Origin of the sequence: Allorhizocola rhizosphaerae, from assembly GCF_003426775.1 — a bacterium.
GTDB classification, from domain to species: Bacteria; Actinomycetota; Actinomycetes; order Mycobacteriales; family Micromonosporaceae; genus Allorhizocola; species Allorhizocola rhizosphaerae.
Genome location: NZ_QJUG01000046.1, coordinates 1 through 45848 on the forward strand (window position 1 = coordinate 1; position 45848 = coordinate 45848).

40 protein-coding genes are annotated in these 45848 nt (G+C 67.7%); 26 read left to right on the plus strand and 14 right to left on the minus strand.

Annotated elements, in window-relative coordinates:
• On the plus strand, window positions 1-694 hold a 694-nt coding region (locus tag DM816_RS44380; RefSeq protein WP_246001908.1), incomplete at its 5' end, for a CBM35 domain-containing protein.
• Between the two features lie 3 nt (window positions 695-697).
• Here the strand turns inward: DM816_RS44380 and DM816_RS12265 are convergent.
• Window positions 698-1789: a discoidin domain-containing protein gene (locus DM816_RS12265; RefSeq protein WP_162907371.1), complete on the minus strand. Its 1092-nt coding sequence runs from the start codon at window positions 1787-1789 to the stop codon at window positions 698-700.
• Between the two features lie 130 nt (window positions 1790-1919).
• Here DM816_RS12265 and DM816_RS12270 point away from each other — a divergent pair, with 130 nt between their 5' ends.
• From DM816_RS12270 to DM816_RS12280, 3 genes are read left to right on the plus strand one after another with little or no spacing between them, the layout of a single operon-like run.
• Window positions 1920-3695 (plus strand): 3-hydroxyacyl-CoA dehydrogenase family protein, encoded by a 1776-nt coding sequence (locus DM816_RS12270; protein ID WP_117210328.1) that lies wholly within the window; start codon window positions 1920-1922, stop codon window positions 3693-3695.
• Window positions 3696-3704: 9 nt separating this feature from the next.
• On the plus strand, window positions 3705-3932 hold the full coding sequence (locus tag DM816_RS43715; protein WP_211588657.1) for a hypothetical protein: 228 nt from the start codon (window positions 3705-3707) through the stop codon (window positions 3930-3932).
• Entirely contained in the window at window positions 3929-4204 is a 276-nt protein-coding gene (locus DM816_RS12280; protein ID WP_117210330.1) for a hypothetical protein, read from the plus strand. Before DM816_RS43715 ends, DM816_RS12280 begins: the two co-directional genes overlap by 4 nt.
• A 13-nt stretch (window positions 4205-4217) precedes the next feature.
• Here DM816_RS12280 and DM816_RS12285 read toward each other — a convergent pair whose 3' ends face one another.
• Window positions 4218-4424 (minus strand): hypothetical protein, encoded by a 207-nt coding sequence (locus tag DM816_RS12285; RefSeq protein ID WP_117210331.1) that lies wholly within the window; start codon window positions 4422-4424, stop codon window positions 4218-4220.
• A gap of 88 nt (window positions 4425-4512) precedes the next feature.
• Between DM816_RS12285 and DM816_RS12290 the strand changes: the two genes are divergently transcribed.
• The 3 genes from DM816_RS12290 (at window position 4513) to DM816_RS12300 (ending at window position 7817) form a co-directional block, all read left to right on the plus strand.
• Complete coding sequence (locus tag DM816_RS12290) at window positions 4513-5304, plus strand: alpha/beta hydrolase (protein ID WP_117210367.1); 792 nt, start codon at window positions 4513-4515, stop codon at window positions 5302-5304.
• A gap of 69 nt (window positions 5305-5373) precedes the next feature.
• Entirely contained in the window at window positions 5374-5580 is a 207-nt protein-coding gene (locus DM816_RS12295) for a hypothetical protein (protein ID WP_117210333.1), read from the plus strand.
• A gap of 278 nt (window positions 5581-5858) precedes the next feature.
• Window positions 5859-7817 (plus strand): PLL family lectin, encoded by a 1959-nt coding sequence (locus tag DM816_RS12300; RefSeq protein ID WP_162907372.1) that lies wholly within the window; start codon window positions 5859-5861, stop codon window positions 7815-7817.
• A 188-nt stretch (window positions 7818-8005) separates the two neighbouring features.
• On the opposite strand, the gene DM816_RS12305 is transcribed toward DM816_RS12300, so the two are convergent.
• Genes DM816_RS12305 through DM816_RS12315 form a run of 3 tightly spaced genes read right to left on the minus strand, consistent with a single transcriptional unit; the run spans window position 8006 to window position 10734 of the window.
• Window positions 8006-8983 (minus strand): class I SAM-dependent methyltransferase, encoded by a 978-nt coding sequence (locus DM816_RS12305; protein ID WP_117210336.1) that lies wholly within the window; start codon window positions 8981-8983, stop codon window positions 8006-8008.
• Between the two features lie 15 nt (window positions 8984-8998).
• Complete coding sequence (locus tag DM816_RS12310; RefSeq protein ID WP_117210338.1) at window positions 8999-9913, minus strand: glycosyltransferase; 915 nt, start codon at window positions 9911-9913, stop codon at window positions 8999-9001.
• Window positions 9910-10734, minus strand: coding sequence for a glycosyltransferase family 2 protein (locus DM816_RS12315; RefSeq protein WP_117210339.1), 825 nt, complete (start codon window positions 10732-10734; stop codon window positions 9910-9912). The genes DM816_RS12310 and DM816_RS12315 overlap by 4 nt, the downstream gene beginning before the upstream one ends.
• Window positions 10735-10923: 189 nt before the next feature.
• On the opposite strand from DM816_RS12315, the gene DM816_RS12320 reads away from it, so the two are divergent.
• The 10 genes from DM816_RS12320 (at window position 10924) to DM816_RS12365 (ending at window position 23554) form a co-directional block, all read left to right on the plus strand.
• Window positions 10924-11988 carry a hypothetical protein gene (locus DM816_RS12320; RefSeq protein ID WP_211588658.1) on the plus strand — a complete coding sequence of 355 codons (1065 nt, stop codon included), beginning with the start codon at window positions 10924-10926 and terminating at the stop codon, window positions 11986-11988.
• Window positions 11989-12198: 210 nt separating this feature from the next.
• Complete coding sequence (locus DM816_RS12325; protein WP_211588659.1) at window positions 12199-15369, plus strand: DUF4082 domain-containing protein; 3171 nt, start codon at window positions 12199-12201, stop codon at window positions 15367-15369.
• Window positions 15356-16411: a glycosyltransferase family 2 protein gene (locus DM816_RS12330; RefSeq protein ID WP_246001909.1), complete on the plus strand. Its 1056-nt coding sequence runs from the start codon at window positions 15356-15358 to the stop codon at window positions 16409-16411. Before DM816_RS12325 ends, DM816_RS12330 begins: the two co-directional genes overlap by 14 nt.
• A gap of 22 nt (window positions 16412-16433) precedes the next feature.
• The gene (locus tag DM816_RS12335) at window positions 16434-17474 is read left to right on the plus strand and encodes a Gfo/Idh/MocA family protein (protein ID WP_117210345.1); all 1041 of its coding nucleotides are present in this window, start codon (window positions 16434-16436) and stop codon (window positions 17472-17474) included.
• The gene (locus tag DM816_RS12340; RefSeq protein ID WP_211588660.1) at window positions 17471-18451 is read left to right on the plus strand and encodes an NAD-dependent epimerase/dehydratase family protein; all 981 of its coding nucleotides are present in this window, start codon (window positions 17471-17473) and stop codon (window positions 18449-18451) included. Before DM816_RS12335 ends, DM816_RS12340 begins: the two co-directional genes overlap by 4 nt.
• A gap of 77 nt (window positions 18452-18528) precedes the next feature.
• Window positions 18529-19623: a DegT/DnrJ/EryC1/StrS family aminotransferase gene (locus tag DM816_RS12345; protein ID WP_117210370.1), complete on the plus strand. Its 1095-nt coding sequence runs from the start codon at window positions 18529-18531 to the stop codon at window positions 19621-19623.
• Window positions 19620-20234, plus strand: coding sequence for an acetyltransferase (locus DM816_RS12350; RefSeq protein ID WP_117210346.1), 615 nt, complete (start codon window positions 19620-19622; stop codon window positions 20232-20234). Before DM816_RS12345 ends, DM816_RS12350 begins: the two co-directional genes overlap by 4 nt.
• On the plus strand, window positions 20231-21319 hold the full coding sequence (locus DM816_RS12355; RefSeq protein ID WP_117210347.1) for a DegT/DnrJ/EryC1/StrS family aminotransferase: 1089 nt from the start codon (window positions 20231-20233) through the stop codon (window positions 21317-21319). The genes DM816_RS12350 and DM816_RS12355 overlap by 4 nt, the downstream gene beginning before the upstream one ends.
• 4 nt (window positions 21320-21323) lie before the next feature.
• Complete coding sequence (locus tag DM816_RS12360) at window positions 21324-22538, plus strand: MFS transporter (protein WP_117210348.1); 1215 nt, start codon at window positions 21324-21326, stop codon at window positions 22536-22538.
• Window positions 22535-23554, plus strand: a complete 1020-nt coding sequence (locus DM816_RS12365) for a TolB-like translocation protein (RefSeq protein WP_117210349.1) — start codon at window positions 22535-22537, stop codon at window positions 23552-23554. The genes DM816_RS12360 and DM816_RS12365 overlap by 4 nt, the downstream gene beginning before the upstream one ends.
• A gap of 388 nt (window positions 23555-23942) precedes the next feature.
• Here DM816_RS12365 and DM816_RS12370 read toward each other — a convergent pair whose 3' ends face one another.
• From DM816_RS12370 to DM816_RS12385, 4 genes are all read right to left on the minus strand, one after another.
• Window positions 23943-24713: a glycosyltransferase family 2 protein gene (locus tag DM816_RS12370; protein WP_117210350.1), complete on the minus strand. Its 771-nt coding sequence runs from the start codon at window positions 24711-24713 to the stop codon at window positions 23943-23945.
• Window positions 24682-26145 (minus strand): oligosaccharide flippase family protein, encoded by a 1464-nt coding sequence (locus tag DM816_RS12375; protein ID WP_117210351.1) that lies wholly within the window; start codon window positions 26143-26145, stop codon window positions 24682-24684. Before DM816_RS12375 ends, DM816_RS12370 begins: the two co-directional genes overlap by 32 nt.
• Window positions 26146-26221: 76 nt before the next feature.
• Window positions 26222-27682, minus strand: a complete 1461-nt coding sequence (locus tag DM816_RS12380; RefSeq protein WP_162907373.1) for an O-antigen ligase family protein — start codon at window positions 27680-27682, stop codon at window positions 26222-26224.
• Complete coding sequence (locus DM816_RS12385; protein WP_117210353.1) at window positions 27636-28616, minus strand: YveK family protein; 981 nt, start codon at window positions 28614-28616, stop codon at window positions 27636-27638. Before DM816_RS12385 ends, DM816_RS12380 begins: the two co-directional genes overlap by 47 nt.
• A gap of 247 nt (window positions 28617-28863) precedes the next feature.
• On the opposite strand from DM816_RS12385, the gene DM816_RS12390 reads away from it, so the two are divergent.
• Complete coding sequence (locus tag DM816_RS12390; protein WP_117210354.1) at window positions 28864-29544, plus strand: hypothetical protein; 681 nt, start codon at window positions 28864-28866, stop codon at window positions 29542-29544.
• Window positions 29545-29628: 84 nt separating this feature from the next.
• On the opposite strand, the gene DM816_RS12395 is transcribed toward DM816_RS12390, so the two are convergent.
• Entirely contained in the window at window positions 29629-30216 is a 588-nt protein-coding gene (locus DM816_RS12395; RefSeq protein ID WP_117210355.1) for an acyltransferase, read from the minus strand.
• A gap of 172 nt (window positions 30217-30388) precedes the next feature.
• Between DM816_RS12395 and DM816_RS12400 the strand changes: the two genes are divergently transcribed.
• From DM816_RS12400 to wecB, 4 genes are read left to right on the plus strand one after another with little or no spacing between them, the layout of a single operon-like run.
• A complete protein-coding gene (locus DM816_RS12400; RefSeq protein WP_117210356.1) occupies window positions 30389-31543 on the plus strand; it encodes a hypothetical protein in 1155 nt (384 codons plus the stop codon).
• Window positions 31540-32307, plus strand: a complete 768-nt coding sequence (locus tag DM816_RS12405) for a WecB/TagA/CpsF family glycosyltransferase (protein ID WP_117210357.1) — start codon at window positions 31540-31542, stop codon at window positions 32305-32307. The genes DM816_RS12400 and DM816_RS12405 overlap by 4 nt, the downstream gene beginning before the upstream one ends.
• A 5-nt stretch (window positions 32308-32312) precedes the next feature.
• Window positions 32313-33575 (plus strand): nucleotide sugar dehydrogenase, encoded by a 1263-nt coding sequence (locus tag DM816_RS12410; protein WP_246001911.1) that lies wholly within the window; start codon window positions 32313-32315, stop codon window positions 33573-33575.
• A 1-nt stretch (window position 33576) separates the two neighbouring features.
• Window positions 33577-34695 carry a non-hydrolyzing UDP-N-acetylglucosamine 2-epimerase gene (wecB, locus tag DM816_RS12415; protein WP_211588661.1) on the plus strand — a complete coding sequence of 373 codons (1119 nt, stop codon included), beginning with the start codon at window positions 33577-33579 and terminating at the stop codon, window positions 34693-34695.
• A 247-nt stretch (window positions 34696-34942) separates the two neighbouring features.
• Here wecB and DM816_RS12420 read toward each other — a convergent pair whose 3' ends face one another.
• The 3 genes from DM816_RS12420 to ccrA all read right to left on the minus strand — a co-directional run bounded on the left by DM816_RS12420 (window position 34943) and on the right by ccrA (window position 39686).
• Window positions 34943-36934, minus strand: a complete 1992-nt coding sequence (locus tag DM816_RS12420) for a coiled-coil domain-containing protein (protein ID WP_162907374.1) — start codon at window positions 36932-36934, stop codon at window positions 34943-34945.
• 124 nt (window positions 36935-37058) lie between these two features.
• Window positions 37059-38276, minus strand: coding sequence for a coiled-coil domain-containing protein (locus tag DM816_RS12425; RefSeq protein WP_117210360.1), 1218 nt, complete (start codon window positions 38274-38276; stop codon window positions 37059-37061).
• A 78-nt stretch (window positions 38277-38354) separates the two neighbouring features.
• Window positions 38355-39686, minus strand: coding sequence for a crotonyl-CoA carboxylase/reductase (gene ccrA / locus DM816_RS12430; RefSeq protein ID WP_117210361.1), 1332 nt, complete (start codon window positions 39684-39686; stop codon window positions 38355-38357).
• 300 nt (window positions 39687-39986) lie between these two features.
• Here ccrA and DM816_RS12435 point away from each other — a divergent pair, with 300 nt between their 5' ends.
• The gene (locus DM816_RS12435; protein ID WP_117210362.1) at window positions 39987-40943 is read left to right on the plus strand and encodes a helix-turn-helix domain-containing protein; all 957 of its coding nucleotides are present in this window, start codon (window positions 39987-39989) and stop codon (window positions 40941-40943) included.
• A gap of 364 nt (window positions 40944-41307) precedes the next feature.
• Here DM816_RS12435 and mce read toward each other — a convergent pair whose 3' ends face one another.
• On the minus strand, window positions 41308-41781 hold the full coding sequence (gene mce / locus DM816_RS12440; RefSeq protein ID WP_117210363.1) for a methylmalonyl-CoA epimerase: 474 nt from the start codon (window positions 41779-41781) through the stop codon (window positions 41308-41310).
• Between the two features lie 48 nt (window positions 41782-41829).
• On the opposite strand from mce, the gene DM816_RS12445 reads away from it, so the two are divergent.
• The 3 genes from DM816_RS12445 to DM816_RS12455 all read left to right on the plus strand — a co-directional run.
• Window positions 41830-43008, plus strand: a complete 1179-nt coding sequence (locus DM816_RS12445; RefSeq protein WP_117210364.1) for an acetyl-CoA C-acetyltransferase — start codon at window positions 41830-41832, stop codon at window positions 43006-43008.
• Window positions 43005-43952, plus strand: a complete 948-nt coding sequence (gene meaB, locus DM816_RS12450) for a methylmalonyl Co-A mutase-associated GTPase MeaB (RefSeq protein ID WP_117210365.1) — start codon at window positions 43005-43007, stop codon at window positions 43950-43952. Before DM816_RS12445 ends, meaB begins: the two co-directional genes overlap by 4 nt.
• Window positions 43953-44350: 398 nt before the next feature.
• A partial coding sequence (locus DM816_RS12455) for an FtsX-like permease family protein (protein ID WP_162907375.1) occupies window positions 44351-45848 on the plus strand: 1498 nt, incomplete at its 3' end.

The window sequence follows — 45848 nt, forward strand, 5'->3', positions numbered from 1 at the left end:
GTTGGCCGGATCGGCTTCTGTGCGGCAGCAGATCACGGTGCCGGCCGGCACCTATACCCTGTCCACGTTGGCCAGGACCTCCGGTTCGGTCAGCAGTGGGCAGATCACGGTGACCGACTCCAGCGGCGCGGTCCGTACGCTCAACATCCCGGCATCATCCGGCTTTACCCGTCGCGAAGCCGCGGGTCTGCAGTTGGCCGCCGGGACCGCCACGGTCACCATTCGAGCCGGGTCCGGCAGCGGAAACCTGGCCGTCGACCAGCTCGGACTCGTTAAGACCTCCGGTGGGACGACACCGGGGACGCAGCGTTACGAGGCGGAGACCGCCCCGGCGACGTGTCAGGGCACGATCGATTCCAACCACGTGGGTTTTTCCGGTAGTGGGTTTTGCAACGGCACCAACGCTGCTGGCGCCTACGTGCAGTTCACCGCGAACGCGGCAGCAGCCGGCACGGCCACGATCGGGGTCCGGTTCGCCAACGGCGGCACCACCGCCCGGTCGGCCAACCTGATCGTCAACGGCACCACGCTCGCCAACGTTTCGTTCGAGCCCACCGGTGCCTGGACCACCTGGGTCACCAAAACCCTGACCGTGTCACTCAACGCAGGCAGTAACACCATCCGGCTGGACCCCACCATCGCCGACGGACTGCCCAATGTGGACTGCCTCGATGTGAGCACTCCGGCCAGCTGAACATCATCCCCAGACGGAGGCCTCTTGAAGGGCGTGGAGGGATTCTGACTGCACGCGCACGTAGCGGGCCGATACGGGCGAATTCCCTGTGAGCGCAACGTATCCGGCCCGCTTGTGCCGTGCGTATCTGTTCCACTGCGCGCCATCGGCGCTGACGCTCACCTCGAAGTCCTTCGAGGTGCTCAACCCGTGCAGGAACACGGTCGTCACCTGCCGCGCCGCGCCGAGATCGATGGTGATCCAAGTGTGGGAGCCGCACGTGCCGGGCGAAGCGGATGCGGACGCGCTCGGGCACACCTGCTGCGGCAGGCTGGCGCCCGCATAGCGCCCATCGGTGAAGCCGCACGGCTGGGGCGTGACCCCCGCGAGCGTGCACCCGCTCCCGCGCGACGGCGGCGCTCCCGCCTGCCCGCTCACGGCCACCGGCTGCGAGTGGTGGTCGGTCGTGAACCCGTCCCGCTCGACCCGGGCGATCGCCCGGAACTCGCCCTGCGCATCAGCGATCGCCCGCGCATCGAACGACCCGTTTGGCGCGCTCTCCTGCGCCCACACCAGCTCATCGGCCTCAGTCACCTCCAGCCGGTGTTTTGCCCCAGCCAAAGGCGGCCACGAGTATTCGACCCGCTGCGGTCCCGCCTGCACCCGCAAGCCGTCCGGCTGCCAGAACCGCGCCTCTGGCACCTTGACCTCCGCCTGCTCAATCGGAAACCGGGTCTGGATGCGCGGCCCGGAGTCGAGGCGCGCCGACAGGGCGAAGTGCGCCGGGTTGCCGAGGATGCTCTTGGCGTCCTTGCCCTTCATGGTGAAGCTGTATCGCCCCTCCTCGTCGGTCGTCGCGCGGCGTGCACCCTTGCAGAACGACACCTGCTGGGTCAGGCACAGCATGCCGATGCTCGTCACGGTGACGGTCAGCTCGAACAGGGCATCGATCCCGCTGGGCTCCTCGACCAGGACGACCGGCACGGCCGCCGCCGGCCCGCCGTCCGGCAGCCGCAGGACTCCCGACACGGTCACGTCGGCGTCGTTGGCGACATTGCTTGTGCCGCAGGCTATGAGGACCGCGAGGGCGCCGAACATGAGGGGGCGAAGGTTCATGGCTGTGATCTTAGGTGCGATAGACCACAGTCGCCGCCGGGCGCGAATCCAGCGGTTCATGGCAGACTCCTTTCGGTAAGGGATCGTTAAGGAGGCTCGTTTAGAGGCTCGTTTAGGAGGCGAGACGCTTGTGGGCAGGCAGATAGACACCATCGGCGTGGTCGGGCTCGGGACCATGGGGGCCGGAATTGTCGAGGTCTTCGCCCGCAACGGGCTCTCGGTGGTCGCGGTCGAGGTCAGCGAGAGCGCGCTGGAGAGGGGTCGGGCGACCCTGGCCGGCTCCACCGACCGGGCCGTGGCCAAGGGCAAGCTGTCCGAGCAGCAGCGCGACGCGCTGCTCGGTCGGGTGGACTTCCGGGTCGGGCTGGAGTCACTGGCCGAGGTCGACTTCGTGATCGAGGCGGTGCCCGAGCACCTGGATCTCAAGCAGCAGATTTTCGCCTCGCTGGACAGGATCTGCAAGCCTTCCGCCATTTTGGCCACCAACACCAGCTCGCTGAGCGTCACCGAGATCTCGGTCGCGACGCACCGGCCCAACCAGGTCATCGGCGTGCACTTCTTCAACCCCGCACCGGTCATGAAGCTGGTCGAGATCATTAAGACGGTCGTCACCGAGCCCGAGGTCGTGGCCGACGTGGAGGCGCTGTGCGCGCGGCTCGGCAAGACCGACGTGACGATCAACGACCGGGCCGGGTTCATCGCCAACGCGCTGCTGTTCGGGTACCTCAATCATGCGGTTTCAATGTTTGAAAATCGCTACGCGACCCGCGAGGACATCGACGCGGCCATGAAGCTCGGCTGCGGCCTGCCCATGGGGCCGCTCGCGCTGATGGACCTGATCGGGCTGGACACGGCCTACGAGATCCTTGACACCATGTATCGCCGCGGTGGCCGCGACCGCCGGCACGCCCCGGCGCCGCTGCTCAAGCAGATGGTCACGGCCGGGTTGCTCGGGCGCAAGTCGGGGCGCGGCTTCTACACGTACGAGAAGGCGGGCTCGCCGGTCGTCGTGGGCACGTCATGGGAAAAGGACGCATCCGTAGCGGGTCGTCCGATCGCGACAGTGGGCGTGGTCGGGTCGGGCACCATGGCCACGGGCATCATCGAGGTTTTCGCCAGGGCCGGGTTCGAGGTGCTCAGCGTGACGCGCGGGGCGGAGAAGTCGGTCAAGGTGAGCGAGTCGGTCAAGACCTCGCTCAACAAGGGTGTCGTGCGCGGCAAGCTGTCCGAGGCCGAGCGCGACGCGGCCATCGGGCGCATCACGTGGTCGACCAATCTCGACCATCTGTCCGATGTGGACCTGGTGGTGGAGGCCGTGGTCGAGGAGCTCTCGGTCAAGAAGGCGCTGTTCGCGTCGCTCGACGAGATCTGCAAACCAGGCGTCGTGCTGGCCACCACCACGTCGAGCCTGCCCGTCATCGAGTGCGCCATGGCCACCCAGCGCCCGGCCGACGTCATCGGCCTGCACTTCTTCAACCCCGCGCCGGTCATGGCGTTGGTCGAGGTGGTCAAGACCATCCGCACGAGCCCGGCCACGGTCGCCACCGCCAACGAGGTCATCGCGCGGCTCGGCAAGACGGCGGTGGGATGTGCCGATCGCGCGGGCTTCATCGTCAACGCGCTGCTTTTTCCGTACCTCAATGATGCGGTAAAAATGCTTGAGGCCAGCTATGCGACGGCCGACGACATCGACGCGGCGATGAAACTCGGATGTGGGTACCCGATGGGCCCCTTCGAGCTGCTCGACGTCGTGGGGCTGGACGTGGCCCTGGCCATCCAGCGCGAGCTGTATCTTGAGCTCCGCGAGCCGGGCTTCTCCCCGGCCCCGCTGCTGGAACACCTCGTGACCGCGGGCTACCTGGGCCGCAAGACCGGCCGCGGCTTCCGCGATCACACCCATCGGTAGTCTGCAGGCGTGGAGCGCAAAACTCATGCCTGGCGGAACGAGGAGCGTGAGTACGAGAGGCACGTGGCCCGCCGCGGTCGACGGCACGCCTTCACGACGCTCGTGCCCGCTCGAACGGCACTGATAGTGATCGACATGGTGCCGTTTCACAACGCGACCCTCCACACGATCTACCGCACCTTCGGTGATGTCCGGGCGACGGACGAGGTGATCAGTCTCGGTAGTCTCCAACTGTGAGCCCGCGCAAGAACAGGCGGCGCGACGAACCGGCGCGGGAGCGGGCCGGGTCGACCCGGCACGAATATGTCGAGGGCGATTTCCGGGTGCGCCACCTCACCGGGGAGACGAGCACCAAGACATACCGGTGCCCCGGCTGCGATCAGGAGATCCGGCCCGGCGTGCCGCACGTCGTCGCCTGGCCGCTGGAGGGCTGGGAGGAACAGGGGGAGCGGCGGCACTGGCACGCCTCCTGTTGGAAGGCACGCCACCACCGCCGCCCTAACCGCTGAGACTCAAGGCCTTTCAGCGTTTGCGGAAAACGTGGATGTGGTCGTAGTGGCACAGTCGGATCTGGGCGGCGTTGCTCGCCGGTGGGCGGCCGACGTTGGCGTCGAAGCGGCAACCCTCTGGCCGCCGCTGCCCCTGTTGTCGCCGGGATGGTTGCCCGGCCACGGCGCCGCCGAACAGGAGCACGCCCATGGCTGTGGCGGCGATGGCGAGTTTCATCATGGCCGAGACTTCAGCTGCACGAGTTCGGCGTCACAAGCGGTCGGCGAGCACGGGACAGGCCCGTACGTGCAGACTGGTACCCGTGACGATGATCCGTGGGAATTCGATCCTGCCCGCCGACCGCGAGGACATCGAGCTGCACACGGCCGACGGTGAGACGCTCGTCGGCGAGCTGGCGGTGCCGCCGGGGCGCAAGCCGACGGGCACGCTCATCTGCCTGCACCCGCTGCCCACCCACGGCGGCATGATGGACAGCCACGTCTTCCGGAAGGCGGCCTGGCGACTGCCCGCCCTGGCCGACCTCGCCGTCTTGCGGTTCAATACCCGAGGGACAAGTTCCTTACGTGGTACCTCTTCCGGCACGTTCGACGCGGGCGAGTCCGAACGGTTCGACGTCCACGCGGCCATCGAGTTCGCGGAGTTCCACGATCTGCCCAACCGGTGGCTGATCGGTTGGTCGTTCGGCACGGACCTCGCGCTGCGCTACGGCGCCGACCCGTCCATCGCGGGTGTGATCCTGCTGTCGCCGCCGCTGCGCACGACCAGCGACGCGGAGCTCGCCGTGTGGGCGGACTTCGGCGTGCCGGTGGTCGCGCTCGTCCCCGAGTTCGACGACTACCTGCGCCCCGATGAGGCGCGCCAACGCTTTGCGGCCATCCCGCATGCCGAGGTGATCGGCATCCCGGGGGCGAAGCACCTTTGGGTGGGCGATGCCGAGACCGCGCTCAACGAGATCGTGAAGCGGGTCGCGCCCGACGTGCCCACGCCTCTGCCGACCACCTGGGACGGGCCCATGACCTTCGGCGATGCAAGCGCCTACCGGGATCGCACGGTGGCCGCATTCGAGTCAGAATCTGTACACCCAGCGGCTGGAGAATGATCCTCACGTCGGTGTTAATCTTCGCGGCGACCCCGGAGAATCTTGGGGCTTAAGAAGGGAGACGCCCTTATGCTGGGACTCGAAGCCAAGCTCATGAAGGAGTGGGAAGGCAAGAGCGCGCAGGAGATCGCCGCCGCCCCCGTGACCGCCATCGCGGGAGTGACCGAGGGCGACGCCGAGCTGCTGCTCAAGGCTTTCAACATCAAGACCGTGCGCGACCTGGGCACCAACAAGTACTTCCGCTGGGCCCAGTCCATCACCAACCTAGCCGACTGACCCCGCTCCCTTCCCGTCGATCATGAAAATGAAGCCATGTTCGGCGGTGTGTCGCGTCCGAAAATTCATGATCAATCTCGCGGTGGGCGGCGGTGTCCGAGGCGAGGTACCTTCGGCGGTTGATCATGAAATTGACGCAACGACACGCCGTCGAGCATGGACATAAGTTCATGCTCGACGGGGAGGGGGTGCGCGCGGGGCGAGGTTTGGCGTAGTCGCGCGTGACGAGTTCTTTACTTGAGCTGGTATCGCCGATTGAGGCACGACACCATTCGTGCATGCCTATGCGTGATGTTCTTGGTCAGCCGCTCAGCCGCCGCGGGATGCTACTGGCGACGGGACTGGTGACCGCCGGCGCGGTCGCGGGTCTGCCATCGCGGGCGCTGGCCGCCGCGGCTGGGGTGGGCGGCGTCGGCCCGGTCGGGCTGGTGTCCAAGTCGGCCGATCTGCTGGACGCCTTCGTCGTGGGAAACGACGGTTTCGTGTACACCGCCTCATGGAAGCCCGGAGACCCGGCGTTCAGCTCGTTCAGCCGCATCGGCAATCTGCGAGTGGCGCCGTGTTCACCCGTCACACCCGTGTCGCGCCGCGACGGTGAACTGGATATCTTCGTCGCCGGCTTGGACGGGAGGGTGTACTGGTCGCGGCTGCGCCACGCCGCGTTGGGCGGCACGTTCTGGGACCAGTGGCGCACGGTGTCCAATTTGGTGACTACGCCGCATGCGACGATCACCGCCGTCTCCCGCTCACTGGACAAAGTGGACGTGTTCGCGGTGGGAATCGACGGCTTCGTCTACACGGCGGCATGGCAACCCAGCGATGGATCCGACGGCTTCCGCGGTTGGTGGCGGGTCGGCGATGCCCAGACAACGCCGGGTTCACAGGTGTCGGTGGTGTCCCGATCAGCCGACAAGATGGACGTCTTCATGGTCGGGCTGGACGGCAAGGTGCTGACCGCCGCGTGGCAGCCAGGTTGGACGGAGTTTCACGGCTGGTGGCAGGTCGCGGGCGGCATTTCGGCAACGGGCGCGCCGGTCGGGGCCGTCTGCCGCACGGCCGACCGGCTGGACGTGTTCGCAATCGGTACCGACGGAAAGGTTTATACCGCAGCATGGCAGGCAGGTTGGGCGAGTTGGCAGGGTTGGTCTCCGGTCGGCGACCTGGCCGTCCCCAAGCGAGCCTGCGTGACCGCGGTTTCCCGTTCGGAGAACAAGATAGACGTCTTCACCACCGGAACCGACGGCAGGATCTGGACCGCCGCATGGCAGCCGGGATGGGCTTCATACCACGGCTGGTGGTCTGTCGCGAGTGGAGGGACGCAACCGGGCACGGCGATCGGCGCGGTCTCCCGCTCTCAGGACAAGCTTGACGTGCTTGTCGCCGGCCACGACGCCAAGGTTTACGCGGCGGCATGGCAGCCCGGCTGGTCGGAATTCCACGGTTGGTGGGCCGTCGGTCACCATCTCACCACCGGGATGACCGACCCCGGCGTGGGCTCGTGGACCAAGACCGGCGTCGCCTTCTCCTCGGAGAACACCGCCTGGAGCGAGGAGGCACAGGGCATGGCCACAGGCGGGGTGGCGTGGTACCTCGTCTCCAATGGCGAGAAGACCCTGCGCAAGCGGCTGAACGGCAGCTGGGTGGGATCGGTGAGCATCCCGTGGGGTGTGGCCGGAGGGCATGTCGGCGCGCCCGGTGTCTACGACGGCTGGGTGTATGTCCCAGTCCAAGGGCCGCACGGGGTGTGGAAGATCCGCACCGACCTGACCTCGCCGCAGTGGTTCCCGATAAACAACAACGGGCAGGACATGCTCCCGTGGTGCGCCGTGAATCCGCTCAACGGACGGCTTTACACCTCGCTGTATCCGACACCGACCTCGCTGATGGCCTTCGACCGGCTGACCCTGCAGCGCCGCCCGGAGGACGACATCGCGCTCAAGCCAGGACCACTGCATCTGGACAAGGTCCAGGGTGCGGTGTTCACTCCCAACGGCCGGGTGATCCTCGTGCGCTGGAGCTTCAACGCGGTGTTCTGCTTCTCGGCGTTGACCGGGCATTGCTTTGGTGCCAAGGAAATCTCGGGGATGAGCGAGTTCGAGTCGGTGGCCGTCCGCGACTGGACATACGGCAACGGCGCCAAGGCCAGCGTGCACATCCTGGAGTTGGACAACGACTGGCCCTCAGGAGACGACTGCTACCTCCACGGGTTCAGCGTCCCCCAACCCGGTCTCCTCTAACCGCCCCTTCGGGTCTCCGCTTCCGGTCTTCCTTCTTCCGGTCGATCATGAACTTACGTCCATTCTCGACGGGAGGAGGGAGGCGGGGAGGTGGGTTAGTGGTTCGCCCGCCGATGCGGGACCCTGACCGCGTCGAAAACCGCCCGGCATATGAGGCACAAGCGTTCCGTAAGGGGGCGGCTTTCGTATCAGTGGGGGCGGCAGACCATGAAGGCGAAGTCGTGTTCGAGGCCGTTGGCTAGGGCTTTGTCTTCGTGGGCGAAGCACATGTCGAGTAGCTCTTGCGTCTCGTCGTCGTCGCCGAGGAAGTTGTGTGAGATGCCTGAGAAGGCGATGTGCAGGACCGAGCCGCCGTAGGGGAGTACCTCGACGACCTCGAAGTTGTCCTCGATGGCGGGCAGCAGCCGGTCGGAGTCCACGGCCTCGGATGGGTCGTCGATGATCATCGATAGCTTGCTGGGCCGGATGACGCGCTCCTTGATGCGCCCGTCGGACATCCGCTTGCGCGACTCGGGCAGCCGGGCCAGCAGTTCGTTGGCCGCCGCGATCTGCTGCCGGGTCCACTGGAAGCGGGTCGGGCCGATGAACTCGTCGACCATCAGGAACCCGCCCGGCGCGATGAGCTTGGCGACCCACTGCATGGTGTCATCGAGGTTTTGGAAGTGGTGCAGGGACTGCAATCCGAGCACCACATCGTAGGTCTGCTTGGCCTTGATGAGGTCGTGCGCGTCGGCCACCTCGAAGCGCAGATTGCCCTCCAGGCCGTGCTCCTTGGCGCCGCGGTTGGCCGCGTCGATGCGCTCCGGGGCGATGTCGATGCCCAAAATCTCCCCGAAGACCTCCTGCTTCGCCCAATTTATTTCATTTCCGCCGGTACCGCAGCCGAGGGAGAGAGCCGTCAAGTTCGCGCGGTCGGCCAGGTGGGTGCGTGCCGCGTACATCGGGAAGCTCACCTCGGGATCGCCGCTGGCGAACGTGTTCCACCGGCGCTGCACGGCCTTGATGGCCCACCACTCCTGCGTGCCGGCGTCGATGTTGGCCCAGTGCGCGGTGACCCGTGCCTTGCCCCGGATGCGCAGCTTGGCCAGCACCTTGTCGACCTGGCCGCGCTCCAGTTTGCGGGCGACACGCGTCAGGTCGTGGCGGTTGACGTAATTGGCGAACATGCGGTGCCTTCCGGGTCAGCGTAGTTCTGGTTTGGACGGACGAAGCAGGGCTTTGGTGGCGCTGCGGCTGCGCGGGTGACCGAGCACCGCGCGTGTGGACTCCCGCATGAAGACGAGCGACCAGTAGACGGCGGTCGCCAAGCGGGAGTGGCGCTTGCGGTACAGCCGGATCTTGTTGACCGTGAGCAGGCTCCACAGTGCCGGTGAGACGCGCGACCGGCCCCCGTTGGCACCCGCCGACTGCCCTCCTAAGTGGACGGCTTCGGCCCGCGCCACGAGCACCGTGCGGAAGCCGCGATCCCGTGCGCGCAGGGCGAAGTCGGTCTCCTCGGCGTACAGGAAGAACGACTCGTCCCACGGGCCCGTGGCCGCGAGGCATTGCGCCGACATGAGCATCACCGCCCCGGTCGCCCAGTCGACCGTCGTGTCCGTGCGGTAGGCCGCCTCGTCGAGCACGGTTTCGCCCAGCGCCGGGTGGCGTCCCGCCCGCTGTCCGAGCACCGCCTCGCCCAGCGCCCGCGACAGCGTCGGTTCGCGCCGCAGCGAATGGGTCAGCCGACCGTCTTCATCGGACATGCGGGGCACCGCGATGCCCACACCTGCACCCAGAGCGCGATAAAGCGCCAGCGCAGACCCCGGCCGCAGCCGGATGTCGGGGTTGAGGATCATCGCCGCGTCGTAATCCTTGGCCTTGGCCAGACCCGCGTTGAACGCGGCCGCGTATCCGGCGTTGTATCCGACCTCGACCACTTTGGACGAAGGCATCAGCTCCTGCACGACCTCAAGCGTGTCATCGCCGGAGTTGTTGTCGGCGATGATGAGCTCCCAGTCGCACCCGCGCAAGCCCTCAGACAGAGACTCGAACAGGCCGGGCAGGACTCGCGCACTGTGATAGGTGACAACCACCACCGCAATTCGTGGACCACTCATGAAGCACGGCTGCTTTCGTCGCGCAGCCAGGTCTGGTAGTCGCCGGAGCGGATCGGCTTGCGGGCGCGCATGCGCGCAATCACCGTCACGCCAAGGAAAACCGCCATCTTGGGCAGGAGCCACGGCCGGCCGAGCATGAGCCGGGCCAGGTCGCCCATTGACGTGCGGGCCCCGTCGGTGGCCTCGGGCATCGAGCCGTGCAGCTGGGCGGTCGAGGTCAGCGAGCGGACGCGGCGGCGCAACAGATCGGCCGTCGTCCGCGGCGTGTGCACGACAACCTCGGCCGTGTCCACGATCACCCGCTCATCCGAAGCGAACGCCACCGACGCGGCCAGATCGTCGCCCATCAGTTCGGGCAGGGCCGCGATCCGCTTGTGCCCCTCGGCGGTGACACCGATGACCCCCCGCCCGTACAGCGCCTGCCGCACACCGGGCAGGAGTTCCCAAACGTGGTAGTACCAACGGACGACGAGCGGCCGCCCGGAAAGCTCCAGCCTGCGGGCCGGTGCGGCGGCCAGGATGCCGGGCTCCCGCAACGCGTACGCGAGCGCACGCGCCCCCGCCGCGCTGAGCACCACATCACCGTCCACGTAGAGCCGCGGATAGGCGTGCGCATGCTCATCGCCGAGCCGCAACGCCCGGTGCTTGTTGCCCACCGGAGTCTCGACGACCGTGACGCCCGTAAATCCGGCCGCGATCGCAGCCGTGTCGTCCGTGCAGCCGTTGGCCACCACCACGACCTCGGACTCGCCCGAAACGAGCGCACTGAGCAGACGGCCGATCACCGCGGCCTCGTTATGCGCGGGGATAACCACACTCATCGTGTCGCCTGCTGTCACGGGCCAAAGTATTGCCACTGAGCAGCCCGCACGCCATCCGCCAAGAGCACCTATCGGAAACGCGACAGCACGCCGGCTTCTGCGCGCATCGCGCGGTGTTACCTTAGCCCAATGTCCCAGCCCGAGTTACCCGAACGGCCCCCTCTCTTGCGGCGTCCGCGGACCTGGATCGTGATCGCGGTTGTCGGGGCAGTCCTACTCGGGGGCGGGGCCGCGCTGCGCATCGTGCTCAATTCGGCGTGGGCCAGGCATTGCGACGGCCCCGGGTGCAGCGCGCAGGGCACGGTCTCGACCGCACCGAGCGCGACCGATGTCGGGGTGAGCGCGACCGCCGCGACGCCCAGCGAGTCGCCCGCCGCCTCCCCGAGCCCGTCGAAGTCGCCTGCCGGGCCGGGCCTGCCGCGACCGCGCACCGGGCGCTGCCCGTCGCTTGCCGCGTGCGGCTTCCCCGATGCGAGCAACACGGGGCCGACCGTGACGACGTTCACCCGGCACACCGGCAACGCCACGATCCGCAAGGACGGCACGGTCATCAGCGGGTGGGACCTGCACATGGGCATGCTGGACATCTACGCCAACAACGTCACGGTGACGCAGTGCAAGATCCTGTCCAACAGTTGGTGGGGCATCAACCTGCGCCCCGGATTTTCCGGGCTAAAGGTGACGTATTGCGAAATCAAGGCCGCGATCGGGCAGGGTCCGGACGGTCCGGGCAAGGGCTCCGACTACGCCATCTCCAACATGAGTGAGCATCCGATCGAGGTGGGCTGGAACGACATCAGCGGCTTCGGCAACGCGCTGTCCATGTCGTCGGGCAACATTCACGACAACTACGTGCACGACCTGCCCATGTTCATCAACGCGGGCGGTGAGTGGCAGCACGTCGACGCGATCATCAGCGGCGGCGACGACACCCGCGGGCTCACCATCAGGCACAACACCCTGCTCAACAGCGCGACCATCGACAAGGGCGCGACCGCGGCGATCGGGCTGTTCCCCGACAACGGGGTCGTCTCCAACACGCTGATACAGGACAATTGGCTCGCCGGCGGAGCCTATGCGGTTTACGGTGGCGGCAAAGGCGCGAACGGCATCCGCGTGATCAACAATGTTTTCTCGACGGAGTATTGGCCCGGATGCGGCTATTACGGACCTGTCGCCCACTGGAACGCGGGTGGCCCGGGCAACGTGTGGTCCGGAAATGTGACCTCCGAAGGCAAGCCGGTCAACCCGTAACCCCGCCGAACCGGTCGGCCCAGGTTAAGCCGTTCGTGCAGAAGGTGCCCGCAAGGGTTGTCGGCTCTCTGACAACGGGCGTTTTCGCAGGTTCCGTGGCGCCGACTGCCGGTACTCTCTCGATCCAGATCGCCATTGGCGTGTGCACTTCCCCCATCCTTGTCCCAGGGCAGAGGCTGATTGATGAAAACTCGGTTGATTGTCGGAGCCATGACGGCGCTCATCGGCAGCACGGTGCTGCTCGCGCCGGAGACCGCCGGCGCCATCGACTACTGCAACGGGGGTTACAACGCGGTCGTGTGCGAGAACTCCAAGCCCGGCACACCGATGGAGAACTGGTACGCACCGAGCTCATATGGCGACATCGGCGGCTTCACCGACAAGGTGAGCTATTTACCCGGTGAAGTGGTGAACTTCCGGGTCCAGTCGCCGGTCCCCTACAAGATCAGCATCTACCGCCTGGGGTACTACAACGGTGACGGCGCCCGCCTCATGCCGACGTCGCCGACGCTGACGTTTCCCGCGATAACGCAGCAGACGTGCGCGGCCGACGGCGCGACCGGCCTGGTGGACTGCGGCAACTGGCTGGTGACGGCGAGCTGGGTGGTCCCGACCGACGCGGTTTCCGGCGTCTACCTGGCCACGTTCGACCAGTCCGACACCAACGGGTTCATGCCGTACCCGTTCGTGATCAGGCCGCTGACCAACGACTCAGACATCGTCATCCAGACCTCGGACCAGACGTGGCAGGCCTACAACAGCTGGGGCGGCCAAGACCTGTACGGCGGTGGCGGTCCCGCTCCCGACGGCCGCGCCTACAAGGTGAGCTACAACCGGCCGCTGCCCGCCGGTGGTGACAACGATTACTTCGCCGCCGAATACGCGCTGATCCACTGGGTTGAGCGCAACGGCTACGACGTGAGCTACCTGTCGAGCATCGACGTGTCGACGAGCAACACGATCCTGCTGGGTCACAAGGTGTTCATGTCGTCGGGGCATGATGAGTACTGGAACCAGGCACAGTGGGACAACGTGGTCGCGGCCCGCGAGGCCGGCGTCAACCTCGCCTTCTTCAGCGGCAACGAGGTGTTCTGGCGCACCCGCTTCGAGTCGGCGTTCGCCGGTGGCCTCACCCCCAACCGCACCCTCGTCTGCTACAAGATGACGAAGATGAAGCTGAACAACGGTGTCGCGGACCCCAGCGGCCAGTGGACCGGCACCTGGATGGATCCCGACGGCGCGGGCAAGGGCGGCAACCAGCCGCAGAACGCGCTCACCGGCACCCTGTTCCGGGTCAACGGTTACCGCACCGACGCGCTCACCGTTCCCTATGCCTATAGCGATTATCGCCTGTGGCGCAACACCTCCGTGGCCAACCTCACCGAGGGCCAGACGGCAACCTTCCAGCTGGGCACGCTCGGCTACGAATGGGATGTCGACGAGGAAAACGGCCACCGGCCCGACGGCATGATCCAGCTGTCCTCGACCACACTGCCCATCAACGACGGCACTCTGCTGCTGGACAACGGCAACACCTACGGCAACGGCACCGCGACGCATAACCTGGTCGCCTACAAGGACCAGTCGTCGGGGGCGATCGTGTTCGGCGCGGGCACGGTGCAGTGGGCCTGGGGTCTGAGCGAGCATCACTCCTTCACCCCGACCACACAGGATCAGCGTTTGCAGCAGGCGACCGTGAACCTGTTGGCGGACATGGGTGTGCAGCCGGAGACCCGCCAGGCCAACCTGATGGCGGCCACCAAGTCGACCGACACCACGGGCCCGTCGACCACCATCACGACGCCAACCTCCGGCCAGACCGTGCCGATGCTGAGCAACGTGAACATTGCGGGTACGGCGACCGAGTCCGGCGGTGGCCAGGTCGCGCGCACCGAGGTCTCGACCGACGGCGGCACCACGTGGAAGCGGGCCGAAGGCACGACCGCCTGGACCTACGTCTGGACCCCGATGGCCGAGGGCCCGGCGACCATCAAGGTGCGCAGCATCGACGACAGCCTCAACATCAGCCCCGTGACGACTATCAATCTCACGGTGGGCCCCCAGGACTGCCCGTGCACCGTCTTCCCGTCCAGCGCGACGCCGAAGGTGGCGGCCGTGAGCGATTTCGGCGCGGTCGAGCTGGGCGCCAAGTTCCGCACGACGAGCCCGGCGACCGCCGTCGGTGTGCGGTTCTACAAGGGCCCCGGCAACACGGGCACGCACCTCGGCCGCATCTGGAACAAGAACGGCATGCAGCTCGCGAGCGGCACGTTCACCAACGAGACCGCGAGTGGGTGGCAGACGCTGACCTTCGATCAGCCGATCCCGTTGGCCGCCAACACCACCTACATCGTCTCGTACTATGCGCCGGTCGGCCGGTACTCGGCAGATCTCGGTTATTTCGCCAACCATGGCGCGGGCACGTCGCCGGTCTATGAGCTGCAGTCCGGAGTGGACGGGCCCAACGGGCTCTACCGCTACGGCGCGGGTGGCGGCTTCCCGACCAACTCCTACCAGGCCAGCAACTACTGGGTGGAGCCGGTCGTCGACACCGGTTCGGCGCCGCAGAACCCGCCCGCGGTCACGGATGTGGCGCCCGCGTCGGGCGCGACCAACGTGGCCATCAACACCTCGCTGACCGCGACCTTCGACGCGGCGATCGACAGTTCCACGCTGCAGTTCACGCTGACCGGCCCGGGTGGGCAGACGGTGCCATCCTTTGTCGACTACAACCCGGCGACGAAGAAGGCGACCCTGCTGCCGGACACGCAGCTGGCCAACTCGGCGACCTACACGGCGTCGGTGCGGGCCTCGGACCCGTGGGGCAACGTGATGCCAAGCGCCCACACGTGGTCGTTCACCACGGGCACCAGCACGCCCCCGCTCAACTGCCCGTGCTCACTGTGGACGAGCTCGCACACCCCGGCGAACGCGAACTCCGGCGACATCAACGCGGTGGAGCTCGGGCTCAAGTTCACCGCGTCGGTCAACGGACAGGTGACAGGTGTGCGGTTCTACAAGGGCGCCAACAACACCGGCACGCACACCGGTCGTTTGTGGACCAGCACCGGCACGGTGATGGCCACCGGCACGTTCAGCAACGAAACCGCGAGTGGTTGGCAGACAATGACATTCGACACGCCGGTGTCCATCACGGCGGGCGTCACCTACGTGGTGTCGTATCACGCGCCGGCGGGCAACTACTCGTACTCGTCGGGCTACTTCGGCAACGCGCGCAGCATCTATCCGCTCACCGGCGTCGCGGGCCAGGGCAACGGAGGCAACGGCGTGTACCGCTACGGCCCGGCCGGCACGTTCCCGACGTACTCGTGGAACAACACCAACTACTGGGTGGATGTGATCTTCAGTGCGTCGTCGTAGCAGCGTCAGTGTGGTGATCCCGTGCTACAGGTACGGGCACTTCCTGCGCGACTGCGTCAACAGTGTGCTGGAGAACCAGCCGGGGGTCGATGTCCGAGTCCTGATCATCGACGATGCCTCGCCGGACGACTCGGCGGCGGTCGCGCAGAAGCTCGCCGCCGAGGACGACCGGATCGAGGTGCGGGTGCACGAGACCAACAAGCGGCACATCGCCACCTATAACGAAGGCCTGCTGGAGTGGGCCGACAGCGACTACGCGGTGCTGCTGTCGGCCGACGACCGGCTCACGCCGGGCGCGCTGACCCGCGCGGCGGGGCTGATGGACGAGAACCCGGGCGTGGGCTTCGTGTATGGGCATCCCGTTCACTTCACTCATCCCGGCCCGCCACCTGCGGCCCGTACCACATTGAAAGGCACTTCGGTCTGGGATGGACACTGGTGGCTGGAGCGGCGGTTCCGCGAGGGGCACGGCTGCATCACGTCACCTGAGGTCGTCGTGCGCACCTCGTTGCAGCACAAGGTCGGCGGTTACGACCCGAAGCTGCCGCACACCGGCGACATCGAGATGTGGATGCGCTTTGCCGCACACGCGGATGTGGGCTATGTGCGGGGCGTGGATCAGGCCTATTATCGCTTGCACGGCAACAACATGTCGACCACGGACTTCGCGGGGCAGCTCGACGACCTGCGCCAGCGCTTGGCCGCCTATGACGCGGTGCTTGACAAGTGCGCCGACGTGCTGCCGCAGCGCGGCCGGCTGGCAGATCTGGTGCACCGCAAGCTCGCCCGCGACGCGCTGCGCCGGGCTGCGCGGGCCTATGACCGCAGGCGCACGCATGTCGTGCCTGTCGATGAGCTCGTGAGCTTCGCAGCGCAGGTGTGGCCGGCATATCAGGAACTCCCCGAGTATCGCGGGTTGCGGGTGCGGCGGCGGGTGGGCGCGCGGGCGATGCCTTATCTGCAGCCGCTCGTGCTTTCGGCTGTGGCGCACAAGGGACGCGAGTGGCTGTGGTGGCGATCGTGGAAACGCCGTGGGATCTAGAGATAGGGAAGCTGTGACGTCAATGAACACCCCCATCGGCGTGGCCGTGATCGGCGCCGGATACTGGGGTCCAAACCTTGTCCGCAACTTCATGGGCGCCGAAGCGTTCCACCTGCGCTGGCTGTGCGACCTCGATCTGGGGCGGGCGCGCAAGGTGCTGGGCCGCTACTCGACCGTGGGTGCGACCGACGACCTGGAGACCGTGCTCGCCGACGACGGCGTGCAGGCGGTGGCGATCGCGACGCCCGCGGGGACGCATTTGGATGTGGCGCTGGCGGCGTTGCGGGCGGGCAAGCACGTGCTCGTCGAAAAGCCGCTCGCGGCGACGTATGCCGACGGGCTCAAGCTCGTGGAGGAGGCGGAGTCGCGCGGGCTGCAGCTGATGTGCGACCACACCTACTGCTACACGCCGGCCGTGAGCCGGATTCGGGACGCGCTGCACTCCGGTGAGCTGGGCGAGCTGCATTATTTGGACTCGGTGCGAATCAACCTGGGGTTGGTGCAGCGTGACATAGATGTCATGTGGGACCTGGCGCCGCACGACCTGTCTATTTTGGATTTCGTGTTGCCGGACGGGGTTGTGCCGGTGGCGGTCAGCGCGCACGGTGCCGACCCGATCAACGCGGGCCGGGCGTGCGTGGCCTATTTGACGCTGCAGCTCAACACCGGGGCCATCGCGCATCTTCACGTGAACTGGCTGTCGCCGATAAAGGTGCGCACGACGATTATCGGTGGTTCCAAGCGCACGCTGGTGTGGGACGACCTCAACCCCACGCAGCGGGTGGCGGTCTACGACCGGGGCGTCGACGTGGCCGCCCCGGAGGAACTGGGCGACGAGGCGCGGCGCGCGATGCAGGTGTCCTACCGCTCCGGGGACATGGTTGCCCCGGCGTTGGTCGAGCGGGAGGCGCTCGGCGCGATGGTGGGGCAGTTCGCCACGGCCATCCGCACGGGTGAGCCGTCGCTCACCGACGGCCGCTCCGGGCTGCGCGTGCTCGCGATTCTTGAGGCGGCGTCGAAGTCGCTTGCTCAAAACGGCGCCATAGTGGAGGTTGCGCAATGACCGCGGTCCCAATTTTTCAAAAACGTGCTCTGGTAACCGGTGGGGCGGGCACGATCGGCTCGCACGTGGTCGATCTGCTGGTGCGCGGTGGGGCGCACGAGATTGTGGTGCTGGACAATCTCGTGCGCGGTCGGCTGTCCAATCTGGACTGGGCGCTGGCCAACGGGCCGGTGCGGCTGGTCGAGGGCGACATTCGCGATGTGGCGCTGGTCAACGAGCTCACGGAGGGCCAGGACCTGGTGTTCCACCTGGCCGCCATCCGCATCACGCAGTGCGCTGAGGAACCGCGGCTGGCCAACGAGGTACTCGTCGATGGCACTTTCAATGTGATTGAAGCGGCGGCAAATGCGGGTGTGCGGAAGGTGATCGCCTCATCGTCGGCGTCCGTTTATGGGCTGGCCGATGAGTTTCCGACGACCGAGTCGCATCACCCGTATCACAATGACACTTTCTACGGCGCGGCGAAGGCGTTCAACGAGGGGACGCTGCGCAGCTTCAAGGCGATGAAGGGCCTGGATTATGTGGCGCTGCGCTATTTCAATGTGTACGGGCCGCGCATGGATATCTACGGGCTCTACACCGAGGTGCTGATCCGGTGGATGGAAAGGATTGATTCGGGGGTACCGCCGCTGATCCTCGGCGATGGGTTGCAGACCATGGATTTCGTGCATGTCGCGGACATCGCGCGCGCCAACATCCTTGCGGCGGAGGCGGATGTCACCGACGAGGTGTTCAACATCGCGCGCGGCGAGGAGACCAGCCTGCTGGAGCTGGCGCAGACGCTCACCGAGGTGATGAAGTCCGATCTAAAGCCGCAGTTCGGGCCGGCGAGGTCGGTCAACAGTGTCACGCGGCGGCTCGCCTCGGTCGAGGCGGCGCGGGAACGGCTTGGGTTCACGGCCGAAATCGGCCTGCGCGAAGGGCTTGAGGGCCTCGTGGAGTGGTGGCGCGCCAACCGTGAGGCGGTTTCGGCATGAGCGAGGGCTTGCCCCGAGTGAATCAATCGGCATGCCCCGCGGGGCGCATGCGGAGGGAGGCCATGATGATCCCGGTGATGATTCCTTGCCTGGGCGAGGAGGAGGCGCAGGCCGCCGCGGAGGCCGTGCGGTCGGGGTGGGTCGCGCAGGGGCCGCGGGTCGCGTCGTTTGAGCGCTCCTTTTCAGCGGCGGTAGGCGCCGCACACGGCGTGGCGGTGAGCTCGTGCACGACGGGGCTGCATCTGGCGCTGATCGCGGTCGGGGTGGAGCCGGGCGACGAGGTCATCGTGCCTTCGCTGTCGTTCATCGCGACCGCGAACTCGGCCAAGTATTGCGGTGCCACACCGGTCTTCGCCGATGTGGAGCTCGCGACCGGCAACCTCACGGTGGAGACGATCGACGCGGTGCGCACCCCGCGCACGAAGGCGGTCATCGCCGTGCACCAGGCTGGTGTGCCTTTCGACGTGCTTTCGCTAAGGCGGGCGTGCGCGCAGTGGGGCATCGCGTTGGTGGAGGACGCGGCGTGTGCGGCGGGTTCGACCGCGTACGGGTCCCCGGTGGGTGCCGGTGCTTCCGTTGCGGCGTGGTCGTTCCATCCGCGCAAGGTGATGACGACCGGTGAAGGCGGCATGGTCACGGTCGACGACCCCGCGCAGGCGGCACGGCTGCGGCGGCTGCGCGAGCACGGCATGAACGTGAGCGCGGCGGACCGGCACGCGAGCGCCCAGCCTATTCTGGAGTCCTATTTGGAGGTCGGCTACAACTACCGGATGACCGACATCCAGGCGGCGATCGGGCTGGTGCAGTTGTCGCGATTGGACGGTCTGGTGGCGCAGCGGCGTTCGCTGGCGGCGCGATATCACGAGCTGCTGGAGGGGATCGAAGGCGTGACCCCGGTGCGGGATCCGGCTTATGGCACGACCAACTTCCAGTCGTTCTGGGTGCTGCTGGACGGGATCGACCGGGACGTCGCGTTGAGTGAGCTTGCGGCGGCGGGTGTGTCGGCGAGGCGGGGCATCATGGCCGCACACGTCGAGCCCGCTTATGTGACTGATGTCGATCTGCCCAACACCATGCGGCTGACGAAGGACTCGCTGATCCTTCCCTTGCACCATAAGCTGACCGAGTCGGACCAGGACCACATCGTGGGCGTCATCCGGAAACTGGCATGAGAGAGCTCGTCATTGTCGGCGCGGGCGGTTTCGCGCGGGAGACCGCGTCGGCCGTGCGCGACATGGCCGAGTGGAAGCTGCTCGGGTTTCTGGACGATGTGAAAACCGGGCCGTCGATCTTGGGGCCACTTTCTCTCGCGTGGGAGCTTCCCGGTGTGGACTTTGTGGTGTGCGTCGGGAGTCCGAGGGATTACGGGGTGCGGGAGCGGCTGGCCAAGCGTGTCCCGCAGCGGTTCGCCACCATCGTGCATCCGTCCGTCTACATCGGACAGGGGTGCACGGTCGGGGAGGGTTCGGTGTTGCTGCCGGGCGTCACGCTGACGGCGGAGGTGACTGTCGGTGCACATGTGGCGGTCATGCCGCAGGTTGTGCTGACGCATGATGACGTGGTCGGCGACTTCGTGACGATCGCGTCGGGCGTGCGGCTCGGCGGGTCGGTGCAGGTGGGGCGGGGCGCCTATCTGGGGGCCGGCGCGCTGGTGCGCGAGTCGGTGCGGATCGGCGAGGGCTCACTCATCGGGATGGGCTCGGTAGTGCTGCGGGATGTGCCCGCAGGCGAGATTTGGGTCGGCAACCCGGCCCGGTATTTGAAAGGAAGCGGTCAGGCGTGATTCCGCTCGTTGACCTGCAGGCGGCCCACTTCGAGGTGGCCGAGGAGGTGGAGGCCGGGTTCAAGCGGATCATGGCCAACACGGCGTTCATCGGTGGCGAGGAGGTGGCCGCGTTCGAGCGCGAATACGCCGCGTTCAGCGGCATCGCCCACTGCGTCGGGGTGGCCAACGGCACCGATGCGCTGGAGCTGGCGCTCCGGGCGCTGGAGATCGGCCCGGGGGATGAGGTGATCCTGCCGGCCAACACGTTCATCGCCACGGCTGAGGCGGTGGCGCGGGCGGGCGCGACGCCGGTGCTCGTGGATGTCGACCCGGACACCTATCTGATCGACACCGATGCCGCCCGCTCGGCGGTGACGGCCAAAACGCGGGCCTTCGCCCCCGTACACCTTTATGGCCAGATGGCACCGGTGGAGGCGCTTGTCGGCCACGGGGTTCCGATCGTCGAGGACGCGGCGCAATGCCAGGGCGCGACGAGGCACGGCCGCCCGCCCGCGTCGTTCGGCCCGCACGGGATCGCGGCGACGAGCTTCTACCCGGGCAAAAACCTTGGCGCGTATGGCGATGCGGGCGCGGTGGTCACGGGCGACGAGGCGCTCGCGACGGCTGTGCGGCGGCTCAGCCAGCACGGCGGTCTGCGCAAGTACGAGCACGACGTGATGGGCGTCAACAGCCGGCTGGATGCGTTGCAGGCGGTCGTGTTGCGGGCCAAACTGGCCAGGCTGGCCGCGTGGAACGAGCTGCGCCGGGCGGCTGCGGCGCGCTATGACGCTCTACTGGAAGGCTTGGATGTCCAAAAGCCGTCTACATTGGACGGCAACGTGCACGTCTGGCACCTGTATGTGATCCGGGTGGAGGAACGCCGTGACGAGATCGTGGCTGCGCTCAACGCGGCCGGGATCGGCGCGGGCATCCACTACCCGATTCCGGTGCACCTGACGGGCGCGTTCAAGCAATACGGCAAGGGCTCGTTCCCCGTCGCCGAGCAGGCCGCCAAGGAGATCCTGACGTTGCCTCTCTACCCACAGATCACCGCTTCCCTCCAGGAGCGCGTTGTTTCGGCGCTGGCCGACGCGTTGAGCTGAGCACATGTACCTGTCGTTGCGGGACCGTCCCACTGCCGTTGGCCCGAAGGCGGCGGTCCCCGCGACTGTATTCCTGCTCGGCACGGTCAGCCTGCTGACCGACATCTCGTCGGAGATGGTCAATGCCGTGCTGCCGCTGTATCTCACCGCCCAAATCGGGCTGGGACTCCTGGCGTATGGCTTCATTGACGGGCTCTATCAGGGCGTGAGCGCGTTCGTGCGGATCGCGGGCGGCTATGCGGGGGACCGCCTGGGCCGCCCCAAATACATCGCCGCCATCGGCTATGCCGTGTCCGCGTTGTGCCGCATCGCATTGCTTCCGGCCCAAACGTTCGCGGCCATCAGCGCCGTCATCACGGCTGACCGGCTGGGCAAAGGCGTCCGCACAGCGCCGCGTGACGCGCTGATCGCTGCCTCGGTCCCACCCTCCACATTGGGCAGGGCCTTCGGCGTGCACCGCGCGATGGACACGATCGGCGCCGCGCTCGGTCCTCTGGCGGCATTCGCTTTGCTGTGGTGGATCCCGGACAGCTACGACTCCATCTTCGTGGTGTCGTTCGTGTTCGGTCTCATCGGCGTCGCCGTGCTGATCCTGTTCGTCCCCAACACCCGCACATCGGTCGCCAAAGAGCGCCCGCGAATCCTCCGCGCGGCTTTCACCTCATCCCTTCGGCGTCCGCTCATCGCCTTCGCCCTCCTCGCCCTCCTCACCGTCAGCGACGGCTTCATCTACCTCTCCCTGCAACAGCGCGACGCTTTCGCGGCCGCGTGGTTCCCGCTCCTGTTCGTCGGCACCAACGTCGCCTATCTTCTGCTCGCAGTTCCGCTCGGCCGCCTCGCCGACCGCGTCGGCCGCGGCCGTGTGCTTGTCGGCGGCCACGTCGCCCTCATCGGCGCCTACCTTCTTGCCGGAGGCCCATTGACCGGCCTCCCCTCTACCGTGGCCACCGTCCTGCTTCTCGGCCTCTTCTATGCTGGTACGGACGGAGTCCTCGCAGCGCTCGTCAGCCGCATCGCCGCAGCCGAGGCCCGCGGGAGCGCGATCGCGGCCGCTCAGACCATCGTCGTCATCGGCCGCTTCGCCGCCTCGCTATCCTTTGGTGCGCTGTGGACGGCGGTCGGGCGCGGGCCTGCACTACTGTGGATGGCCGCGGCGCTGACGATTGCGCTGCCGCTCGCGGCTTGGTTGCTACGCGAAAAGGAGGCGAGGACGGCATGAACCTCAAAGCACGGCTCGCCATCTTCGCCGCCATCGTCGTTCTCGCCGCCATCGGTGGGGCCATCTACGTCCTGCGCGCCGAGCGCGAACAAACCCACGCGGCCGGCCTTCCCCCACAGGTCCCGGTCACCGTCGGCGATTGGGCCTCGGTCGCGACCAAGCCGCACATCGTCTTCCGTAACACCGCCACCGGCACGGGCTACGGTCAGGTGGCCCTCGTCCCGCTCGACGCGTCCGACGGCCCACGCACGCTCACGCCCGCCTCGTGCGACCGCGTCTACGCCACCGCCCAACAGGCCGTGTGCCTGTTCGCCAAGCGCGCCATGGTGACGACCTACCACGCCCAAGTGCTCGGCCCCAATTGGACACCGATCCGCGACTTGCCCCTCAGCGGCATCCCATCCCGCACCCGACTCTCCAAGGACGGATCGCTGGTCGCCACGACCACCTTCGTCCATGGCCACAGCTACGCCAGCCCCGGCGAGTTCTCCACCGAGACACTGGTCAGCAAGTCCGACGGCTCCCACACCGACAACGTCGAGTCGTTTACGCTCAACGTCGACGGCACACAGATCACGGCCGAGGACCGCAACATCTGGGGCGTCACCTTCGCCGACCACGACACGTTCTATGCCACCGCCGCGTCGGGCAAGAAGACCTGGCTCGTGCGAGGCAGCCTCTCCGCCCGCGCCCTCACCGCCCTGCGCCCCGACGCCGAATGCCCGTCGCTCTCACCCGACGGCACCCGCGTCGCCATCAAGACCCGCGGCAATCTCCCGCCCGGCCAATGGCGCATCGCCGTCCACGACCTGCGCACCGGCAAGTCCACACTTCTCGCCGAAGCCCGCAGCGTCGACGACCAGATCGAGTGGCTCGACAACACCACCGTCATCTACGGCCTGCCCCGCTCCGGCGACGGCCCCGCCGCCACCGACGTCTGGCGCGCCCCCGCCGACGGCACCGGCACCCCCACCTTGCTCATCCGCGACGCCTGGTCTCCCGCGGTCATCCGCTGATCCCTGACCCCGGACGAGGGCGTCGACGGCACCCGGACTTTGCGGCAGCGATTACCTTCGAGGGCCTATCGGCGCACCCGTGCCGGGATAGCCGCCGAAGTTACGGACAACAGCCCCGGTTACACGGACGTTCGTGCTCTGGGACTGTCGGCTCCGGGTGGAGCGGAAACTCGTGGCTGTTGGCGGAGGCAGCGGGACATCGGGGTCCAGACAAGCCCAAGCACGCCGCTGCCATTATCAACAACAACGACTCAAACATCACGAAACGCTGTGGTAACTGACACGGTCAACCTCCTGCTCCGCCGGAAGCCAGAGACGGAGGTTGAACCGACCACGGCATCGACCGTAGGGGACCGATGCCGCAAATCAACGTGTCACATGCGGGACATCATTTGTTCCACGTGGTCCAGAAGCTGGTCGGGTTGACGAGGTAGTCGACCGTCGGCTGGGGGATGTGCTCGATCCTGTGCCGGCGGCTGTACCGGTAAATCATCTCCCAGTCTTCCTTCGGCGCTGTGGTGCGCGTGCGCCGCAGGCGGCTGAACATCAGATCCGGGCTGCGCCGCGCCACGAAAGGGTTGGAGTCCAAAAAGCTGGCATTGGAGGCGTGTTTGCGGTCGAACGGCACCGACAGGATGTCGTGCAGCTGCCCATCCGGCGTGATCCGGCGCATGGCCGTGTAAACCGCGTCCGGCGCGCCGGGCTGTTGCAGGCGGCCGAGCGCGACCTCCAGATGGTCCGGGTGCCAGGTGTTGTCGTCGTCGAGGAACGCCACAAACTCAGACTCGGTCAGGCGCATGCCGATGTTGCGGCTCACGCCCAGGCAGTGAATGTTGCGCGACAGGGTGATGGCGTGCACGCGCGGGTCGGGCGGCAGCTCGGTCAGCGGGCCGCCGTCGTCGACCACCATCACCACGAAGTCTTGGAACGTCTGTTTGAGCACCGAATCTAGCGCCGCGAGCAGGCCCTCCGGACGCCGGCAGGTGAGCAGGATGACCGCCACTGTCGCATGTGGACGCACCGAAGACGAGCGCACCTCGGCGTTTTCGAACCGGCTCAACCCTATCGCAGTGTGCGCCAGCGCCACCTTGTTGCGCACCTCGTACAGCGGGAACAATCCGAACGTGCTACGCAGCTGTCGTTTGATAGGCCGCAGCATCTTCACTACTCTCCATTGGGCGAGGGCGACGGGCGTTGCGAATCATCGGTAGGGCGAACGGGACGTAGGCCAGCAGCGCCACGAGCGACGCCCCGGCCAGTGCGATAAATCCTTGTGGCATAAGAGGGTAGGCCAGCCGGGCGACCGCTACGACCACGATTCCACCCGCGAGCGGGCGCCATCCGGCGCGCAGCACCGCAATCGGCGAGATGCCGACCCGAGCCAGCACAGCCACGATTATCGGCGCCACGAGCAGCAGCGCGACCATCACCTGCCCGGCCGCCACTCCGCCGATGCCGAACCTCGGTGCCAGCAGCATCAGCGAGGGCACGAGCGCCGCCAGCCACCACGCCTGCAGCGCGAGCAGCGCCTTGCGCCGCCCGGCAGCGATCAGGCAGTCGTAACTGAGCTCATAGACAATGCGGAACAACCCCAGCACGGCCAAAAACCGAAGCGCCGCACCGGCCGGCGCCCAGGTGTCGCCGTAAATGACGCGCACTACCGGCTCGGCCAGTGCCCCGAGCAACGCGCAAGCGGGCACGGCGGCCGTGAGCAAAATGCCAAACGCCTTGTAGTATCCGTCGGCCAGACTGCCCGCGCCCTCCGCGAGACGCGAGAAACCGGCGAATGACACCCGCCGCGCCGCCTCCGATATCGTGCGCACCGGCCAACCGGCCATATTGGACGCTATCTGGTAGAACCCCAGCGCCACCGGCCCGAGTGCCGCGCCGACCACCATCGAATCGACATTTACCATTGCGAGCACCAGCAGGCTCGCGCCCGCCAGCGGCAGTCCAAATCGGACAAGCTTGCGCGCCTCCTGCGGATCCCAGCCCCACCGCAGCATCCGGGGCTCGAAGATGGCGGCCCCGACCAGCGCCGAGGCACTGCCCGCCAGCGCGCCCCAGGCGAAGCTCATCGCCCCCGCGCCCAGCGCGGCGAGCGTGAGCGTCACCGCGGTACTGATCAAGAAGGTGGCAAGGTCGATGGCCATCCGCTTGCCTTGCGCGAAGTCCCGCGTCAGCTTGCCATTCGGTACGCAGGCGATCCCGTCGATGACCACGGCGAAGCACAGCACCCGCAACAGATTTGTCGCCTCCGCCGATCCCAGGAGCGAGGCGATGGTCGGTGCGAGCGCGAACAATGCGCCATAGAGCGTGAGGCTCGAAAGCGTCGACAGCGTGAGCACCGTCGGGGCGAACCGGCGAACGTCGCCCTCCCACCGGATCAGTGCCAGGCTCACGCCCATCTCGTTGGCGGACAACAGCACAGCCAACACCACCGCGCCGACCGCATACAACCCCCACTCATGCGGACCGAGTAGGTAACGCGCCAGAATCACGCCCATCGCGAAGTTGCCGATCCGCACGAGCACGGTGTTGAGCAGGCTCAGGCGGGCGGCGACCGCAACCTTGCGGCCAAGTCCGGTCATCGGGCGGCTCCGACTGATTGGGTGGGCATGACGGTTGGAGGCGCACTAGTCAAAGCCGCCTCCCGTGGCTGTCCGGTCATCGGGCGGCTCCCACGAGTTCGGGTTGCGGTTGCGCCACGGCGGCCGCCTGTATTGATGCCTCCTGCCGCTTGGCCATGCCGAGGTAGACCCCGGCCAGGCCCAGCAGCATGAACAGCAGGCCGGAGACCTGCGGGAAGCTCAGCGTGTCAAACGTTGCGGTGCACACCAGCAGCACGGCCGACGCGGCCGTGAACGACTGGCCGAGCTCGCGCATGCGCGGGTCGGTGAACCGGCGCCGCCCGCTGCCGCCGCAGTGCAGGATCGCGAGGTAGAGCACCAGGATCGCGGTCACCCCGATGGCGCCCATCTCCACCAAGCCCAACAGATACATGTTGTCGGTGTAGCGGTACAGCGAAGGTAAAAAGGTTTGAAAACCCCGCCCGGTCCAAGGACTCTGCGCCACGTAGGCGAACACGTCGGAGTAGTTGCCGGTGCGGGCCTTCGTGCTGGAGTCACCGCCGTTGAACACGGTCGCGAACAGCTGATAAATCGTGCTCAGCAGGCCCGGAATCGCCACTTTCAACATGCCCAACCCGACGACCAGCAGGACCAGGGTCGGCCAGCGGCGCTTCGAACTCCACGTGGGCACGAGCACCAGCAGGGCCACGGCGATGCCGATGACCGCGGTCCGCGAGACCGTCATCAGCGTGGCGAGGCTGATCAGTGCGACGGGCATCCAGCGCTGCAGCCGACCGGTGTCGGTCCGGTGGAACGCCTGATAGATGGCGAAGGGCAGGATCACCGCGAGCGTCGTGGCGAACTCCAGCGGGTGGATCGCGGTCGAGTGGGGCCGGGTGAAGCTGCCGCGCACCATGTTGCCCAGCACGACGGCGGTCTCCATGCCGGGGATCTGTATCCACGCGAGGATGTCGCGGCGCAGGAAGAACTCGATGATCCCCACCACCGCCGCGATCGACGCGCACCGGATCACCAGTCGTAGCAACCGTTCCAGCCGATCCATCGAGCGCACCGACGAGGCCAGCAGCACCAGCGAGACCCACGCGGCGAGCTGGATGAGGCTGCGGTCGCCCGCGTTGATCTCCAGGCCCGAGCCGCCCCGCCGGGCAAGGGCCACATAGGACAGAAGCACCGCGACGGCGAAGAACCCGATCGCGAAACGCGGCACGCCGACGCCGGGCAGCGGTTCGATCCCGCGCCGCATCAGCCAGCCCGCCACGAACCACATGAGCGCCAGCAGAGCGAACAGGTTGGCGGGCGTGCCGATCGAGCCCAGCCCGGGCAGCACGATCCGCGACGGTACCAGAAGAAGCAAAACGACATAGATGCTCAGGACGGTGGCCACATCGAGGCCGCTCTTTGCCCGCTGGACCACCTTCGCCCGGGCCACCACCCGCCACACGGCGCCGCCGCTGGAGCGGGCCGCTGCGGAGGTGGCGTGGGGCGAGGGCCTACTTTCCGGTGGCCGGGTCGGCATCTTGCGGCCCTGCCTTGCCATTTGAGCGGTACACCGTCGACCATCCCGGGCCCATGCCCGCCGCCGGTTTGGTGCCGTTGGGGCTGCCCGCATCGACGATGGCCTCGTCCACCGGTTCGGCGGGCTGGGGCTTGTCTCTGCCCTTCTCTTTGCCCTTCGCGGCCATGCTCGCCACGGCGGCCGGCTCGTGGAACTCGACCGGGATGCGCGGCAGGGTCACGGTGGCGTCGGACAGCGTGATGGTCGCGGTCTCGGTCAGGCTGGCGGGAGGAGGCAGGGTCCGCAGCGGCACACCGGCGGCGGCCGTGGTGGTCACCGGCTGTGGCGCGCCCCACTCCGGGCGCCGCCGCGACCGGGCCAGCCCCTCGATGACGAACGTGAGCCCGAAGGCGAACACCGTGCCCGCGCCGGCCGCTCCGATGACGATCTCCAGTTTGTCCTTCAGCTTGGCTTCTGGCGTCTGGGCCGGCGTGATTTCGACCACCCGGACCATGTCTTCCGGCTTCACCTGGCTGCCCGCCTGGATCTCGCGCAGTTTGCGGGCGGCGAAGTCAGCCAGCAGCTCGGTGGACTGCAGCACCTTCCTGGAGTCGGTGCCGGTGACGCAGAGCGTGATGAACGGGCCCTGCGCGTTGTCAGCCAGGCCCGCGGTGTATTCGTCGGTGACGCCGAGCCCGACCAGCTCCGCCTTGGACTCGTTGGAGGTCAGGCTGCGCGAGAGAAAGTCGGCGGTCGCGACCAGGGAGCTGTCGAAGGTCAGAAAGGGGTTGGCGTTGCCCTTGGTGGCGCTGGTGGTGGCCCGCTCGGCGCTCAGCAGGCTGATCGTGCTGCAGGAGTCATATTTGGTGGGAACCATGAGGTATGCGGCGACCGTCAGCCCGGCGGTGACAAGCATCAACGGCAGGACGATGTACCACCGGTTTCGCAAAACCCGGAGGATCTCTGCGAGGTCCATCTACAACTCCATTGCCGCCGTTGCGAAGATTTCCGAGATCATGCCGCACTTGTGTCGACAAGCCGACAGTGGATCCCGGATAGCCGACCGCCACCCAAGACACCACGCATAAAGTACTGCCGGGGGGACAGGCCGGACATCCTCTGATTGTGTCGGGTTTCCGCATATGCCGAGGTCCCTTGCCGTGCGATGCCCCCAGCATCGCATGATAGACGTCGACAGCGGAGCGCGACGGAGGCAAGGCACGGTGTACCTCACGGAAGTCCTGGCGGCATTGCGCCGCCGATGGGTCATCATGCTCATCGGCCTGGGGTTGACCGCCGGCGTCGGGCTGTGGGCCGCCGACCCGCCGCCGCGCTACGAGGCGTTCGAGGTGTTCGCCATCCTGCCGCCGCAATTGCCCAACATCCCCAACCAGCTCACTGGCCTGCGGCCGTCGCTTGCCGTGACCGGGGCGGTGGTGGCACAACGACTGATGAGCGGCTCCGGCCGGGCGCAACTGCGGCGCGCCGGGGTAAATGGGGCATATTCGCTCGCCCCGCGCAACAGCGGCACCGTGCAGACCCCCGAATACCTCATCGCGTGGGTCATGGCCAAGGCCAACGGGCCGGACGAGCAGACCGCCCTGCGCGAGCTCGACATCATCATCCAGGTCTTCGCCGACGAGCTGGTCCGCCTGCAAGAAGAGTGGGACGTCGCGCAGGCGGAACGGATCACGATCGGCGTGCTCGCGGCGCCCAGCGCCGCGCTGATTCCGCACTCATCGATCCGCGCCCTGGCCGGCACCGGCCTCGCCGGCTTCATCCTCACCACGACCGTCGCCCTCCTATGGGACCGCCGAAGGGTGAATTCTCCGCAGCCGGTGGGCCCGGATCGCTTCGCGCCCGGCCCCACCCGCGCAAGAGCACGGCTTCGCCTGAACAGTTAGAACCGGATTTTCCGCAGCGGGTGGGCCCGGATCGCTTCGCGCCCGGCCCCACCCGCGCAAGAGCACGGCTTCGCCTGAACAGAGTTAGAAGAGTTCGGTAAGGCGCTCGGCTGATTCTTCATAGAGCTCGCCGGTCTGCGGGCAGACGAAGACGCCGTCTCCCTTGGGCTGCAAGGGAACGCCGGCCCGGCCGACCCAGCCGACGCGGCGGCCTGGCACCCCGACGACGAGGGCGAAGTCGGGCACGTCCTTGACGACGACCGCGCCGGCCGCGATCAGCGCCCACCGCCCGATCGTCAGGGGCGCGACGCACACCGCACGGGCACCGATCGACGCGCCCTCCCCGACGACCACGCCGACCATGTGCCAATCATCACCCGACTTGAGCCGGCCCTCGGGTGTCACGGCCCGCGGATACTCATCATTCGTCAGAACTGCCGCAGGGCCAACGAAAACGCCGTCGCCCAGCCGGGCGGGCTCATACACAAGGGCATGGTTCTGTAGCTTGACGTTGTCGCCGACCTGGACACCCGGCCCCACATAGGCACCCCGCCCTACGATGCAGTTCTGGCCGATCGTCGCGTGCTCGCGGACCTGTGCGAGATGCCAGATGGTCGTACCGGCACCGATCGTGGCCCGTTCGTCCACGTCGGCAGAGGGCATGGCGCGCATGGAGAGCTCCTTTTGGTAACAGACGTCACGCAGATATTGCCGCGCAGGCCAATCCGATGATCGCACCTGTCGGCTACCCGTCATTATTTCGGCTTCTCGCAGCACGCGGCCCTGACTAGTCTGGCGGCGCGTCGTGTTTTCGCGGCGCTTTTCGTGTTGAAGGGCTTTGCGCATGAGTGTTGCTATGGAGCGGTTTGCCGTCCTCGACGCCCGCACCACGGCGCTGACCGAACGGTTGCTGCGCTTGGCGGTGAGCGGGCTACCCAGGATGTACCGCGAGGAGAGCGACGAATTCGCGTTCACTCGCGCGTTCACCGGCCAGCCGGGCGACCTCACCCCGCAGCTGCGCGGCACCAGCCTGCGTTACGGCGCCATCGTCGCGCTCGGCGCGCACTTTCTGCCCGAGCCCGAGCAGAAGACGGTGCTCGGCGGCCGAAGCCTCGTCGATTTCATCGCCACGCTGACCGATCGCGTGGGCGACAACACCAACCTGGGCGACGCGGCGCTCGTCGCGTGGGCCTGCGCACAGAGTGCGCATCCGTTGCTGCGCGTGGCTTTGGGCCGCCTGCAAAAGCTCGACCGCCTGTCGGCGCCGCAATATGTCGTGGAGTCCGCCTGGGTCGTGTCGGCGCTGGCTGCCGCCCGCGCTCAGGCCGACGTCGAGGAGCATCTGAGCGCGGCCCGCAAGCGCCTGCTCGACTGCGTCGTGCCGGGCAGCCCGGTCTTCCCGCACACCACCGGTCCCGGTCTGGTCCGCGGCTACCGCAACCACATCGCGTGCTTCGCCGATCAGGTCTACCCGGTTCAGGCGCTGGCCCGCCTGCACCACTCCAGCAAGGGCGGTGACGCGGCCGCGCTGGCCGCCGCGCGGACGACGGCCGAGCAGATCTGCCGCCTGCAGGGGCCGGACGGGCAGTGGTGGTGGCACTACGACGCCCGCAGCGGCGACGTCGTCGAGGGCTACCCGGTCTACTCCGTGCACCAGCACGCGATGGCGCCGATGGCGCTGCTCGACCTGGCGGAGGCGGGCGGCGACGACTTCGCCGAGCCGATCCGGCGCGGTCTACTTTGGATGGAGGGGCCCGCTGAGCTCGGCCCGGACGCGGAGTCGATGATTCACGACGACGAGGGTGTCACCTGGCGCAAGGTGTACCGAGGCGACCCGCGCAAAGTGGTCCGCGCGTTGAACAGCGTGACGACCCGGGCGGTACCGGGATGGAAGCTTCCGGGAATCGACACGGTCTACAAGCCACGCGCGATCGATCGCGAGTGCCGCCCCTACGAGTTCGGTTGGCTGTTGTTCACCTGGCTCGGCGGGCTGGCATGAGGATTCCGGCGCAGCGCACGCCATCCAATGTGGAGTTGTTCGGGCTCAAACTCGACGCGCTGACCCTCGACGAGACCGTGCAGCGCTGCCTGGCCGCGGTCGAAAAGGACCAGCTGCTTGAGGTCGGCGTGGTCAACGCGGCGAAGATTGTCAACATGGGACGCGACCCGTCGCTGCGCGACGCGGTGGCCGGGTGCGGCCTGCTTGTCGCGGATGGACAGTCGGTGGTGTGGGCCAGCCGGGTGCTCAAAGCGCCGCTGCCCGAACGGGTCGCGGGCATCGACCTGTTCACCCGCCTGTTGGCAGAGGCAGAAAAGCGGGGCCTGTCGGTGTATTTCCTGGGCGCCAAGCCCGAGGTGCTCGACGAGATGGTCGCGCGGGTGCGCAGCAAGCACCCGGTGCTCAACATCGCCGGATACCACCATGGTTATTACGCCGCAAGCGAATCGGCCGCCATCGCCGACGGCATCCGGGAGAGCAAGGCGCAGCTGCTGTTCCTCGGCATGACCTCCCCCAAGAAGGAATTGTTCGTCGCCGAGTTCGGTGCGCGCAGCGGCGCGCGCGTGGTGCACGGCGTGGGCGGGTCGTTCGATGTGCTGGCCGGTGTCGTGAAGCGCGCTCCCAAGGCGTGGCAGCGGGTGGGCATGGAATGGCTGTACAGAGCCGTCCAGGAGCCGCGCCGGCTGGGCAAGCGCTACCTGAAGACCAACATTGCCTTTGTCGCCATGGTCGCCCGCGAACGCCGGCGTGCCAACACCAAATAAAGGAGATTCCGGTGCGCGTCGTCATCGCCGGACAGGGATACGTTGGGCTGCCGCTAGCCATGCGAGCGGCCGAGTGCGGACACGACGTCGTCGGCTACGACGTGGACGCGGGCCGGGTGTCGCGCCTTGCCGCAGGCGAGTCCTTTGTGGAGGACATCTCGTCGGAGCGGCTGCAGGCGGCGCTCGGCTCGGGGCGATACAGGGCCACCATGGACGAGGCGGACTGCGCCGGCTTCGACATCGCGCTGATCACCGTGCCGACGCCGTTGCGTGACGGCATCCCGGATCTGTCCTATGTGGAGGCTTCAGCCGATTTATTCAGCCGGTACCTGCGACCCGGCGCAACCGTCGTGCTGGAGTCAACCACCTATCCGGGCACGACGCAGGAGCTCGTCGGCCCGATCCTGGAGAAGGGTTCCGGGCTCACCGCGGGCATCGACTTCTACCTGGGCTTCAGCCCCGAGCGGATCGACCCGGGCAACCCCACGTGGGGCCTGGTCAACACGCCGAAGATCGTGGCCGGGATCGACGAGCACTCGCTGAAGAAGGTCAAGGAGTTCTACGACGGGATCGTCGAGACCACGGTCACGGTCACCTCGCCGCGCGAGGCGGAGCTGGCCAAGCTCATCGAAAACACGTTCCGCAGCGTCAACATCGCGCTGATCAACGAGATCGCGATGCTCGCGCACGACCTCGACGTGGACGTGTGGCAGGCGATCGACGCGGCGTCCAGCAAGCCGTTCGGGTTCATGCGGTTCACGCCTGGGCCGGGTGTCGGCGGGCACTGCCTGCCGATCGACCCCGCCTATCTGTCGTGGCGGGTGCAGCGCACGCTCGGGCAGAGCTTCCGCTTCGTGGAGCTGGCCAACGACATCAACAACCACATGCCCGACTATGTGGTGCGCAGGTTGGGTGATGCGCTCAACCGGCGGTTCCGGTCCGTCGCGGGGACGCGCGTGCTGCTGCTCGGGTTGGCGTACAAGAAAAATACGGGCGACGCCCGGGAATCGCCGGCGGTCCGCGTCGCGCAGCTGCTCACCCAGCTCGGTGCGAACGTGCGCGCCGCCGACCCGCACGTGGTCGAGGCGGCACACGGCATGGAGGACATCGTCCGGGTTGGACTGTCCGAACAGGAGCTGTCGGCGGCCGATGTGGTCGTGCTCCTGGCCGACCACGACGAGTTCGACTACGACCTGATCGAGAAGCACGCCAAGTACATTTTGGACACTCGCCGCCGCCTCTCCGGCCCCAACGTCGAGGTGATCTGACGTGCCATTGGTCATGTGCATCGCGGCCGCCCGGCCCAACTTCATGAAGATCAAGCCGGTGATGGACGCGCTTGAGGCCCGCGGCGCCGACGTGGCGCTCGTCCACACCGGACAGCACTACGACGCCGGGATGAACGACGTGTTCTTCCGCGACCTCGGGATCCGCCCGCCCGACCACCACCTCGGCACCGGCTCGGGCTCGCACGCCGAACAGACCGGGCGCGTGATGGCGGCGTTCGAGCCACTTGTCGGCCGCGAAAAGCCCGACGCGGTCGTGGTTGTCGGCGACGTCAACTCCACTCTGGCGTGCGCACTGGTCGGCGCCAAGGCCGGCGTGGTCGTGGCGCACGTGGAAGCCGGGCTGCGCAGCCGCAACTGGGGCATGCCCGAGGAGATCAACCGGGTCGTGGCCGACCGGGTGAGCGATCTGCTTTTCGCCGCGTCGCCGGACGCCGTGGACAACCTGCGCACGGAGGGGTACCACGAAGATCAAATCCATCTCGCGGGCAACGTCATGATCGACACCCTATTGACGAACCTCGACCGGGCGCTCGCCTCCGACGTCCTCGCCCGGCACGGGCTGACGCCCGGCGAATACGGTCTCGTGACCCTGCACCGTCCGTCCAACGTGGACGATCCGGCCACGCTCGACGCGATCCTCGGTGCGCTGGCGCAGATCTCGGCCTCGCTCCCGCTCATCATGCCGGTCCACCCGCGGACCGCCGCCCGCCTCGACGGCCGCAGCCCAGCGGGCCTGACGCTCACGCCACCCGCGGGTTATCTCGACTTCATCGCGCTGCAGGCCGGTGCACGGATGGTGCTGACCGACTCCGGCGGCATACAGGAGGAGACCACGGCGCTCGGCGTGCCATGCCTGACGCTGCGCGAGGAGACCGAGCGTCCGATCACCATCACCGAGGGCACCAACATCCTGGTAGGACTCGACCCCACGCGCATCGTCGAAACCGCCGCACGGGTCATGACCGACCCGCCCGCCAAGCGGTGCCCTGCGCTGTGGGACGGCAAGGCGGGCGACCGCATAGCCGACGCGCTGCTGGCCTATCTCGGCAGCGGCACGCGCCTGCGCCCGACCCAACTGCGCCCAGGAGCACGGGTGTAGCCAAAACGACAACCGGCCACGGGTGTAGCCAAAACGACAACCGGCGCGGGCAACTCCGGCGATTATCGATGCATGGGCCGTCGTGTGCTGAGTCGTCGGGACCGTTGTGCGGTTTCCCCGCCGCGATCGACCTGCCGGACACACAGGGGCGATACGTCATCGAAATCAGCGCCGGGCCGCTGAGTACACAGGACCCTCCACGTTCCGGCTGGAGACCGCCTGATCCCCTCCGGTCCGCCGATCGGTGCTAGCCGTGCGACTGATCGGCTGCCTGCACCTGGGTCGCCTCGCCCGGGGTGGCGTCGTCTACGTTGTACGCAGCCACCTCCGGCTGGGCGGGTCGGGGGTGGCTCTGCGCGTCGACCCTGCGCCGCTCGGCCTCCTCGGCCTCGCGCTGCGCCTTGGCCAACCGCTCCAGCTCGGCGGCGAGCTGCTGCTTGAGCTCGACCATCCGCTGCTCCAGCTGGACGATCTCATCGCGTGCCTGTGCGAGCCGCTCCTGCGCCTGCGCAGCCGCGGTCTCCTCGCTCTCGCGCAGCGCCTTGGCCTTGGTCAGCTCCGCTTGGGCCGTCTGGACTCCCGCCTCGGCCTGTTGCTTGGCTCCCGCGTGCGCCTGCTCGGCCTCGGCCTTCGCCGCAGCGACAAGCTTTTCGGCCTCAGCTTTGGCGCCGGCTTGCGCCTGCTCGGCCTCCGTCTTCGCCGCAGCGACAAGCTTTTCGGCATCGACTTTGGCCGCCGCCAGCACTTGCTCGGCTTGGTGTTTGGCCTGCTCGGTCTGAGACTGTCCGGCTGCCGCGAGTTTCTCGGCCTCGGCCTTGGCCGTTGCCAGGATCTGGTCGGCCTGTTGCTGCGCCTGCGCGGTCTGGGCCTGTGCCGCTGCCGCGAGTTTTTCGGCCTCGGCCTTGGCCGTGGCCGTGAGCTCTTGGGCCTGCGCCTTGGCCGCCGTCAGCGCCTGCTCCGCCGCTCGCATGGCCTGTGTCGCCTGGGCCTGCTCGGTCGCCGTGAGGGTTGAGGCCTCGGCCTTCGCCGCCGCGAGCGCCTCCTCGGACTGCTGCTTGGCCTCTTCGATGCGCTGCTGTGCTTGCTGCGCGGCCGTGGCAAGCCGTTGCTCGGCGTCGGCAATGCGCTGCTGCGCCTGCTGCGCCGCCGCTGCGAGCCGCTGCTCCGACTGCTGTTGCGCCTCGGTGAGCCGCCGCTCGGACTCCTGCTGCGCGGTAGTGAGCCGCTTTTCGACCTCCTGCTGCGCGGCAGCGAGCTGCTGGTCGGCCTGCTGTTGCGCGGCGGCGAGCCGTTGCTCGGCCTGCCGCTGTGCCGCCGCGAGCGCCTGCTCGCCGTGCTGCTTGGCCTGCGCCGCCTCGGCCTGTGCGGCCGTCACCATCTGCGAGGCCTGCTGTCTGGCCTGTGTCGCCTCGGCCTGTGCGGCCGCGAGGATCTGTGAGGCCTGCTGTGAGGCGCCCTCCATCTGCTGGCGAATCTCGGCCGCCGTGGCCGCCAGCCGCTGCTCCGATTCGGACCGTGCCTGCACGGCGAGCCGCTCGGCCTCCATTTTGGCCGCGTTGAGCCGCTGCTCCGCCTCGGCGTGCAGGGCGGCGGCCCGCTGCTCGGCCTCGGCCTTCGCCGCAGCGATGTCTTTTTCAGCCTGTACCCTGCGTCCGGCCACCTCGTTGGCCGCCGCCGTGCGCACGGCCTGCGCCTCCTGCTGCGCGTGGGCCAGCAGCTCGCGCGCCTCGGCCCGGACCCGCTGCATCTCCGCCTCGAAGTCGGCGCGGCGCTTCTCATCGGCCGCCATCTCCTCCTTGCGGCGCGAGGCGAGCGCGAGGTCGAAGTCTCTGACCGCGAGCGAGGTGCGCTCGCGCGCGTCGGCCAGCAGGCGCTCGGCCTCGGCCCGCTGATCGGCGATCTCCTGCTGGGCCTCGCCGACGATGGCGGCCGCCTGCTCCTCGGCCAGCAGCAGGATCTGCTCGACCCGCCCGCCCAGGTGGCGGAAGGACACGCGGGACGGGATGGCACGGCGTGCCGCGTCGGCGAGCTCGACCTGCAATTGCTGCACCTGGCCGGCGAGCGCCTGCACTTGGGCGAACGCCTGATCGCGCTCGGCCTGCAGGGTCGCGATGTCGGATTCGGCTCTCGCGACGTAGTTTTCCACCTGGCGTTTGTCGTAACCGCGCAGGGCCACGTCAAAGCTTGGTTCGGAGGCTACGCCCTCGCCTAGTGCAAACAGGTCTCCGCCGTGGGACATGGCCACCATCTTCACACAGAAAGTCCTGGCTTACCTGTCCAGGGGGTCAGGTCAGCCAGGACTTTTTGATTAATCGACTATTGCCGCCTCAGCAGCCCAACAGATTGGTCTGTGATGGTCCTGATTAGTCCTTGGCCTTGCTCTTGTCGGCGGTCGGGAGCGACGGCACGATGCCCGCCAGGCCGGAGAGCATCTGGCCCAGCTGCGCGGTGACCGCGTCCTTCTGCCTGGTGAGCTCCTCGACCTCGCGACGCGCCGCACCCGTGGTGAGCTCGGCCTCGTTGCGGGCCTCGCTGACCAGGCGGTGCGCCTCGGCCTTGGCCTCGTTGAGCGCCTTCTCCGCGGCCAGGCGCGCCTTCTCGACCGTGTCGTGCGCGCTGCGCTCGGACTCGACGCGGCGTGCCTCGGCCCGCTGCTCGATCTCCTTGGCCCGGTCTTCTGCCGCGCGTGCCCGCTCCTCGGCCTCGCCGACCAGCTTCTGCGTGGCGGCGACGGCGGCGGAGTGGCGCTGCGTCTCCTCGCGCTCGGACTTCTCCCGGCGCTCGGCGAGCTCCAGGGCCAACGCCTGCAGGTCCTTGTCGCGCTTGTCGCGCGCGTCTGCGAGCATCTTCGATGCCTCGGCGCGCTTCTCCTCGGCCTCGCGGGCGGCCTTGGCCCGCAGCTGAGTGATCTCGCGCTCGGCGGTCGCCCGCAGCGTCGCGACCTCACGCTCGACCGTCGCCTTGAGCTCGGCCACCTCATGTGCGGTGGACGTGCGCAGCTGCTTGGTCTCGCGGTCGGCGTCGGCGCGCAGCGTGTCGGCCTCGCGGCGGGCCTGCACCCGCACCTCGGCGGCCTCGCGCTCGGCGGCCGTGCGCACATTGCCCGCCTCGCGCTCGGCTGTGGCCTTCATGGCCGCGGCCTCGGCACGTGCCTTGTCGGTGATCTCGCGGGCCTCGAGGCGCGCGGCCGAGAGGATGCCCTCCGCCTCCCGCTTTGCCTCGCCCCGATGGTCGTTGGCCTGCTCCTCGGCCAGCCGCAGGATCTGCTCGACGCGCGTGCCGAGACCCGAAAGGGTGGGCCGGCTGTTCTCCTCAAGCTGCTTGCTGGCGTCGCCGAGCTTCTGCTCGACGGCGGCCAGGCGCTGCTCGGCCTGGCGCAGGCGACGCTGCGCGTCGTTCATGCGCTGCTCGGCCTCGTTGCGCGCGCCCTCGGCCTGGGTCAGGAGGTTGCTCAACCGCTGAAGCTGGGCGTCGACCTGCCCGCGATCATAGCCACGAAGGACGATGCTGAAATCCTGCTGTGTGCTCACGGCACCTTCAAAGAAGTCCATGCTGTTGGGGGAAGCTTGCTGCTGGGGCATTCGCACATACTCCCAGATGCACCCCCGGCTTTTGCAATAGCATGGCGCCAGTTTTGCTGCGGGAAAATGTGCCGATCACTAGACGCCGCTAAATCTATTGATCGCACTCAGATGCCGCGCCCGTTTTTCCTGATCTCCAACCCCGAGTCCCGCGGTGGGCGCTAGGCACAGAACGCCGACTTTGCCCTGGTGAGAGTTGCGGTGCACCTCGTACGCGGCCTGCCCCGTCTGATCGAGTGGGAACGTCTTGGATAGGGTGGGATGGATGCGACCGAGATCGATGAGCCGGTTGGCCTCCCATGCTTCCCGATAGTTCGCGAAGTGGCTTCCGATAATCCTTTTGAGTGACATCCAGAGGTACCGGTTGTCGTAATGGTGGTCGTATCCGCTCGTCGAGGCACAGGTGACGATCGTGCCGCCGCGCTTGGTCACGAAGACGCTCGCGCCGAACGTCTCCCGCCCAGGGTGCTCGAAGACGATGTCGGGATCCTCGCCACCGGTCAGTTCGCGGATGCGCGCGCCGAACCGCTTCCACTCGTTCGGGTCCTGGGTGTGCTCGTCGGCCCAGAACCTGTAGCCCTCCGCCGCGCGGTCGATGATGAGCTCCGCTCCCATTCTGCGGCAGAGCTCGGCCTTGTCCGGACTGGACACCACACACACCGGGATCGCCCCGCCGTGCAGCGCCATCTGGGTCGCGTACGAGCCGAGCCCACCGCTGGCTCCCCAGATCAGCACCACGTCGCCCTGCTTCATATTGGCGCCGTTGTGCGAGACCAGCTGGCGATAGGCGGTCGAATTCACCAGCCCCGGAGCGGCCGCCTCCTCCCAAGTCAGGTGTGCGGGCTTGGGCATCAGTTGGTTGGCCTTCACGACGGCCAGCTCGGCCAGGCCGCCGAAGTTGGTCTCGAAGCCCCAGATGCGTTGCTGCGGATCGAGCATCGTGTCGTCGTGCCCGGCCGCGTCTTCGAGCTCGACGCTCAGGCAGTGGGCAACGATCTGGTCACCCGGCTTCCACTTGGTGACCCCGGGCCCGACCCGCAGCACCACTCCAGCCGCGTCCGAGCCGACCACGTGATAGGGCAGATCGTGTCGCGCGGTCAGGGGCGAGACCTTGCCGTAGCGCTTCAGGAAGGCGAAGGTGGACAGCGGCTCGAAGATCGACGTCCACACCGTGTTGTAGTTGATCGCGCTCGCCATGACCGCGATCAATGCCTCTCCGGGAGCAAGCGAGGGCGTCGGCACCTCCTGCACATGTAGCGACTTTCGTGGATCCTTCTCATGGGTCTCGAGACCGTCGAACATGGAGGTTTCTTCGGCGCGGACGACCACGCCCCGATAGCTGTCAGGAATCTTGATGGAGGCGAGCGCGTCCAGGTCGCCGCCCATGATCGCATCGAGGATCTGTCGCATACCCCTTGACGTTACTGCCGAGTAGGAAAGCGCGTCACCGAACTGTGAAAAAGTCCATTGGCGGGAGCCGAAGCCGTGCTTGCGTAGCCCTCTGGGGAGAACTCGGGCTCTGACTGTGTTCAGGCGAAGCCGTGCCCTCGCGCGGGTGGCCGCGGCCGTGGATCGAACCGGGGCTGTCGCGCTCACTGCCACCCCTTCCACGGCGGTGCAAGGTCCATGGCGGGGTGGTCCGCGGCCACCCGCCGGGGAGAACTCTGCCGGGGTGGCGCAAACGTGAGGCGATGACGATACTCACGGAGCATGGGCCCCGGCCGCGGTGAGACACAGCGCGTGGAGACACTGCGCCGCGATCTGGCCCACGCCATGCGCACCGGGCCGTTCTCCGCCGTGCTGCACCTCGCGATCGAGGCGAGCCGGCTGCGGCTGGAGGAGATACAGGAACGCCTTGGCGCGCAAGGGATTTCGGTCAGCCTCACGACGCTGAGCTACTGGCGGCGCGGGCGCAGCCGGCCCGAGCGGCCCGAGTCATTGAAGGCCGTGCGGTCGCTCGAAGACATCCTCGGGCTGCCGGCCGACTCGCTGATCGCCCAGTTGGGCCCGCGCCGCCCGCGCGGGCGGTGGCTGTCGCACCCGCCGGGCACGATCGACATCGATCGGCTGTTCCAGGACTCGGTCAGCGTGGCCAAGATGCTCGACGAGCTCGACAACCGGATGCATCACGAGCTGACCCGGCTGAGCCTGCACGACATGTACTTCGTGGGGCCGCAGCGGCAGGAGACGAATCTGACCGTGCGGCAGGTGCTGCGGGCCAACGTGGACCGGGTCTCGCGGGCCGTGGCCGTGTTTCGCACCGACGACCCGACGCATCCCCACCTGCGGATCAACGCGGTGCGCAACTGCCGGGTGGGGCGGGTGCGCTCCGACGTGGACGGTGGGCTGCTCGCGGCCGAGCTGGTGTTCGACCGGGTGCTGTCGCAGGGCGAGACCGTGGTCGTGGAGTACGAGTTCATCTCGAAGTCGGTGGAGCCGACCGACATCTATTTTCGTGGCTTCGCCGCTCCGGTCGGGGAGTATGTGCTCCTCGTGCAGTTCGACGCGAACGCGGTACCGGCAAGATGTTTCAGGTTTGAAAGACGTGGGGTGAGCGCGCCCGATCAGGGGGTGCGGGAGGTCTGGATCGGCAACACCCACGGGGCTCATCTCGTCGCCTACGACGTGCCGCCCGGGATCGTGGGCATGCGCTGGGAGTGGGAGTGAGCACTCCTCCCCGGCGCTCACTCCCTGGATCTCTGCAGCTGGATCTTTGCCGCTGGTGGTGCCCCGCCGCCCCCCGGCCGGGCCCAACTAGCGCCGACCAGAGGGGACGATGCGCAGAGGCTAGCGCCGGGATTGATCGCCGCGGAACCCCGTTTCACAGGTGCTAAACAATTAGCACCGCAAAACTGTTTATGAAAGTTAAACGCGTTGGACGGAACACCACCCCACCGCGGCGGTGGTCGGAGAGGCCGCGAATTTTCATCGCGAAGCGGTGAAAAACTACGGACGGAACATCACGTTTAACTGATCCCACGTTCTTGGCGCGGGTCTTTCGGCAGCGAAGCGGCCAGAGAAGACCCGCTGCCTAAGATAGACGTTGGTCGGCGTCGACGGGTTGCACCAGTTCCACGAGAACGCCGCCGGCATCCTTGGGGTGGATGAAGTTTATGCGCGAGCCGGCGGTGCCGCGCTTCGGCTCTTCGTATAGCAGCCGGACACCTTTTCCGCGGAGCGCAGCGCAGGTCGCATCGATATCTATCACAGTGTACGCCACCTGCTGCACGCCAGGACCGCTGCGCTCAAGGAACTTGCCGATCGGCGACTCGGGCCGCAGCGGAGCCAGCAGCTGCACGTGACCACCCGCGGGCGTGGGCCCGACCTGAAGCATCGCCTCGCGCACCCCCTGCTCCTCGTTGGTCTCCACGTGGACACAGGTCATGCCGAAGGTACTCTGATAGAAGTCGATCGCCTCGTCCAGGTCGGGCACGGCCACCCCGATGTGGTCGATGCGGAGCAGGCCGATGGGTGTGACATGGTTCGCAGACGCCTCGAAGCTCATACCGTTAGTCTGACCTGAATCATCGTTAAGCTGTGAGAGGGTCCCGTTATGACATCCGTCATCGTCAGCGGCGCGCGCACCCCGATGGGGCGGCTGCTGGGCAACCTGAAGGACCTGCAGGCGACGCAGCTCGGCGCGGCCGCGATCAAGGCCGCGCTTGCGCGCGGCGGGGTGGCACCGGAGCAGGTGCAATACGTGATCATGGGGCAGGTGCTGCAGGCGGGCGCGGGCCAGATCCCGGCACGCCAGGCGGCCGTGGGCGCGGGCATCCCGATGAGCGTGCCGGCGCTGACTGTCAACAAGGTGTGCCTGTCCGGGCTCGACGCGATCGCGCTGGCCGACCAGCTGATCCGGGCGGGCGAGTTCGACATCGTGGTGGCGGGCGGCATGGAGTCCATGACCAACGCGCCCCACCTGCTCGTCGGGCAGCGCAGCGGATATAAATATGGCGATGTGGTGGTCAAGGATCACATGGCGCTCGATGGCCTGACCGATGCCTATGACTGCTGCTCGATGGGTGAGTCCACCGAGCGCGCGGGCACCAAGCTGGCGATCTCGCGGCAGGAGCAGGACGAGTTCGCCGCGCAGTCGCACCAGCGTGCCGCCGCCGCGCAGAAAAACGGGGCCTTCGCCGAGGAGATCGCGCCGCTGTCTATACCGCAGCGCAAGGGGGACCCGATGGTGCTCGCGGAGGATGAGGGGGTGCGCGCGGACACGACGGTCGAGGTGCTGGCCAAGCTGAGGCCCGCCTTCACCAAGGATGGCACGATCACGGCGGGCTCGTCGTCGCCCATTTCGGATGGTGCGGCGGCGGTCGTGGTGATGCGCAAGGAAAAGGCCGAGTCCCTTGGGTTGCCATGGATTGCGGAGATAGGCGCGCACGGCAACGTCGCGGGGCCGGACAACTCGCTGCACTCCCAGCCGTCCAACGCCATCCAGCACGCGCTGCGCAAGGCCGGGCTGTCGGTGTCCGATCTGGACCTGGTCGAGATCAACGAGGCGTTCGCGGCCGTGGGCATCCAGTCTACGCGTGACCTGGGCATCGATCCGTCCATCGTGAACGTCAACGGTGGCGCGATCGCGCTCGGCCATCCGATCGGCATGTCCGGCGCGCGCCTGGCGCTGACCCTCGCCTTGGAGCTGAAGCGGCGTGGTGGCGGGCTGGGTGCGGCCGCGCTGTGTGGCGGCGGCGGTCAGGGCGACGCGCTGCTGCTGCGGGTGCCATGAGTTCCGTCGAGACGCTTGTCGACCGGGCGCGGGCGGGTGACCCGCGCGCGGTCGCGCGGCTGATAACCCTTGTGGAGAGCGGGGATTCGGCCCTGCCCCAGATCGCCGCGCTGCTCGGGCCGACGTCGGTCAAGGCGCGGGTCATCGGCGTCACCGGCGCACCCGGGGTGGGCAAGTCGACCACGACCAACGAGCTGGTGCGCACGTTCCGCAAGCTCGACCGGCGGGTGGGAGTGCTCGCGGTCGATCCGTCATCGCCGTTCACGGGCGGGGCAATCCTGGGCGATCGCGTGCGCATGCAGGACCACGCCACCGATCCGGGGGTCTACATCCGGTCCATGTCCAGCCGAGGCCACCTGGGCGGGTTGGCCGCGGCCACTCCCGCTGCGGTGCGGGTGCTCGCCGGTGCCGGGTGCGACATCGTGCTCGTCGAGACCGTCGGGGTGGGGCAGGCCGAGGTCGAGATCGCGAGCCTGGCCGACACCACGCTGGTCCTGCTGGCCCCCGGCATGGGCGACGCGATCCAGGCCGTGAAGGCGGGCATCCTCGAGGTCGCCGACGTGTTCGTGGTGAACAAGTCCGATCGCGACGGTGCCGACGCGACCTATCGCGACATCCAGGGCATGATCGCGCTCGGTGAGCGGGCGGCCGGGCAGTGGCGGCCGCAGGTGGTGAAGGCGTCGGCCGCGCGGGCCGAGGGCATCGAAGGCATCGTCGAGGCGGTCGACAAGCATCACGAGTGGCTCGCTCGCACCGGGGAGCTCGTGCGCAGGCGCGAGCATCGGGCCGCCTCCGAGATCGAGGCGTTGGTGCTGGCCGAGTTGCGCGCCCGCTTCGCGGAGCTGCCCGGGGTCGGGCTGCAGGAGCTCGCGGCCCAGGTGGCCGCCGGCGAACTCGACCCCTATGCGGCGGCGGACCGCTTGCTAGACGAAGTGTCGTCGTAGACCTTTGGGCGCGTCGATTGTTGTGGGGCGGCGGTTGGTTGCTCGGCGGGGTGTCGTCGTAGACCTTTGGGCGCGTCGATTGTTGTGGGGCGGCGGTTGGTTGCTCGGCGGGGTGTCGTCGTAGATCTCTGGGCGCGTCGATTGTTGTGGGACGGCGGTTGGTTGCTCGACCAAGTCTCATCGCAATAGGCCGACCGGCGAGCCCGGGACCACTCTTTTTCGCGCTACGTCTCTGCTCCGAATAGCCGGAGCAGAGACGTAGCGCGCGAAAGTGCGCTGCCGATCCCGCGGGGTTCGGCAGCGCAAACCCGCGGGGTTTCGAATGTCGGAGGGCTTGGCTAAGGTGAGGCAGCCGTTGAGAACCCTTACATTGCTGCTCTAGCCCCTCGGAGGAATCAGTGACCGGTTGGTCCGTCATGCTGCGAGGCATCCGGCACCGATCCGGCCGGTCGCTGGTGGTGCTGCTGCTCGCCGCGTTCGCGATCCTGGCGTGCGTGCTTGTCCCGGCCTACGGGCGCGCGGCCGCGCAATCGGTGCTCACCGACGCGGTCCTGGCCGCGCCGCAGACTGCGGCTTCGCTGACGATCAGTGCCGAGAGCAGTGCCGCCGGAGCGCAGGGCGGCGCGTTCGATCCGGCGCAGCAGTCGGTGGCCGAGGCAAAGGTGTTTGTGGACGGTGCGCTGGCCAAGGCGCCGAGTCTGGCCCGGGTGGTCGACCGGCCGATCACGAGCGTCGAGTCCGACGTGCGGGTCGCCGACCACGCGGCGCTGCTGACGTGGCGGCTGGGCGTGTGCGACCGGCTGGAGATCACCGACGGGCAGTGCGCCATCGACTCCGAGCAGGCCGTGGTCAGTGAGCGATCGGCCGCGCTGGCCGGGCTCAAGGTGGGCGACCGGATCCCGCTCGACAGGGCCAAATCGCTGCAGGTGACCGGGTTTTACCGGCCGCGCGAGCCGTCGTCTGTCTACTGGGGCAACAGCGCATATTTCGCGCATGCCGAGGGATCGCGGCTCGACGCTGTGTTCGCCGGCTCGGAGGATGACGTGCGGGCCGCGGCCACCTCGGCGATCACGGCCAAGCTGACTTACCCGCTCAAGCCCGAGGCGGTGCGGCTCGACGCGATGTCTGGGCTGCGCTCCGAGTTGGGCGCGTTGGGCTTGGCGCTCAACGCCGTGGAGCTCAAGCTGGAGACCGCGCTGCTTGCCATCGCCGATGAGGTGGCGCGCGATCAGGCCGCGCTGACCGCGTCGGTGCCGGTGATCGCCGTGCCCCTGCTGTTGCTGGCGTTCGTCGTGCTGTTCCTGATCGTGGCGGCGCTCGCCGAGGACCGGGCGCCCGAGCTCGCGCTGGCCCGGCTGCGCGGGTTCCCAGCCGTGCGGGTGGCGCGGTTCGGGCTCGGCGAGACCCTGTTCCTCATCGTGCTCGGCGCGCCGCTCGGGCTGGTGGGCGGGCTCGCGCTGACCGAGCTGACCGCGCGCACGCTGCTGGCCCCGGGCACGCATGTCGAGCCGCGCTGGCCGGTCTATGTGGCCGCGGCGGCGGGTTTGGCGTTCGCGATTGTGGCCGCGTGGTTGGCCACCCGGCGGATCAGTGGGCGCGGGGTGCTGACGTTGCTGCGGCGGGTGCCGCAGCGCGCAACCGCCAAATCCGGTGTGGCGGAAGCGATTGTGGGGACGCTTGCGGTGGTCGGCCTGGTGGCCGCCCTTCAAGATAGCGGGGGGTCCGTGAAACTCCTCGCGCCCGCCGCCATCGCCCTGCTGGCCGGGCTGATCGCCGGACGGCTGCTGACCGGGTGGGCGCGGCTGCGCCTGGCCATCGCGCGCCGCCGCGGTCACCTCGCCGGGCTCCTGGCAGCGGCCCAACTGGCCCGCCGACCGGGCGCGGCTCGCATGGCGG

Bases quoted from the DNA above. Each gene is read 5' to 3' on its own strand.
- DM816_RS12265 (WP_162907371.1), bottom strand. From the start codon at position 1,789: ATGAACCTTCGCCCCCTCATGTTCGGCGCCCTCGCGGTCCTCATAGCC.
- DM816_RS12285 (WP_117210331.1), bottom strand. From the start codon at position 4,424: ATGATGAAACTCGCCATCGCCGCCACAGCCATGGGCGTGCTCCTGTTC.
- DM816_RS12290 (WP_117210367.1), top strand. From the start codon at position 4,513: ATGATCCGTGGGAATTCGATCCTGCCCGCCGACCGCGAGGACATCGAG.
- DM816_RS12295 (WP_117210333.1), top strand. From the start codon at position 5,374: ATGCTGGGACTCGAAGCCAAGCTCATGAAGGAGTGGGAAGGCAAGAGC.
- DM816_RS12300 (WP_162907372.1), top strand. From the start codon at position 5,859: ATGCCTATGCGTGATGTTCTTGGTCAGCCGCTCAGCCGCCGCGGGATG.
- DM816_RS12305 (WP_117210336.1), bottom strand. From the start codon at position 8,983: ATGTTCGCCAATTACGTCAACCGCCACGACCTGACGCGTGTCGCCCGC.
- DM816_RS12310 (WP_117210338.1), bottom strand. From the start codon at position 9,913: ATGAGTGGTCCACGAATTGCGGTGGTGGTTGTCACCTATCACAGTGCG.
- DM816_RS12315 (WP_117210339.1), bottom strand. From the start codon at position 10,734: ATGAGTGTGGTTATCCCCGCGCATAACGAGGCCGCGGTGATCGGCCGT.
- DM816_RS12325 (WP_211588659.1), top strand. From the start codon at position 12,199: ATGACGGCGCTCATCGGCAGCACGGTGCTGCTCGCGCCGGAGACCGCC.
- DM816_RS12335 (WP_117210345.1), top strand. From the start codon at position 16,434: ATGAACACCCCCATCGGCGTGGCCGTGATCGGCGCCGGATACTGGGGT.
- DM816_RS12340 (WP_211588660.1), top strand. From the start codon at position 17,471: ATGACCGCGGTCCCAATTTTTCAAAAACGTGCTCTGGTAACCGGTGGG.
- DM816_RS12345 (WP_117210370.1), top strand. From the start codon at position 18,529: ATGATTCCTTGCCTGGGCGAGGAGGAGGCGCAGGCCGCCGCGGAGGCC.
- DM816_RS12350 (WP_117210346.1), top strand. From the start codon at position 19,620: ATGAGAGAGCTCGTCATTGTCGGCGCGGGCGGTTTCGCGCGGGAGACC.
- DM816_RS12360 (WP_117210348.1), top strand. From the start codon at position 21,324: ATGTACCTGTCGTTGCGGGACCGTCCCACTGCCGTTGGCCCGAAGGCG.
- DM816_RS12365 (WP_117210349.1), top strand. From the start codon at position 22,535: ATGAACCTCAAAGCACGGCTCGCCATCTTCGCCGCCATCGTCGTTCTC.
- DM816_RS12370 (WP_117210350.1), bottom strand. From the start codon at position 24,713: ATGCTGCGGCCTATCAAACGACAGCTGCGTAGCACGTTCGGATTGTTC.
- DM816_RS12375 (WP_117210351.1), bottom strand. From the start codon at position 26,145: ATGACCGGACTTGGCCGCAAGGTTGCGGTCGCCGCCCGCCTGAGCCTG.
- DM816_RS12380 (WP_162907373.1), bottom strand. From the start codon at position 27,682: ATGGCAAGGCAGGGCCGCAAGATGCCGACCCGGCCACCGGAAAGTAGG.
- DM816_RS12385 (WP_117210353.1), bottom strand. From the start codon at position 28,616: ATGGACCTCGCAGAGATCCTCCGGGTTTTGCGAAACCGGTGGTACATC.
- DM816_RS12395 (WP_117210355.1), bottom strand. From the start codon at position 30,216: ATGCGCGCCATGCCCTCTGCCGACGTGGACGAACGGGCCACGATCGGT.
- DM816_RS12400 (WP_117210356.1), top strand. From the start codon at position 30,389: ATGAGTGTTGCTATGGAGCGGTTTGCCGTCCTCGACGCCCGCACCACG.
- DM816_RS12405 (WP_117210357.1), top strand. From the start codon at position 31,540: ATGAGGATTCCGGCGCAGCGCACGCCATCCAATGTGGAGTTGTTCGGG.
- DM816_RS12420 (WP_162907374.1), bottom strand. From the start codon at position 36,934: ATGTCCCACGGCGGAGACCTGTTTGCACTAGGCGAGGGCGTAGCCTCC.
- DM816_RS12425 (WP_117210360.1), bottom strand. From the start codon at position 38,276: ATGCCCCAGCAGCAAGCTTCCCCCAACAGCATGGACTTCTTTGAAGGT.
- ccrA (WP_117210361.1), bottom strand. From the start codon at position 39,686: ATGCGACAGATCCTCGATGCGATCATGGGCGGCGACCTGGACGCGCTC.
- DM816_RS12435 (WP_117210362.1), top strand. From the start codon at position 39,987: ATGGGCCCCGGCCGCGGTGAGACACAGCGCGTGGAGACACTGCGCCGC.
- mce (WP_117210363.1), bottom strand. From the start codon at position 41,781: ATGAGCTTCGAGGCGTCTGCGAACCATGTCACACCCATCGGCCTGCTC.
- DM816_RS12445 (WP_117210364.1), top strand. From the start codon at position 41,830: ATGACATCCGTCATCGTCAGCGGCGCGCGCACCCCGATGGGGCGGCTG.
- meaB (WP_117210365.1), top strand. From the start codon at position 43,005: ATGAGTTCCGTCGAGACGCTTGTCGACCGGGCGCGGGCGGGTGACCCG.